The following is a 57,671-nucleotide window of genomic DNA, read 5'->3' as shown; positions in this document are numbered from 1 at the left end:
AGGATAATCAATGTTCAATAATTCTGTAATACGTGTTTGCATAATACCTTCCTTTTATCATTGCTTAAGTAATAGCTTGATCTCAAACTACCACACGCTAGATGTATTTTCTTTACTTTGACAGTCAAACTATTACCTAAACAAGAGAGAATATCTTTCGATACTCTCAGTTACTTGCTTATTTAGTTTTTTCTTCTACATAAGCAACCAAATCACCAACTGTGTTCAAACCTTCTTCAGTTTCGATTTGGATGTCAAATGCATCTTCAATTTCTGAAATCACTTGGAACAAATCCAATGAATCTGCTTCAAGATCATCGAAAGTTGACTCAAGAGTAACTTCTGATGGCTCTTTGCCAAGTTCTTCAACGATAATTTCTTGTACTTTTTCAAATACTGCCATGGATAGACTCCTTTAAAAATAAAATATTTTTTATCATGTGTTTCCACTTGATTAACTAAATTGTAACAATAAGCGTGCCCCATGTCAAACCTCCACCAAAACCTGACATCAAAATTGTCTGATTTCCGTTCAGTTTGATCAGTCCTTGCTCCACACACTCAGATAATAAAATCGGGATGCTAGCAGCGCTAGTATTGCCATATTCCATCATATTGGCTGGAAGTTTCTCCCGCGCAACACCAAGCTTCTTAGCCATTTTATCCAAAATACGGATATTGGCCTGATGCAGCAACAGAAAATCTAAATCTTCCGCTGAAAGCTGACTGCTTTCAATGGTTTCCCTGATAGAACGAGCAACATCACGAATAGCAAAGTCGAAAATAGCTCTACCGTCCATTGTCAGATAAGGCTGATTCTCACTTTTTTCTGAAAAAGGTGAAGACAAACCGATTTTTCCGCAGGTCAGACTATCTCCGCGAGATCCGTCCGTAAACTGACTTTCTACCAAAAAATGCTGTTCTGAAGCACTTTCCAACAGGACACCGCCAGCACCATCTCCAAAGAGAACAGCCGTTGAACGATCTGACCAATCTACTGTCTTAGAGAGCGTCTCACTTCCTATGACTAGACCTTTTTGATAACGGCCTGAAGAAATAAATTTTTCCCCAGTAGATAGGGCAAAGATAAAGCCACTGCAGGCCGCCGTCAGATCAAAGGCAAATGCATTCTTAGCCCCAATATTGGCCTGTACTCTCGCAGCAGCTGAAGGCATTAAAGAATCCGGCGTAATAGTGGCAACAATGATAAAGTCCAGGTCCTGAGCAGAAATTCCTGACTTTTGCAGCAAATTCTCTGCTACTTTTGTAGCTAAATCACTGGTCGTTTCATCTGACGATAAATGGCGGTTTTTAATCCCAGTTCGACTTGAAATCCACTCATCACTGGTATCCATAATCTCGGCTAGATCATCATTGCTGACAACCTGACGGGGAGCATAATGAGCCACCTGGCTAATCTTAGCATAGTTCATTATTTCAAATCCTCTAGGAAACTATATAAATTTTGCAGGCCCTTTTGCATCACTTGTCTCTCTTCTGGACTCATCCCATCCACTACCTGCATGACCATGCGGTTGTGGAATCGCTTATGAAGACGATACAAAAGCCGCCCATTCTTTGTCAAATTCAGATGCACCACACGACGATCAACTTCCGACCGACGCCGCTCAATATACCCCTTACGCTCCAGATTATTCAAACTGGTCGTAACAGTCCCCAAGGTAACCATCAATTCTCGTGATATATCACTTGGAGTAGCATTTGGGGTTGTGCCGATGACATCTATCGTATGCATTTCCTTAATGGAGACGTCGTTGAAGCGACTGCTTCTTAGGCTCGATTCTTCAATAACCAAGACATTATTGAAAATAGACGTTAAGTAATCATTTACTAACTGAAAATTCAAAACCAACCCTCCTTAAGAAAATACTTTGACAATCAAATTTTATCAGATAGAAAAGTAATTTGCAAGCTTTTTTGAAAATTAATTTGATTTTCAAATATTTTTGTAAACAACTTGCAAAATAAGCAACCTTGAACCGATACATTATTTACCAGTAAAGTTTGGACGACGTTTCTCAGAGTAAGCCCGAACCCCTTCTTTAAAATCTTCTGTAAAAGCCAGCGATTTCTGTAGTTCCAACTCTAGCTCAGCATACTCAGACCAGCCACTGAACAGACTCTTCCAGACCATTTCTTTCATAGCTCTGTAAGAATTTAGAGAGCCACGTTTCAGCTTCTTCAGCAACTGTTCCGTTGTTTTTTCCAATTTCTCTGTTTCACAGACTTTATAAAGCAAGCCGTAATCCAGAGCTTTCTCTGCAGTCAGAGCTTCCCCAGTCATAACCAGATGGGTCGCCCGAGTTACCCCGATAGCACGAGTCAGTAAGAAAAGACCACCAGCATCTGGCGCCAGACCAACCCCAACAAAGGCCTGAATGAAACGGGATTTTTCAGTGGCAATACAGAAATCTGCTGCAACGACCATATTAGCAGCCGCACCAGCAACAGGGCCATCAACACTCATGATAACCGGCTTAGGCAGACGCTTCATAGCAAAGGAAATATCATTCACCAGTTCTGCGATTTTCACCAAGGATTGGACGTCATCATCACTGACAGCTCTCTGCATCTCAGCCAAATCCCCACCCACTGAAAAAACCTTACCATTAGCATTGATAACTAAAAATTTGACGGACTCATCCTTAGCAGCAAGTTCAATAGCCTCTAAAATTTCCTCACACATAGGAATATTAAAGCCATTTGAAACTTCAGGGCGATTAAAAGTAATCGTTGCTACCTCATCTGCTACATGATAGAGAATTCCATTAAATGTCATTTCAGCTCCATTCCCGACCCGATTTCAAATCAGCCGTTTTGTTTTATTCTTAAATAATTTGATATTCAAATTATACACAACTTATATTTTATCATAAAATATAAAAGAAAGGAAATAAAAAATGGGAAAAATTAGATGGTCTTCAAATTTGAAGTGTGAAAGTAATAATTTGGATAAAAATAGTATAAAAACAGCGTTTGAATAATTTTCAGAATTTTGTTATAATTTTTAAAATAAGATAGGAGAACCAATGAAAGTTGTAAAATTTGGTGGAAGTTCACTGGCTTCTGCGACTCAATTAGAAAAAGTTTTGAACATTGTCAAATCTGATCCTGAACGTCGATTTGTTGTAGTATCAGCGCCAGGAAAACGCCATGATGACGATATCAAAGTAACCGATGCCCTGATTAAATATTACCGAGAGTATATTGCAGGAAATGATGTCACACCAAACCAACAGTGGATTATCAATCGCTATGCAGATATGGTGGCAGAACTTGGTTTGAAACCAAAAGTTCTGGAGAAAATTTCCAAAAGCATCACAAGCCTTGCTACTTTGCCAATTGAAGATAATGCATTTCTTTATGATACTTTTCTTGCTGCAGGAGAAAACAACAACGCCAAATTAATTGCAGCTTATTTCAGTCAAAATGGCGTTCCAGCTAGCTATGTACATCCGAGAGAAGCAGGACTCGTCGTTTCCAGTGAGCCTGGCAATGCTCGAATTCTCCCTTCCAGCTATGATAAGATTGAAGAACTCAACAATTCTGATGAAGTTCTAGTTATTCCTGGTTTCTTTGGTGTAACTCAAGATGGACAAATCTGCACTTTCTCTCGCGGGGGTTCTGATATTACGGGCTCTATCATTGCTGCGGGAGTCAAAGCAGATGTTTATGAGAACTTTACTGATGTTGACGGAATCTTTGCCGCCCATCCTGGCATCGTTCACAAACCACATTCCATTCCTGAGCTAACCTATCGGGAAATGCGTGAATTAGCTTATGCAGGCTTTACAGTTCTCCATGATGAAGCTCTGCTTCCAGCTTACCGTGGCAAAATTCCGCTGGTTATTAAAAATACCAACAATCCAGAACATCCTGGAACACAAATTGTTCATAAACACAGTAAAGACCATCTTCCTGTCGTTGGCATTGCTGGAGATGCAGGATTTGTCAGCATTAACATGTCCAAGTACCTGATGAACAGAGAAATCGGCTTTGGTAGACGTGTCCTTCAAATTCTAGAAGACCTGAATATTGGTTGGGAGCACATGCCTACAGGAATTGATGACCTTTCCATTATCTTGCGCGAGCGCGAATTAACTCCTATCAAAGAGGAAGAAATTCTTCGCCAACTTGTCCAAAAAGCAGAGGTTGATCATGCAGAAATTGAACACGACCTTTCCATTATCATGATTGTCGGCGAAAAAATGAAAAGTCATATTGGTGTAACTTCCACTGCAACCAAAGCTCTTTCAGAAAATAACATCAATATTCAAATGATGTCCCAAGGCTCAAGCGAAGTATCCATCATGTTTGTTGTTGAAAAAAATCAAGAAAAAGCTGCCATTCGCGCGCTTTACCGAGCTTTCTTTGAACCCCAAACACAGGAGTAAGACCAGACTTAGGAAGCATTTTTATCAAACAAACCCTAATGAAAAAAGCAGAAACTAGTCTCAGACTAACTTCTGCTTTTTTCATTCAACTATAAAGAATACAAAGTCAAACTTTAGAATACACTAAGTACTAATAGAAGTTTCATAGCTCATCAATAAGATTATAGAATACCTTGTCTCCAGTATATCCTATCACTAAAAATAAAAAGAGGTAAAAACCTCTTTGAAACTCCGCCAGTAGGACTCGAACCTACGACATCATGATTAACAGTCATGCGCTACTACCAACTGAGCTATGGCGGATAACTGCTAAGCGACTACCATATCTCACAGGGGGCAACCCCCAACTACTTCCGGCGTTCTAGGGCTTAACTGCTGTGTTCGGCATGGGTACAGGTGTATCACCTAGGCTATCGTCACTTAACTATTGAATTAACTGTCCTGTCCTCTCAGACAAGCCTTGTCAACTCAAAATTGAATACAATATCAAATCTAACATTTCTCTAAACCATCCGCTGCACTCTGATGAAGCTCTTATTCTAGGATAAGTCCTCGAGCGATTAGTATTAGTCCGCTCCATGTGTCACCACACTTCCACTCCTAACCTATCAACCTGATCTTCTCTCAGGGCTCTTACTAACTTGCGTTATGGGAAATCTCATCTTGAGGTGGGTTTCACACTTAGATGCTTTCAGCGTTTATCCCTTCCCTACATAGCTACCCAGCGATGCTCTTGGCAGAACAACTGGTACACCAGCGGTAAGTCCACTCTGGTCCTCTCGTACTAGGAGCAGATCCTCTCAAATTTCCTACGCCCGCGACGGATAGGGACCGAACTGTCTCACGACGTTCTGAACCCAGCTCGCGTGCCGCTTTAATGGGCGAACAGCCCAACCCTTGGGACCGACTACAGCCCCAGGATGCGACGAGCCGACATCGAGGTGCCAAACCTCCCCGTCGATGTGAACTCTTGGGGGAGATAAGCCTGTTATCCCCAGGGTAGCTTTTATCCGTTGAGCGATGGCCCTTCCATGCGGAACCACCGGATCACTAAGCCCGACTTTCGTCCCTGCTCGAGTTGTAGCTCTCGCAGTCAAGCTCCCTTATACCTTTACACTCTGCGACTGATTTCCAACCAGTCTGAGGGAACCTTTGGGCGCCTCCGTTACCTTTTAGGAGGCGACCGCCCCAGTCAAACTGCCCGTCAGACACTGTCTCCGTAGATGATAAACCTACCGGGTTAGAGTGGCCATAACACAAGGGTAGTATCCCAACAACGCCTCCATCGAAACTGGCGTCCCGATTTCATAGGCTCCTACCTATCCTGTACATGTGGCACAGACACTCAATATCAAACTGCAGTAAAGCTCCATGGGGTCTTTCCGTCCTGTCGCGGGTAACCTGCATCTTCACAGGTACTAAAATTTCACCGAGTCTCTCGTTGAGACAGTGCCCAAATCATTACGCCTTTCGTGCGGGTCGGAACTTACCCGACAAGGAATTTCGCTACCTTAGGACCGTTATAGTTACGGCCGCCGTTTACTGGGGCTTCAATTCATACCTTCGCGTTTCCGCTAAGCACTCCTCTTAACCTTCCAGCACCGGGCAGGCGTCACCCCCTATACATCATCTTACGATTTAGCAGAGAGCTGTGTTTTTGATAAACAGTTGCTTGGGCCTATTCACTGCGGCTGACCAAAGTCAGCACCCCTTCTCCCGAAGTTACGGGGTCATTTTGCCGAGTTCCTTAACGAGAGTTCTCTCGCTCACCTGAGGCTACTCGCCTCGACTACCTGTGTCGGTTTGCGGTACGGGTAGAGTATGATACAACGCTAGAAGCTTTTCTTGGCAGTGTGACATCACTCACTCGCTACTAAACTTCGCTCCCCATCACAGCTCAACGTTAGAGGTATAAGCATTTGACTCATACCACGCCTCACTGCTTAGACGTACATCCATTCGTACGCACGAGTTAGCCTACTGCGTCCCTCCATCACTTCATACTCTAGTACAGGAATCTCAACCTGTTGGCCATCGGATACACCTTTCGGTCTCTCCTTAGGTCCCGACTAACCCAGGGCGGACGAGCCTTCCCCTGGAAACCTTAGTCTTACGGTGGACAGGATTCTCACCTGTCTTGCGCTACTCATACCGGCATTCTCACTTCTATGCGTTCCAGCGCTCCTCACGGTACACCTTCTCCACACATAGAACGCTCTCCTACCATACCTATAAAAGGTATCCACAGCTTCGGTAAATTGTTTTAGCCCCGGTACATTTTCGGCGCAGGGTCACTCGACTAGTGAGCTATTACGCACTCTTTGAATGAATAGCTGCTTCTAAGCTAACATCCTAGTTGTCTGTGCAACCCCACATCCTTTTCCACTTAACAATTATTTTGGGACCTTAGCTGGTGGTCTGGGCTGTTTCCCTTTCGACTACGGATCTTAGCACTCGCAGTCTGACTGCCGACCATAATTCATTGGCATTCGGAGTTTATCTGAGATTGGTAATCCGGGATGGACCCCTCACCCAAACAGTGCTCTACCTCCAAGAATCTTCATGTCGACGCTAGCCCTAAAGCTATTTCGGAGAGAACCAGCTATCTCCAAGTTCGTTTGGAATTTCTCCGCTACCCACAAGTCATCCAAGCACTTTTCAACGTGCCCTGGTTCGGTCCTCCAGTGCGTTTTACCGCACCTTCAACCTGCTCATGGGTAGGTCACATGGTTTCGGGTCTACATCATGATACTAAAGCGCCCTATTCAGACTCGGTTTCCCTACGGCTCCGTCTCTTCAACTTAACCTCGCATCATAACGTAACTCGCCGGTTCATTCTACAAAAGGCACGCTCTCACCCATGAACGGGCTCGAACTTGTTGTAGGCACACGGTTTCAGGTTCTATTTCACTCCCCTCCCGGGGTGCTTTTCACCTTTCCCTCACGGTACTGGTTCACTATCGGTCACTAGGGAGTATTTAGGGTTGGGAGATGGTCCTCCCAGATTCCGACGGGATTTCACGTGTCCCGCCGTACTCAGGATACTGCTAGGTACAGAATCTATTTAAAATACGAGGCTCTTACTCTCTTTGGCTGACTTTCCCAAGTCATTCTTCTATAAATTCTGAGTCCACAGCGCAGTCCTACAACCCCGAAGAGTAAACTCTTCGGTTTGCCCTTCTGCCTCTTCGCTCGCCGCTACTAAGGCAATCGCTTTTGCTTTCTCTTCCTGCAGCTACTTAGATGTTTCAGTTCACTGCGTCTTCCTCCTCATTCCCTTAACAGAAATGGGTAACAGGCATCAACCTGTTGGGTTCCCCCATTCGGACATCTCCGGATCGAAGCTTACTTACAGCTCCCCGAGGCATTTCGTCGTTTGTCACGTCCTTCATCGGCTCCTAGTGCCAAGGCATCCACCGTGCGCCCTTACTAACTTAACCTTATTTTGACCTTTCAGTCTTAAACTCATTAATATTCACAGCGTTTTCGGTTTATTTTCTTGTTACTATTTGATATCGGTATTCAATTTTCAATGGACAAGTTCTTTATCTAGTCAAACTAGATAATGGAGCCTAGCGGGATCGAACCGCTGACCTCCTGCGTGCAAAGCAGGCGCTCTCCCAGCTGAGCTAAGGCCCCACATAGCCCTCTCAAAACTAAACAAGACGCAAGTGCATTCCGTGTGTCCTTACGGACTCCTTAGAAAGGAGGTGATCCAGCCGCACCTTCCGATACGGCTACCTTGTTACGACTTCACCCCAATCATCTATCCCACCTTAGGCGGCTGGCTCCTTACGGTTACCTCACCGACTTCGGGTGTTACAAACTCTCGTGGTGTGACGGGCGGTGTGTACAAGGCCCGGGAACGTATTCACCGCGGCGTGCTGATCCGCGATTACTAGCGATTCCGACTTCATGTAGGCGAGTTGCAGCCTACAATCCGAACTGAGACTGGCTTTCAGAGATTAGCTTGCCGTCACCGGCTTGCGACTCGTTGTACCAGCCATTGTAGCACGTGTGTAGCCCAGGTCATAAGGGGCATGATGATTTGACGTCATCCCCACCTTCCTCCGGTTTATTACCGGCAGTCTCGCTAGAGTGCCCAACTGAATGATGGCAACTAACAATAGGGGTTGCGCTCGTTGCGGGACTTAACCCAACATCTCACGACACGAGCTGACGACAACCATGCACCACCTGTCACCTCTGTCCCGAAGGAAAACTCTATCTCTAGAGCGGTCAGAGGGATGTCAAGACCTGGTAAGGTTCTTCGCGTTGCTTCGAATTAAACCACATGCTCCACCGCTTGTGCGGGCCCCCGTCAATTCCTTTGAGTTTCAACCTTGCGGTCGTACTCCCCAGGCGGAGTGCTTAATGCGTTAGCTGCGGCACTAAGCCCCGGAAAGGGCCTAACACCTAGCACTCATCGTTTACGGCGTGGACTACCAGGGTATCTAATCCTGTTTGCTCCCCACGCTTTCGAGCCTCAGCGTCAGTTACAGACCAGAGAGCCGCTTTCGCCACCGGTGTTCCTCCATATATCTACGCATTTCACCGCTACACATGGAATTCCACTCTCCCCTTCTGCACTCAAGTTAAACAGTTTCCAAAGCATACTATGGTTAAGCCACAGCCTTTAACTTCAGACTTATCTAACCGCCTGCGCTCGCTTTACGCCCAATAAATCCGGACAACGCTCGGGACCTACGTATTACCGCGGCTGCTGGCACGTAGTTAGCCGTCCCTTTCTGGTAAGATACCGTCACAGTGTGAACTTTCCACTCTCACACCCGTTCTTCTCTTACAACAGAGCTTTACGATCCGAAAACCTTCTTCACTCACGCGGCGTTGCTCGGTCAGGGTTCCCCCCATTGCCGAAGATTCCCTACTGCTGCCTCCCGTAGGAGTCTGGGCCGTGTCTCAGTCCCAGTGTGGCCGATCACCCTCTCAGGTCGGCTATGTATCGTCGCCTTGGTGAGCCGTTACCTCACCAACTAGCTAATACAACGCAGGTCCATCTGGTAGTGATGCAATTGCATCTTTCAATTAATTATCATGCGATAAGCAATTTCATGCGGTATTAGCTATCGTTTCCAATAGTTATCCCCCGCTACCAGGCAGGTTACCTACGCGTTACTCACCCGTTCGCAACTCATCCAAGAAGAGCAAGCTCCTCTCTTCAGCGTTCTACTTGCATGTATTAGGCACGCCGCCAGCGTTCGTCCTGAGCCAGGATCAAACTCTCATTAAAAAGTTTGAGTTCGCACTCATTACTGTCCACTGACAGATTTATTTTCGTTTTTTTGACAGGTTACATATCTCTATGTCACCCTGCACTTGGTTCGTCTTGTTCAGTTTTCAAAGGGCTTTGTCTTTCGCGACAACTATATTAGTATATCACCTATACCTACTACCTGTCAATACCTTTTTTAAAAAAAATTAAAAAATTATTATTTTTAAATTGGTGAATAGTTTTACATGCCTTTGAGGATGGTAAATTGACCTACATTCTATCTTTTTAAAGGCGCAAAAAATGCCCTTTCGGACATTTTTTCTATTCTTGTTCTTGTTTATACTTTTCGAGTTCAGCTTTATTAGCCCAGACGTAGTGTCCCGGACGAATCTCTGCCATTTCTGGTTTATCAACTGAATAATCGTGCTGGTCAGGATCATAGACCTTCAACACTTTTTTACGCTCCAAGATTGGGTCAGGAATTGGTACAGCTGAGAGTAAGGATTGTGTGTAAGGATGGACAGGATGGTTGAACAGCTCCTCTGTCTCTGCCACTTCTACAATGACACCTTTGTAAATCACGGCGATACGATCAGAAATAAAACGAACTACCGAAAGGTCATGGGCAATAAACAGGTAGGTCAAGCCAAGCTCTTTTTGAAATTTTTTCAAAAGATTCAAAACCTGAGCCCGAACAGATACGTCCAAGGCAGAAATCGGCTCATCTGCAATTACGAAGTCTGGTTGCATGACCAGAGCACGAGCAATCCCAATCCGCTGACGCTGTCCACCAGAGAATTCGTGAGGATAGCGAGTTAAATGCTCAGCTAACAAGCCAACTTCATTGATGATATCTTTGACTTTTCTTTGACGATCTTCTTCGCTATCAAACAAATGGTAATTATAGAGACCCTCAGATATGATATAGTCAACCGTTGCACGTTCATTCAGACTGGCAGCCGGGTCTTGGAAAATCATCTGAATCTTGCGAATCAAGTCCGCTTCTTCTGCTTTTGACTTTTTACCATTAATCTTTTTGCCTTCATAGAAGATATCACCTGCACTGGTATCATTAAGGCCAATAATAGCTCGACCAATAGTAGTCTTACCAGAGCCTGACTCTCCTACAAGAGAGAAAGTTTCTCCCTTATTGATGAAGAAATTTGCATTTTTAACTGCCACAAATTTCTTACTTCCTTCACCGAAGGAAATTTCTAAATCTTTAATTTCAACTAATTTTTCAGTCATTTCCTTCCTCCTAAGCTTCTAATTGATTGAAGCCCATTTTTGAACGAATTTTTTCATGCAGGTTTTCGATAATCTCTGGTTTATCAACCTTAGGCGCATCTTCGTGCAGCAACCATGTCTTAGCCCAATGAGTATCTGACACATTGAAAGCCGGTGCTTCTTCTTCAAAGTCAATTGACATGGCATAGTCAGAACGCAAAGCAAAGGCATCCCCTTTGATTGGTGAATAAAGTGACGGCGGAGTACCAGGAATCGAGTAGAGCGCACCATTCGCATCTGCCAACTGAGGCAAGCTGGATAGCAAACTCCATGTATAAGGATGTTTTGGCTCGTAGAAGATTTCTTCAACTGTACCGTATTCTACAATTTCACCGGCATACATGACCGCAACCTTATCTGCAATACTAGCCACAACACCAAGGTCGTGCGTAATAAAGATAGTTGTGAAATGATATTCTTGCTGCAAGGATTTGAGCAAGTCAATAATCTGCGCTTGAATCGTTACATCGAGGGCCGTTGTCGGCTCATCACAGATAAGAATATCAGGACGGCAAGCCAAGGCAATAGCAATAACAATCCGCTGACGCATACCACCTGAGTATTGGAAAGGATATTCTTCGAAACGTTTTTCCGCATCTGGAATCCCGACCTTGCTCATGTAATCAATGGCCATTTTTTTAGCTTCTTTGGCTGATTTTCCCTGGTGCTTGATAATGACTTCTGTAATCTGGCTTCCAATCGTATTAATGGGATCCAAGCTCGTCATCGGATCTTGGAAGATAGTCGCAATTTTTGCACCGCGAATCGGCTCCCAATCCTTGTTACTCCGAAGAGTTGTCAAATCTTTGCCACGGTAGTCAATGGTTCCTTGAGCTACACGGCCATTTTCTTCTAGCATTCCAGTAAAGGTCTTGGTCAATACAGACTTACCAGAACCTGATTCACCAACAATAGCCAGAACTTCGCCTTCAATCAAGTCCAGAGAGACTCCACGAATGGCTGTTAAAACTCGGTCGCGAACATCGAATTCCACGACAATATCGCGAGCAGTCAATATTACATTTTCATTCTTTGTCATATTTACTCCTATCTATGTGTACGTGGATCGCTGGCGTCGGCTAAGTTTTGACCAACTACGAAGAAGGTAAGAGATACCAAAATCAGAGTTGTGAGTGGAATCCAAAAGAGGTAGGCATTCGTCGTCACATTTTGAGAATAATCTGAAATCAGGCGTCCCAAACTTGGCACTGTTACAGGAAGACCTAATCCAAAGAAGGACAGAAAGGCTTCGTAAGAGATAAAGCTTGGCAACATCTGTGAAGTGGTAGTCACGATAACAGATACCAACTGCGGCATAATATTCTTCGTAACAATCTTTAGAGTCGGTGTACCAAGGGTACGAGAGGCAAGGTTGTATTCCAAATCCCGATAGCGCATAATCTGCACACGGATAGTGTAGGCAATACCGACCCAACCAGTAATCGTCATGGCAAAAATAAGATTCCAGAAACCAGCACCGATAGAGTAGGTCAAGACAATGACAATCAAGAGGGCTGGGATATTTGAAATGATATTGTAGATTTCCATCATGACACGGTCAACTGTTTTGGAAATTCCCCAGATACCGCCGATGATGACTCCGATGGCCAGATTAATAACCGTCGCAATAATCGAAATAAGAATAGAGTTACGAGCACCAAACCAAACACCATCAAAGAGAGACTTACCATTACTATCCGTTCCAAACCAGTATTGAGAACTTGGTTTGATGTAACGCATGCTAAAGTCGTTTACCTTGCTCACGTCATTAAAGTCGAAGTTTGAAAACATAGGATAAATGAAGCTCATGAGAATAATGGCAATCAGAATCCCCAGCATGGTAATGGTTGATTTCTTTTTCAGAAATTGACGCATGACTGATTTCCAGTAAGAATAGGCTGGAGCATCAATCGTTTCAGAGGCAAAATCGTCACGTTTGACAAATTGGAATTTGCTTTTATCAATTGTAGCCATTATTTACCTCCTTTTGATGTTAACTTAATACGTGGGTCCAGTACGGTCATCAGAATGTCACCCAGCAAGAGAGCAAAGATAGACAGACATGTGAAGATGAATACAAGACCAACAACCATAGAGTTATTGGATGCCTTAACAGAATCAATCAGCATCTTACCCATACCAGGGAAAGCAAAGACAGTTTCTGTCAGAGTCGCACCTGCAATAACACCAACGATAGAAGCTGGGATACTAGATACCAGCGGCACCATAGCGTTTTTAAAGATGTGCTTGTTAGAAATTTCTTTTTCAGAGAGTCCCTTCGCACGCGCAAAGCGGACAAAGTCCTGAGACTGCAAGTCAATCATATACCGGCGAATCCAAACAGCTGTCCAAGGAGCACTCAAAAGCCCTAGAATAACAGCTGGAAGGACATAAGAACGCCAATCTCCCGCTCCCAAGATTGGGAAGGAGTCTGGAAGACCAACAGCAGACCCAGCCAAACGGACAATGTAGACCAAGGCGATGGTTGGCAGTGACATCATAAAGGTCAAGCCCGCTGTAGAAATGCTATCAAACCATGTATTCTTAAGTCGAGCCATGTAGGATCCGAGTGGAATAGCAATCAGATAAGACAGAGCCACACCAATCAAACCAATAATGGTTGAGCTGGTAATCATGGATGGATTTTGATAGTTGCTTTGAGTCGCCGTATAAGCATCTCCCTTACCAAACTTAGCAATATCCTGTGAATCGGCTTTGCTTGGCGTCTTATAGGTACGAGAGTAAATGTTAACAGACGATGTCTTTTTGCCTGTTGGGAATTGAACTTCGGAAGACTTAGTTTGTCCTTGTCCCTGCGTAATAACCTGCAGAACAGGGATATTGGCATAGGTTGGATAAGAATTACCTAAATTAAAGGTAATAAAGTTCTGGTGGACAAATGGAAACTGACCATTAAAGTAAAGCAAATATTTATGCTTAGTACCAGAACCCACAAGAGACCAGCCAACAGAAGGATCATTTTCAAACCGGATATAACGCTCTAGGTTTGGATTCTCCTCATCTTGGATAACATTTGGATGGTCAATTTGAATCAAATTAGCATAGAACTCAAAGACACGTTCATAAACAGGTACTTCACGTACAGCATAGAATTCTCCGCTCAGTGGGAATTTCTGCAATTTCCAGCCATTACCGAGTTTATCAATATACTTCTGATAAATCTTCTCGTTTGCTTCAGTAGCTTCTGTGGTAACAGAAGAATCTTCCTTACTGGCTTTCTCCTGCAGCTCCTTAGTATCATAATAGTCAATGTAACCCATCCGCTCAAAGATGGTGTTTTCATAGTTAGTCTTTTTATCTTTATTGGTCGCTATCTTATTATAGTTAGGATCCTGCTTGAAAATCAACCTTCTTGGCACCATAGTATAGATAATGGCATAAGTCAGGGTCGTCACCAAGAAAATCGACACAATTGAGCGTAAGATACGCATAAAAATATATTTTTTCATTTATCGTTTCCTTTAAATTCCAAAAGAACTTTCTCCTCTATTAGAGAAAGTTCTCTTAGCAAGCTTATTTCACGTGGTCTGCTAATTCTTCTTGAGCTTTTTTATTAGATTCCGCACGTTCTTTATTCCATTTTTCCTGAGCGCTATTATAATCTTTTGTCGTTACAGGCTCATCCTGCAATTTCATGTATTTATAACTTGCTGCTTCACGCGCCTTAGCACCAGACCAAGCAAACGGTGCTGAGAAAGGCACTACCTTAGTCAAGGTTGGACGACCTGTTCTAGAAGTTACCGGAATCAACAAAGCACTATCAGTCAGCCAAGCCTGAGCAGCCGCATATTTTTCATAACGCTTGTTCAAATCTTGCTTTTCTGCACCAGCTTCGTCAACCAGCTTGGTATATTCATCCAAACCAACTTGTTTTGCTGCAGCATTATCGGTGCCGTCAAATCCTAAGAAGGTCTTAGTATTCTCACCACCAGGTTTGATAACATCCAGATAGGTAGATGGGTCTTGATAGTCAGGAGACCAGCCGACATTGTCTGAAATATCCCAGTCCTCTTCAGCAGCAGAAGGAGCAAACAAGGTAATGTTAGTCACTTCATCCTTAGACAATTGGTGAACATCAATCACAACATTATCTGTTCCCAAAGTCTTCTCAATGGATTGCTTGAGGGATTGAACGCGCTGTACTTTAGAAGTAGCTGTTTGATCAACCGGAATGTCCAGATGAATTGGGAATTCCACTCCATCAGCTTTCAAAGCTTCTTTTGCTTTAGCGAATTCAGCCTTTGCTTTGTTCTCGTTATAGAGACCATCTTGACCATCTGAGAAGTCAACGTCTTTCCATTCGTCGCCATAAGTTACTACTTTTTCCTTAACTAAGTCACCGAAGGACTTGTCACCAGCCTGCACAAATGTAGGTGGGATGTAAAGGTTACGAAGAAGTTTGTCTGCTCCGTCCTTACCATTAATCTGAGATGCATAGGACTCACGATTGAAGGCAAAGGTCAAAGCCTGACGGAAGTCCTTGTTAAGCAAGGCTTTCTTAGTTGAAGTCTTTTGAGCTTCTGATGTCTTAGCCGTATGATTATAAGACTGGCGATCAATGTTAGTACCTACTAAGAAAGTTGAGGCATCTTGAGGTGTATAGACGATATTATCTTTAAAGTCTTTTTCAACCTTTTATAAGTCGCACTAGTCGGGAAGAGTCTGGCTGTTGTCAGAGCACCTTGACTGAACTGATCAGCTAGTTTCCCTTGATCTTGTCCATCATAGAAAGAGAGTTTCACTGCATCTACGTGAACATTTTCTTTGTCCCAATAATTAGGATTCTTCTCAAATTGAATTTCAGATTTTGAAGTCAATGATTTAAGCAAGAAAGGTCCGTTATAAAGCAAGCTTGTTGGATCAGTTGCTTGAGCGAACTTATCACCTTGGTTTTCCAAAAAGTCTTTGTTTACTGGGTAGAGAATTCCCATTGTAGTCTTAGAGTTCCAGAAACTTTCTGGCTCATTAAGAGTATACTCAACAGTATGATCATCAACTGCTTTGATTCCTACTTCTGAGAAATCAATCTTCCCAGAAATATAGTCCTTAAGCCCTTTTACAGAATCCTGAACCAAGTAGATTGTTTCAGATTTATTGTCTGCCGCATACTTAAGACCTGTGACAAAGTCTTCTGCTGTCACATCTGCGTACTCTTCACCTTCAGAAGTATACCACTTAGCATCTTTGCGAAGCTTGTATGTATAGGTCTTCCCATCTGGTGATACAGTCCATTCCTCTGCCATTGAAGGAACTAAGTTTCCATATTGGTCGTTTTCTAAGAGACCGTCAATGACATTTGCTGTCAAGTCTGTTGTAGCAGCTTTACTTGAAGTGAGATAGTTCAAGTTTTCAGGATCTGTCTCGTAAATATAATTAAAGGTGTTAGAACTGCCTGATTTTGTGTTTGGCTTAGAGCCTGAGCAAGCTGCAAGAAAGCCAGCCGCAAGAAGAGTAACTCCTGCTAACGCAAGGACTTTGCTTTGTTTCATATGGGTTTCTCCATCTTTTAGATTTTTAGATTTAATTAAGATTATAGCATAGATAGTACTAAAAGTAAAATAAATTTTCAGAATATTAAGTTAGCTCACTGGCACCCTCATATGTTTATGTAATCAGGTTTCCCGCATGTCTGTCATCTAGGATTAGACAACCTTAGTCTCGCCCATTCCGCCTCTAAAATCATCAAAAATCCCATTGTTGAACAATGGGATTTTCTTGATTTATTTGATATGTTCCGCGAGTTCTTCTTGAGCTTTTTTATTGGATTCTTCCTTTTCTTTTGCCCATTTTTCACGCGCTTTTTCATAATCTTTAGTCGTTATTGGTTTATCTTGGATTTCAACATATTTAAAGCTGTATTCGCCCTTGTTTCCAGTCCAAGCAAATGGTCCTGAGAATGGAACAACCTTACGGACACTTGGTGTTGCACCAGATGACCATGCCGGCATTAACAGGGCACTGTCTGTCAGCCAAGCCTGAGCTGCTGCATATTTTTCGTAACGTTTGTTAATATCCTCGTTTTCTGAAGCAGCGTCTTCCAAGAGTTTATCATACTCTTCAAAGCCAGCCTCTTTAGCTGCTGCATTATCCGTTCCAGGGTCAAATCCAAAGTAGCTGTCAACATTCTCACCAGTCTTAGAGCCAGTAATTTCCAGATAAGAAGAAGGATCGTTATAATCTGGACTCCAACCGAGGTTATTATTCAAATCCCAGTCTTCTTGAGATGCAGAAGTCGCAAAATAGGTGATGTTATTCAACTCATCATCTGTCATTTGCTGAATATCAATCACCACATTGTCAGAGCCAAGATTAGCTTCGATAGACTGCTTCAATGACTGAACACTCTTAACGCCATTGGTATCTGCTGAGCTGACCGGAATGTCCAGATGAATTGGGAATTCCACTCCTTCTGACTGCAGCGCTTCTTTGGCTTTGGCAAATTCTGCCTTAGCTTTTTCTGGGTTATAAAGACCATCCTGAGCGTCGTCTAATTTGACTCCCTTCCACTCATCACCATAGCTAGCCAGATTTTCTTCTACAATGCTGCCGAACTCTTTACCATTAGCTTGAACAAAGGTTGGCGGAACAAAGGTATTACGAAGTTGCTTGTCTGCTGCCTCTTCGCCATTGGTTTGGGCAGAATAAGCAGTACGGTCAAAGGCAAAAAGCAGAGCCTGACGGAAATCTTTATTGAGCAGTGCTTTCTTAGTGGACGATTTCTGTGCATCCGTTGTCTTAGAAGTATGCTCGTAAGACTGACGGTCGATATTAGTTGTGACAACGAAGGTTCCTGAACCTTGAGGAGTGTAGACGATATTATCGCCATACTGTTTCTTCACACTGGCAAAGTTGGAGCTATTTGGGAAAAGACGAGCAATGGTGTAGTTGCCGTCAGAGAAGCCACGCACCAGCGATTCTGTATCTTGCCCATCGTAGTAAGAGAATTTGACAGTATCAATTTTCACCTTTTCCTTATCCCAATAGTTTGGATTCTTCTCTAAACTAATTTGAGATTTCGAAGTGATGGATTTCAAGATAAACGGACCGTTATAGAGGACACTAGTTGGATCTGTCCCCTGAGCAAACTTGTCACCTTTTGATTTCAGAAATTCTTCATTTATCGGGAAAAGAATCCCCATGGTTGTCTTAGAATTCCAGAAACTTTCTGGCTGATTCAAAGTATACTGAACAGTAGAATCATCCACCGCCTTAACACCAACTTGGGAGAAGTCAGTTATTTTACCATTAACATAGTCGTCCAAGCCTTTAATGGATTTTTGAACGATATAGAGACCATCAGACTTGCTGTCAGCAGCATGCTTCAGACTGGTCACAAAGTCCTTAGCAGTCACATCTGCATACTCTTCACCATCAGAAGTATACCATTTCACTCCCTCACGAAGCTTATAAGTATAGGTCAGACCATCTTTTGAAACGGTCCAATCTTCTGCTAGAGAAGGCACTAAGTTACCATACTTATCGCTTTCCAGCAAACCATCCACTACATTAGCCATAATCTCATTGGTTGCCCGCTTATTGGACACAGTGTAATCCAGCGTATCTGGATCTGCCGTATAAACATAGCTATAGTTTTTCCCAGATGAATTGGAGCCACCAAACGAACAGGCAGCCAGAATTCCTGCAGAGAGAATGACAAGCCCAGCAGCTGCAGCTAACTTAGATGTTTTCATAAACTTCCTCCAGTTTTCATTAAGATTACTTTCATTATAGCACTTCTACGACAGGATGTAAACGCTTCAATGTAATGGAGGCCAACATAAAAAGAGAGAACAAAAATGTTCTCTCAACTAAATAACTTGATTCAGGACAGCCACAAAGAGACAAACTTTTGCTGTTCAAAATCTTATTTGATATGTTTTTCTAGCTCTTCTTGGGCTTTTTTATTGGATGCTTCCTTTTCTTTTTCCCATTTCTTAAGAGCTGCTTCGTAGTCTTTAACTGTCACAATATCATTTTTGAGCTCCATGTTCTTAAAGACATAAGTATCCCCTTTGATTCCGACATAAGAGTAAGACTTGGTAAATGGAACAACCTTCTGAACGACTGGTGAACCACCCGCAGAAACACTAGGAATAACAATGGAGCTATCTGTCAGCCAAGCTTGAGCTGCTGCGTATTTAGTATAACGAGCGTCGGTATCTTGTTTTTCCTTATCCGCCTCATCCAATAACTCTTTGTATTCGTTCAAGCCGACTTTATTGACGATATCTTGATTTTTCCCTTTTTCTAATCCTATATTATCCAGAATATCACCAGTTTCTGGGTTGAAAATATTCAGATAAGTTGATGGATCTTGGTAGTCTGCTGACCAGCCAGACATGTTGAGGTCGTAGTCTTTCTGAGCTGCTGTTTCTGCAAAGTAGGCTGAATTATCGTAGTCATCTGTGGACATTTGCTGAACATCAATAACGACATTTTCTTGACCAAGCGCTGCTTCAACAGACTGTTTGAAAGAGTTGGTCCGCTGTACTAAGACTTTGTCAGTCTGATCCACAGGAACATCAATATGGATAGGGAATTCAACGCCTTCTGCTTGCAAGGCTTCCTTAGCCTTAGCAAACTCTGCCTTGGCCTTGTCAGCATTGTAGATGGTATCTTGGGCATCTGTCAACTTGACACCGCTCCACTCATCGCCGTATGTAGGAAGTTTGCTCTCTACAACATCTGAAAAGTCTTTGCCATCAACCTGCACGAAGCTAGGAGGAACAAGCAAGCTACGGATAAGTTTAGTCGCTCCATCTTTACCATTCATCTGAGCTCCAAAAGATGTCCGGTCAAAGGCAAAGTTAATCGCCTGACGGAAATCCTTGTTTTGAATAGCCGCTGTAGTCGATGTCTTCTGAGCATCTGTGGTCTTAGACGAATGATTATAAGCCTTACGATTCAGATTGAAGCTAAAGAAATAGCTGGTTGAGTTCTGTGGTGTGTAGATAATATTGTCTTTGTATTGCTTTTCTACAGAAGCGTAGTTAGAACTTGTCGGATAAAGCCGCGCTTGAGAATAGGCACCGTCTGAGAAGTTGCGAATCAAGGATTCCTGGTCTGAACCATCATAGTAAGTCAGTTTTATATTTTCAACCTTGACATTGTCCTTATCCCAGTAGTTCTGGTTTTTAGCATATTCAATGACAGACTTAGAAGTGAAAGCCTTCAGAATATAAGGTCCATTATAAAGAATGGAAGAAGGTTTTACAGTACCAAAATCTTTTCCTTTTGATTCCAAGAATTCTTTGTTAATCGGAAAGAGAATCCCCATAGTCGTCTTGGAATTCCAATAACTTTCTGGCTGGTTAAGAGTGTACTCGACAGTATGGTCATCGACAGCCTTGACGCCAACCGTTGAAAAGTCATTTGACTCACCCTTGACATAGGCATCCAAGCCTTTGATAGAGCTTTGGACGATTGGAAGAGCTTCTGATTTTTCATCTGCCGCATGCTTCAAACCAGTGACAAAGTCTTGAGCTTTAACCTCTGAGTATTCCTCACCGTCTGATGTATACCATTTAGCATCTTTGCGAAGCTTATAGGTATAGGTCAGACCGTCCTTTGAAACAGTCCAGTCTTCCGCAATAGATGGAACCAGATTGCCATACTTGTCATTTTCCAAAAGTCCATCGACCAGATTTGAAGCCACATCAGAAGTCGTTCCCCGATTGGAGTTTACATAGTCCAAGGTATCAGGGTCAGCAATATAAACATAAGAGTAAGTATTGCTGGCGCTAGAGCTTCCACAAGCGGCTAAAATCAGTGTTGACACGACTGTCAGTCCAGTAATGGCCAACCATTTAGATTTTTTCATGAGCATTCTCCTTCGCAATTTATATTGTATTATTATACAATATTTTTTTATAAAAACAAATGCTTTATGTAGAAAAATAATAATTTTCTATTTTTCAGCTTGTATATCTGTATTATTTCAAATATTTTTCTATTTTGTGAGATTTTTTCGAAAGATGTTTTTATAAAAAATCTCTTAAAGGAGATTGCTCTACTTTTCTCTACATTTATCTTGTAATCTTTTATTATCCTTGATTTATAAAAGAAAAGAGAATTTTATGATACAATGGTTATATCTTGTTTTAGGGGAAAGAAATGAAACGATTATTCCTATGTCTACTAGTTTTGGTCGGAATGACCGCCAGCAAGGTTGCAGCAGATGATTTCAACATTGCCGCTAAGAGTGCAATGGCTGTGGACGCTACTTCTGGAAAGATTCTCTACGAAAAAGATGCTAATACTCCTATCGAAGTCGGCTCCATCACCAATCTTTTGACCGTCTATCTGGTCTATGAAGCCATTGACAGAGGAAACCTGACTGCAGATACTTATGTTGATATTTCAGACTATGCTTACAATCTGACATCTAATCCAAATATCAGCAATGTCCCTTTGGAAGCCAAACGTTACAAAGTCAAGGACTTGATTGCCGCCTCCTTGATGTCCAGCTCCAACAGTGCCACGATTGCCTTGGCTGAAAAGGTTGGGGGCAGCGAAGAAAATTTCGTCCAAATGATGAAGGCCAAGCTTAAAGAATGGGGAATCACAGATGCTACTATTGTGAACTCCACAGGGCTGAATACTCTTCTTCTAGAATACGCAACTGAAGAAACAGAGTATAGCGCCTCAGCTAGCACATCTAAAAAAAGCAAGGACACTGAAAACAAATTCAGCGCCTACGACTTAGCTGTTATCAGCCGGCATCTGATTATGGACTTCCCTCAAGTGACAGAGATCACTTCCAAGTCCACAGCCAAAATCGCAGGGACGAGTCTTGAAAACTATAACTTCATGCTGGAAAACCAGTCCAACTTCCGCTCAGGTGTAGACGGACTCAAAGCCGGCAGTTCGGATAAGGGAGGCTCTTCCTTTGTTGCGACGACTACTGAGAATGGCATCCGTATGATTACTGTTGTGCTGGACGTTGAGCAAACCGACGGCGACCCCTACGCACGCTTTGTAGCCACAGCGTCTTTAATGAACTATGTTTCGCAAAACTTCACCCAGACGACTATTGTGGCTGAGGGGGAAGCCTACAATAAAAGCCATTCAACCGTTATTGACGGCAAGCAAAAGACCGTTCCAGCCGTTGCCAGCAAGGATTTCACCATCATTGAGCGCATCGCCAATCAGGCTGAGCACAAGGTGGAATTTTCTACCAACGAAAAAGGCTTTCAAGCTCCGCTGAAAAAAAATACTGAACTCGGAACCTTGACCTATACCGACCCTGAACCGATCGGCCAAGGCTATCTGGAAAACAAAGCACCTTCTGTCACAATGGTGGCAGGCCAAGAGGTGGAAAAAAGTATTTTCTTCAAGGTCTGGTGGAATGACTTCGTCCGCTATGTCAACGAGAAATTATAAAAAAACAGCCGCGAATCAAATGATTCGTGGCTGTTTTTTATGTTTTGATTAAGAAGAAAACAATTAAATTTCGAAGTAGGGCAAAGCACTATCACTGTCTAACGGATGTGTTGGAATTGCCTCTTCCAAGACAGCCCACCAACCAGCTGCTAATTCTTGAAAAGTGAGACTCGATTCTGGTGAAACAGTCATAATCTTACGACCAAACCAAGCCATCGTTTGAGTTTCAAACTGAAGCATAGCATAATCAATTAAAGGAACACCTGCATCTTTATACTCAGAATTAACCGCACGCGCTACTTCTGGCGCTTGAGGAATAAGCTGATTCTCAAGCTTTTTCACTACATCCGAATCCATTTCTCTCCACGATATTAGTTTCCCATCAACTTGATAATATAGTTCGAATGTTTCCTGTCCCTGTTTAAAATTAACAAGAACAAAAGCTCGCTCCACCTTATCAGGTCCACCCGCTGCCTTAACAGCATTTATCAAAATATTTTGTTCCATTTGAAACCAGTAGTTATCTGCCTCTTCTTCAAGACTAGGAGCAAAGGGTTGGTTCAATTCCTCTATCGTCGCCTCCCCCTTATTAACTTCTTCTACCTTACCAAATAAACGTTTTAAAAAACCCATTCTAACCTCCAGATAAGTCAATGCTATCTTTCATTGCTAAAATTAACCAAACACTATTAGCACTTTTTAACCAACTGATCCTTCCATTTCATAGCTGATAAGGCGGTTAAGCTCAACAGCGTATTCCATAGGTAATTCTTTGGTGAATGGCTCGACAAAGCCCATGACAATCATTTCGGTGGCTTCAGATTCGGACAAGCCACGACTCATGAGATAGTAGAGCTGCTCTTCAGAAATCTTAGAAACCTTGGCCTCATGCTCCAGAGCTACTTGAGAGTTATGAATTTCATTAAAGGGAATGGTATCTGATGCAGAAATATCATCCATGATAATCGTATCACACTCAATATGGCTAACAGACTTCTGTGAATTCTTTCCAAAGGTCACTTGACCGCGGTAGTCCACTTTACCTCCGCCCTTAGCAATGGACTTAGACACGATAGAAGAGCTGGTATGCGGAGCATTGTGAATCATCTTAGCACCTGTATCTTGGTGCTGATTGGTATTGGCAAAGGCAATAGAAAGCATGGTTCCACGCGCTCCAGGTCCGTCCAAATAGACAGACGGATACTTCATAGTTGTTTTTGCACCAAGGTTCCCGTCAATCCACTCAACCGTCGCATCTTTCATAGCCCTCGCCCGCTTGGTCACGAGGTTGTAGACATTGTCGGACCAGTTTTGAATAGTGGTGTAGCGCATATAGGCCCCATCAAGGGCAAAAATTTCAACAATCGCAGCATGCAAGCTATTGCTGGAATAAGTCGGAGCTGTACATCCTTCAACATAATGGACGCTAGCGCCCTCATCAACGATAATCAAAGTCCGCTCAAACTGACCCGAATTTTCATTGTTAATCCGAAAATAAGTCTGCAAGGGAACATCTACCTTAACCCCTTTTGGCACATAGATGAAGGTACCACCTGACCAGACGGCGGAGTTGAGAGCTGCTAGCTTGTTATCTGTTGGAGGGACCAATTTAGCAAAATACTGCTTGAAGAGCTCTGGGTATTCCTTAAGAGCTGAGTCGGTATCCGTAAAGACAATTCCTAGCTTTTGGAACTCTTCCTTCATATTGTGATAAACCACTTCAGACTCATACTGGGCCGCCGCACCAGCGAGGTAGGCTCGCTCCGCTTCTGGGATTCCAATCTTCTCAAAAGTTTCCTTGATCTTCTCAGGCACTTCATCCCAGCTTCTAGCAGGCTTATCAGAGGCCTTTTGGTAATAAATCAAGTCATCAAAATTAATTTCTGACAAATCCGGCCCCCAAGTCTGCATCGGCATCTTCTTGAAAGCCTCGTAGGATTTGAGGCGGAAATCCAGCATCCATTCTGGTTCATCCTTGGCTGCAGAAAGCTCACGAATGACCGCTTCATTCAGCCCTTTCCCTGTCGAGAGAACAGGTTCAACATCGTCATGGAAACCAAACTTGTACTCACCGAGATCAATCGGTTTTGGTTCTACTCTTTCTTCTGACATAATTTCCTTTCACATTCTTACTTTTTATCTTCTTCAATTGCTCGCTTGAGGGCATTCCAACCCAAGGTCGCACACTTAATCCGCTGCGGGAATTTGGCAACGCCTGCTAAAAAGGCTCCATCTCCCAATTCTTTCTGGCGACTGTCTTCTTGGCCCTGAACCATCTGCGAGAAAACTTCTGCTAATTCCAGCGCCTGCTCTTTTGTCTTGCCCAGAACCGCATCCGTCATCATGCTGGCCGAAGCCGTTGAGATGGTGCAGCCGGAATTCACAAAGGCAATATCCTCAATCATATCTTCCGCATTAAACTTCACAGACAGGCTGATGACATCACCACAGGTCGGGTTATTGAGAACTACCTGCTCCACATCTTCCAGTTTCCCATGATGATGGGGGTGAGCCGAGTGGTCAGTCACAACCGCCTTGTAAAGACTGTCTAACTTAGAAAGTGCCATTGAAAAACTCCTTTGTCTTTTCTAAAGCATCTACCAGCTTGTCGCAATCCGCATAGGTATTGTAGATATAAAAGCTGGCTCGCACAGTCGCTGGCACCTGCAGATAGGCGAGCAGAGGCTGGGCACAATGGTGCCCTGCCCGAACAGCCACTCCTTCGTAGTCCAGAGCCGTCGCGACATCATGCGGATGAAGCCCCTCCAGATTAAAGGCAATCACGCCTGAGCGCTGGGCCAAATCCTGAGAGCCATAAATGGTCAAACCTTCCACTGCCTGCAGCTTAGGAAATACGTAGGCAATCAGGTCCTGCTCATGCTGGGCAATGGCATCCATACCCAAGTCTTCCAAATAATCAATGGCCGCCGCAAGACCGATTGCTCCTGCCATATTCGGCGTTCCAGCCTCAAACTTCCAAGGCAATTCCTTCCAGGTCGCTTCCTGTTCATAGACGAAATCAATCATTTCGCCACCGAATTCGACAGGCGACATCTGCTCTAGCAGCTCTTCCTTGCCATAGAGAACTCCGATACCAGTCGGGCCTGCCATCTTATGCCCCGAAAAGGCGAAGAAGTCCACATCCAAATCCTGCACATCAATCTTCATGTGCGGAATGGATTGAGCTCCATCCACCACCAAAAGTGCTCCTCGCTGATGAACAAGTTGGGCAATCTCCTTGATGGGATTGATAACTCCAAGGACGTTAGAAGCATGAGCCAGAGAGACAAACTTGGTTCGCTCATTGAGCTTGGCACGGAAATCTTCCATATCCAGAGCACCGTCTTTGAGATAGACATAGACCAACTTGGCTCCAGTCTTCCTACAAGCTTCCTGCCAAGGAATGATATTGGAATGGTGCTCCATGATAGAAATCAGCACTTCATCACCAGGCTGCAACCTTTCAGTCGCAAACTGAGCCACCCAGTTAAGTCCCGTCGTGGTTCCTCGCGTAAAGAGGACTTCTCTACTAGAAGCCGCATTGATAAAAGAACAAACTCTTTCCCTGGCTGCTTCATAGGCTGCTGTCGCCCGCTCGGCTAGCGTATGCACACCGCGGTGGACATTGGCATTGTCTCTAAGATAGTAGTTTTCAATAGCTGCCAGCACCTGCTTGGGTTTCTGGGTTGTCGCCGCATTGTCCAAATAAACCAAAGGCTCATCATTGACAATTTGGTCCAAAATGGGAAAATCTTGCTTGATTGCTTCTGCATTAAATCCAGTCATGAAGACTCCTATCTACTTACACGGGACAAGCCCCAGCTTTTTTATCTCTTTGCGAGAATAATATCGATATTTTCAATCATTTCATCACGGACTTCCTTAACAGGGATTTCTACAATCACTGATCCCAAGAAGCCGCGCACGACCAAGCGCTCTGCTGTTGCCTTATCAAGACCCCGACTCATGAGGTAATACATATCCTCTGGATCCACCTGGCCGATAGAAGCCGCGTGACCAGCCGTCACATCGTTCTCATCAATTAAGAGAATTGGGTTAGCATCTGAGCGAGCCTGGTCAGACAGCATGAGAACCCGACTTTCCTGCTGGGCATCTGCTCCCTTAGCCCCTTTGATAATATGGCCGATACCATTGAAGGTCAAGGTCCCTTTTTCCAGAATAACCCCGTGCTGCAGGATATTTCCGATAGAGTTGCAGCCATAGTTAGTTACGCGGGTATCAATCCCCTGAACCTGCTTACCGCTTGAGAGAGCCACCACCTTCATATCCGCATGGCTACCCTTGCCATAGAGGTCACTATCAAAGTCAGCCACGACATTGCCTTCGTTCATAACGCCGATAGCCCAGTCAATCATAGCATCATTATCCAGCTTGCCACGACGGCTGATATAAGCCGTTACATTTTCGCCCAAGCGATCAATAGCTGAAAACTTAATCTGAGCTCCAGCCTGAGCAATAACTTCGACAGTGATATTGGCTGTTACGGGAACAGAGCCCTCACCGTAAGTTTCCAAGCGTTCCAAGTAGTTAACCTTGGAATGCTTGCCCGCGATAATCAAAATATGCTTGTTAAAAGGAACATCGCTTTCGCTGTCCTGATAAAAAATTCCTTCAATCGGCTGGTCAATCTCAACATTGTCCGGTACATAAAGAACCGCTCCGCTGTTGAAATAAGCCGTATGGTAAGCCGCTAATTTATCCTCGTCATACTTAACTGCGGACATAAAATGCTTCTCTACCAGCTCTGGAATCTCTTCCAAAGCTGTGTGGAAATCTGTGAAGATCACACCTTGCGCTGCCAAATCAGCCGGCAATTGCTCCAGAACAGTATGAGTTCCCAACTGAACAAGCTTGAGATTGTCATCTAAAGCTGTAAAGTCTGGAACACTTGTCAGCGGCTCACTCTCTGAAATACGGCCGTCGCCCAGATTCCAGCGATGAAATTTAACCCGCTCAATACGCGGTAACTCTAACTGGTCAATTTCATCAAAGGCCTGCTGGCGCAGTTGAAAGAGCCAATCTGGCTCTGCATGTAGCTGTGAAAATTCTTGAATCAATTCTTTAGTCATGTCATTCTCCTATCTTTTATAAAAGTCAAAAGAATGTTTGACTAGGCTTCTTCGGTATAGGTGAAGCCCAACTCTTCAGCCAATTTAGCATAGCCTTCTTTCTCCAAGCGGACTGCCAATTCAGGACCGCCAGAAAGAACGACTTTACCATCCATCATGACATGAACCACATCTGGAGTGATATAGTTGAGCAGGCGTTGGTAGTGGGTGATAATCATAGCACCAAAGCCTTCACCGCGCATAGCATTAACCCCTTTGGACACAACCTTAAGAGCATCGATATCAAGACCTGAGTCAATCTCATCCAAGAGTGCAAAAGTCGGCTCAAGCATGAGCAACTGCAGGATTTCATTGCGTTTCTTTTCACCACCAGAGAAGCCTTCATTAAGGTAGCGCTCAGCCATTTCTTCTTTCATGTTGAGCAGTTCCATCTTTTCATCCAGCTTCATGATAAAGTCGCGGACGGAGATTTTTTCCTCGTCTTCTTTGCCAGCATTCATAGCTGCACGGAGAAACTCTGCGTTAGTAATACCAGGAATTTCACTAGGGTACTGCATAGCCAGGAAGAGTCCCATGCGAGCACGCTCATCCACTTCCAATTCTAAGATATTGACTCCATCAAAAAGCACTTCTCCTTGAGTCACTTCGTAGTTAGGATTGCCCATAATTGCTGCAGACAAGGTGGACTTCCCTGTTCCATTTGGGCCCATAATAGCTGCGACCTCTCCCGTTTTCAGAGTGAGATTCACCCCTTTGAGAATTTTTTTCCCTTCGATTTCAACATGAAGATCTTTAATTTCTAAGACAGACATTTCTTTTTCCTTTCTTTGCTTAGCTGATTTACATACTTTAGTATACCAAAAAAAAGCCCAAAAGGCTTTTATTTTGTTTAGAGCTATTCTTATTTATTCCTCTTTTGACGCCATTTCCGCCGAACTTCCTCACGGTAGGAGGAGTTCCCAATAAAGCGGAGAATATTGAGCAAAGGAGTACGATTAGGCCCCAAAACTCCGACCAGCTCAGCAAAGAGCTCAACACCCAGAAGTAAGCCTATCATCAAGAGCACGCCACCAATTCGACTGGAAACATTCAACAAGAGAGAAATCATGGCAAAGACCAGTGAAATCCCATAGATAACCAACACTGTTCCTCGATGAGTCAATCCCAAGGATAAGAGTCTGTGATGAAGATGATGCTTGTCAGGCGTGTAGAATTTCTGACCAGATAGAGTACGGCGGATAATCGCCAGAAAAGTATCCGTAATCGGCACTCCTAAGATAATCATAGGCGTCACCACCGCAACAGCCGTCGCATTTTTCAATCCTTGCAAGGACAGAACAGCAATCATAAAGCCGATGAAGAGAGCCCCCGTATCACCAAGATAGATGATAGCTGGGTGGTAATTGTAAGGGAAAAAACCCGCAATTGACAAGACCAAGACGAAAATAGTCAGGGTCAGAAAGAGATTGTGTTGGGGCAAAAAGAAGTAAGAAACAATCCCCATCGTCACCAAGGAGATGATGGACACCCCACTCACCAGACCATCCAAACCGTCAATCAAATTAACCGCATTGGTGATGGAAATAATCCACACCACTGTCAAAATATAGGATAGCCAAGGCTCAAAATGCAGGAAAGGTCCGCCAAAAGGAATCTTAAAATCATCCAATCGGAAATCTGTCAGCCACCAGATTAGACTGGCTGCTAGAACAATTCCCCCCATTTTCAGCAGAGGCGATAGTTCTTTGATATCATCAACCAGCCCTGTAAAGGCAATAATCAAACCACCTAGAACGACCGGCCAAACATAATCAAAATAGGTCTGTCCAAAAAAATCTACAGCAACAATTTGCGGCATCAAGAGCAGAGTAGAGATAGAAAAGGCCGCTACAATCGCCAACCCGCCACTGCTAGGCATGGGCTTTTTATTGATGCGGCGAGCATTGGGATAATCTACCGCACCAATCTTAAAGGCTAAGAGCCGAACTAAGGGCGTCAGAATCACCCCGATAAAAAAAGTTCCCAGCAATACCAAGATAAACTTTAAAGGAAAAGTAATCATAGGCATTCAACCTTCTGCAGGCCGGAGACGGCATCTGTCACCAAAAGAAGATGACCGTGCTCCTGCAGCACTGCCCGAGTGATATCTGAATCATCTGCGAATTCACGCATCTTAGCCAAAAGCCAAGCTGGATAGCGTTCTGGGAATCCTTCAACGTCTACCAAAATCGTCAAATAATAAGCTGAATCATACTTATAAAGCTCTGATAGGTCGATCTTATAGTCCACCGTCTGAGCAAAGGCCGCAGCAGCCTTAATATCTTCAAAACGCAGGATATAGTAAATATAGCGCTCTGCATTTTCCGCCGACTGCTCATCAGCCGCCTCCTGAGAGAGCTGTTCCCCTTCCTCAGCTTCTGCCGTTTCCAAAGATTGGACTGCTTCTATGTCTTCCTTACTCTTTTCAAAAATGCTCTTTTCCAATGTCTTGAGGAATTCATCTGGAGACATATGAGACAGCTCATCCATGTCTGGCAAATCTGCCAAATCCTCAAAACTCAGATTCTTATCCAACTTAGACTTGGTAACAAAAACATCCACCTTATCTGGCTTAGGCGTCACACGGAAGCTCAGCATACCGCTGTCCAAAAAATTATCCGGCATTTCCAACTCATCTAAGATGGTATAGAAAAATTCTTCCGTCTTTTCTTGGGGAACCAAGAAATCGGCCATTTCCATGCCGCGCTCTTCCAAATCTTCCAGCTGAATCGTGATTTTTATTGTCGAATCACTAATCTGTTTCATTTCCATATCTCTACCTCATACACTTCTAGTCCTACTATTATACTAAAAAATCCCCCGTATTTCAAAAAATAGCTAGTATTGCTCTGAAAATGGAAGTTGCAAGAAAAAAGCTCTCAGAAAATTCCGAGAGCTTATTATTTCACTACATGAGATAGTCAAGGAAACATTTAAATTTCCCCTTTTATCCCATCAAGGCCTTGATTGCTGCATAAACCAGAAGCACACCACCTAGGCCAATCCGATATTTCCCAAAAATTGTAAAGTCATGCTTTTTGACGTAGTCTGTCAGGAAACGAATCACGACTAGACTGACACCGAAGGCCACTCCCATGGCAACCAAAAGCAAGAAGATTTGCCCAAATCCCAGACCATTCCCATTCTTGATGAACTTGAGAATTTTCCAGCCGCTAGCGCCAAACATAATGGGAATCCCTAGATAGAAAGTGAACTCTGTCACGACAGAACGGCTGACACCATTTAGGAGACCGCCGACAATGGTGGCACCAGAACGGCTAGTCCCAGGAAAGAGAGCTAGAATCTGAAAGAGACCAATTTGCAAGGCAGTCTTGTAAGGAAGAGAAGCTAAATCTGTCACAGCAGGCTCCTCATGCTCACGCCTTTCCAGATAGATAAAAGCCGCCCCATAGACAATCAGCATCACTGACACAGAGACCAGATTATAAAAATGCGCTTCAAACCAATCATCCAAGAATAAGCCGATAACAGCAGCCGGCAAGGCTGCCACGACGACCTTGGCCCAAAGCTGCCAGGTCTTTTGAACCTGACGTGCTGACTTGCCTGATTTAAAAGGGTTGAGCTTGTCAAAATAGATGACGACAACCGCCAAAATGGCTCCCAGCTGGATAACAACATTAAACATTTCCATAAAGGCTGGACTTTGATTCTTAAACTGGATAAAGTCTTGAATTAAAATCAGGTGCCCTGTACTGGAAATCGGCAGCCATTCTGTGATTCCTTCGATGATACCGTAAATAATAGAGATAAAAATTTCAATGATAAACATAGAATACTCCTGAAACAAGGGTTTACTCAAGGAAAGTCACATTTAAATTCCCAAAGAGTATTAAGCCTTATTATATCACAATTTCAAGGCCAGGAAAAGCCAGTACTAAGACTTTTCCGGATAGGCGGGGGCTTGTCTATCAGAAAGCTCCACCGCCTCCACCGCCTCCGCCGCCGGAGAATCCACCACCTGAACTTCCGCCAGATGAGACAGAGAAATTGCTGGCTGTGGTGGCTACATGGCCGTAGTTTGAGAAGCTGTGCATACTACTATAGAAGGCATAGTGCAAGTTAGCCTGAACATAGCTGTCCATAGATGGATTTTCCAAGTGAATCTGACGTAGAGCCATGACACGGCTGACGCGATCTGCATAGCCAAAGAGGGTCGCATAGACCAAGAGACGGTTCCAAAGGATAATGCCTTCGATTTCTGTCTTGTCCAGATGGGCAATATCTCGCAGCATATTTGAAAAACTTCTCCACAGATAGTAATCATGCGCGCCTTCATCATTCAGGACACCGTCTTGCCAATAAAGCTGTGCCTTACTAGCAAAAATGCAAATCATAACAAGTCCCACCAATGCTAAGGGAATATATATCCAGATAAGACTTTCAAAAGCGGCCATATAGACAAACAAAACTCCAAGAGAGAACAACAAAACAGCACTAGCTAGAATAATGGCAGTAATCAGCAATCTCTTTTCCTGAACTTTAAGAGGCCGGTAGTGACCAAAGAGACCCAAACGCTTGCCTTCCGAGCGCACTTCTTTAGATAGGGAGCGCAAACTGTTAGTAAATAAGGACTTGATATTACTACCGATGTTACGGATATAGGACTCATCTGCAGAAGACTTGTGCTTATAAATATCTTCTGAAATTTGATAGGCTGAAAATAGATCTTTGACTTTTGCTTGGGATTGCTTGTTAAAAGCCATGCCCAGAAAACGTCTCTCAAAGTCCGCTAACCCATCATAGGTCGCTATTTGCAGAACAGGATTTTCAGCATCTCCCTGCAGGAGGAGATTGCCCCTATCCAGCAGGTCTAACAGAGTCGCCTGGACCATGTTTTCAAAGTTCAGCACTGCCTTGCCGCCCCTAGTCGGATCGACATCCTCCATGTCTACTGCGTAAATATTTTCCGCCAAGACAAGGGGAGCCAAGTCCTGAGGAGCTTCGTATAGACGGGCATTCTTAGGATAAGACTGCTTAGGCTTGATCTTCTGAGCAAAGACAAAATAAAGGATAGCCGCTGCAAGGATGGCACATAGGAGCAGCAAGGGTATATAAATTTCTCCTAGCTGCCGGTAAAAGACCGTCTTGCGGGCAATCTTTTCTTCTTGAGCTTTAAAGGTCGGCAAGTAGTCGCTCTCGTCTTCATTCTGGGACACAAGAGAGACCGCTTGTCGATCCCAATAGCCGTGGAGCTCGACATTATCGCCCGAGCCAATTCCATTGATTTTGACCAGATAATCGGTGCCATTCTTATCCACGAAAGGCTGAGTACCAAAGTAGCCACTATGAGCAAAGAGCTCGCTCTTATCTGGATTGCTCAAGCCAGAAACTGTCAAGACGACCTCTCCTATCCCCTGGTCCCAGTCGCTGATAGGAGTCCAGTTGAGCTCAGCAATATCCCTGTGAAGAAAAAGGAGATTTCTCAGCTGCCAAGTTACAGTGACAACAACTCTGTCACCGTCGTTTCCGGAGTTATAGATTTTGACTTCATAGCCATCTCCCAAGTCTTTGACTTGGGGGTTAATGTCCATATCTGGTTCACCATTCGTCAGAACCGAGACCGTCGGATTCCCATCAATGGCAAAGCCATTAGGCATCTTTCCAGCAGAGCCCAGCGAAACAATCTGACCATTATAGTCGTCATTAAACTTGTAGGTCACTTTCTCTGTGTAGGTAGCTGTATTGTCCTCACGCAAGGCCAGATCGCCTTGATAGGATTCAATATCATAGTCAACAGCCGAGACAACCCGACCAAAACAAAGGCAGGAAAATAATACTAACAGGAGATAAAAATATCGTTTCATACTCAACCTCTCTTTACAGATATTTTGTTCTATTATATCATTTTTATCAAGTAAGGGCTTACTTGGATTGAAAAGAACGGTAATTTTCGATAGAATAGGAAGAACTATTATTAGATAAGCAGGAGAAACCCATGAAGAAATTATTACTCACTTTATTTACTGCCCTCCTGGTCGCTTTAGGAACAGCCCAAGTTATCCAAGCCGATGACTACCTGAGAATCGGTATGGAGGCAGCCTACGCCCCCTTCAACTGGACTCAAGATGACGATTCCAACGGTGCTGTAAAAATCGAAGGCACCAACCAATATGCCAACGGATACGATGTGCAGATTGCCAAAAAAATTGCTCAAGAGATGGGCAAGGAACCTCTGGTTGTCAAAACTTCCTGGAATGGCTTAATTCCTGCTCTGACTTCTGGCAAAATTGACATGATTATTGCGGGTATGAGCCCAACTGCCGAGCGGAAAAAGGAAATCGCCTTTTCCAACAGTTACTACACCAGCGAACCAGTTCTCCTAGTTCGTAAAGATGGAAAATATGCATCTGCTAAGACTCTAGAAGACTTCAAAGACGCTAAAATCACTTCCCAGCAAGGAGTTTACCTCTACAATCTCATTGACCAACTGCCTGGTGCCAAAAAAGAAACAGCTATGGGCGATTTTGCTCAGATGCGTCAAGCCTTGGAATCCGGCGTTATTGACGGCTATATCTCTGAGCGGCCAGAAGCCTTGACTGCCGAGACTGCCAACTCAAACTTCAAAATGATTCAATTTGAGAAAGGCTTTGAAGTTGGTGAAGAGGATGCTTCTATTGCCATTGGTATGCGCAAGGATGACAGTCGTATCGAGCAAGCTAATGCAGCAATCGCTAAGATTACTACTAATGATCAAGTCAAGCTGATGGATGAGATGATTCAGAAACAGCCTGTTGATACGGATAGTGAAACAACGAATGAATCATTCTTCAGTCAAGTGGCTAAGATCCTGGCTGAAAACTGGCCTCAATTCCTACGCGGAGCTGGTTTGACTCTACTCATTTCGATTACAGGGACCATCGCAGGTCTCATCATCGGACTGCTGATTGGCGTTTATCGGACGGCACCAGCTTCTAAGAATAAACTCCTAGCATCATTGCAAAAAATCTTCGGCTGGTTCTTAAATGTCTATATTGAGATTTTCCGCGGAACTCCAATGATTGTTCAGTCTATGGTTATCTATTACGGAACAGCCCAGGCTTTTGGAATTTCTATCGACCGGACTATCGCTGCCATTTTCATCGTCTCCATCAATACTGGAGCTTATATGAGCGAGATTGTCCGCGGTGGTATCTTTGCCGTTGATAAGGGGCAATTCGAGGCCGCAACAGCACTGGGTATGACCCATGGCCAGACCATGCGTAAGATTGTACTGCCTCAGGTTGTCCGCAATATTCTGCCCGCAACTGGTAACGAATTTGTCATCAACATCAAGGATACATCCGTGTTGAACGTTATCTCGGTAGTTGAGCTTTATTTCTCTGGAAATACTATCGCTACCCAGACCTACCAATACTTCCAAACCTTTACCATTATCGCTGTAATCTACTTTGTCCTGACATTCAGCGTGACACGCATCCTGCGCTATGTTGAAAAACGCTTCGACACAGACAACTACACGACAGGTGCCAATCAAATGCAGACAGGAGAAGTGAAATCATGACAGAAACCATTTTAGAAATTAAAAACCTCAAAAAGTCCTACGGTGAAAACCAAGTCCTCAAGGACATCTCCCTCACCGTTCATAAAGGAGAAGTAATTTCCATCATCGGCAGCTCTGGCAGTGGAAAGTCAACCTTCCTGCGATCCATTAACCTTCTGGAAACGCCAACTGGCGGACAAATTTTCTACCGCGGCAAGAATGTCCTGGACGAGAATTACGACTTGACCCATTACCGTGAAAAGCTGGGCATGGTCTTTCAGTCTTTCAATCTCTTCGAGAATCTTAATGTCCTAGAAAATACCATCGTCGCTCAGACAACTGTCCTGAAAAAAGAACGGTCAGAAGCCGAGAAAATTGCTAAAGAAAACCTCAACAAGGTTGGCATGGGCGAGCAATACTGGCAGGCCAAGCCTAAGCAACTCTCAGGCGGTCAGAAGCAGCGGGTCGCTATTGCCCGCGCCCTCTCCATGAATCCTGACGCCATCCTCTTTGATGAGCCAACTTCAGCCCTCGACCCTGAAATGGTTGGTGAAGTTCTGAAAATCATGAAAGAACTGGCTCAGGAAGGACTGACTATGATTGTCGTAACCCACGAGATGGAATTTGCCCGTGATGTTTCCAGCCGTGTTATCTTTATGGACAAGGGCGTCATTGCTGAAGCTGGCAGCCCGCAGGATATCTTCACCAATCCCAAAGAAGAAAGAACCAAAGAATTCCTGCAGCGCTTCCTTAGCTAAATTACTTCTATTTTCAGAAGCAAAAAGGAATCTGGAACTAAGTCCAGATTCCTTTTTTGATTTAATGAGCAATATCAGTTGCACAATTTTGAAGTTTAGTCTTCAAATTTTTCATGGTTTTTGTCGTAGAAATCAATCAAGCCAAGAGCTGTTTCAAAAGAGATATTTTTCACTTTTGCACGTCCTTGAGCAAGAGCAATGATAGACATTTCACGTGCATTTGTTTCTTTACTAATACGGTAACCGGTGATCTTCTTATCACGTACCCAACTAACAACAGATTCTACTTTCTCGAAATTAGATTTAGCCATTTCTTACTCCTCTCTATTCTAGCTACATCAACTACTATAATTGTTTTTATACAGTTTGTCAACTTAAACAAACCAAATTCGAACAAATTAAATAATTCTGAATTTTCTTTACTTAGCTTTGAGGGCTGAAAGTATCTGAGTCCGAATACTTTCGACACCTTCTGGATTTGCTGGAAGGAAGATGGTATTATTACCCGAACTATCTGCAAAATTATTCAGCGTATCCAGGTACTGGTTGGTCAAAAGAATAGACATAATCTGTTCTTCTGTCAACTCAATATTGGCTCCCTTCAATTCCTTGATCGAGTCTGCCAAACCATCCACAATGGCCTTCCGCTGTTCAGCGATACCAACCCCATGAAGACGGTCTTTCTCAGCTTCTGCAGAGGCGGCTGTCACAATCTTAATCTTATCTGCTTCAGCCAATTCCTGAGCAGCCACACGCTTACGCTGCGCCGCATTGATTTCGTTCATAGACTGTTTAACTTCAGCATCAGGCTCAACCTTGGTAATCAAGGTTTTGACAATGATATAGCCATAGGTCGACATTTCTTCAGCTACCTGTTTTTGGACCTCTAGGGCAATTTCGTCCTTCTTTTCAAAGAGCTCATCCAAGGTCAGTTTTGGAACGGAGGAACGAAGGGCATCTTCAATATAGGACTTAATCTGTGCTTCTGGTCGCATAAGTTTGTAATAAGCGTCAATCACGTTGTTCTCATTTACACGATACTGGGTCGCAACATTCATAGTTACGAAAACATTATCCTGTGTCTTGGTCTCAACGACAATCTCGCTCTGCAGCAAACGAAGTTGGACGCGAGCCGCTATCTTGTCAATCCCTAAAGGAAGACGGAAATTGATACCGCTGCTGCTGGTTTTGTGGTAACGTCCAAAACGTTCAATGATTGCCACAGATTGCTGACGAACCACATAGACTGCACTAAGCAGCAAGAATATAAAGATTATAATCAATATGATAAAGAAAAATGGAATAAACAACATGTTCAAGCCTCCTTGATTCACTATAGTATATTCTAACATATTTAATTTGCAGTTTCAAATAAAAGCATACAAATTAGGCTAAAATATATTTACAATTAGACAAGCATATTGTAGAGTGTTTCATTCCCGTTCAGATTGATAAAGGACGGATCAAACTGCTCAATACGGTTAATTAAAGAAGCATAATCATGCTTATCTGCCAGAGAGATACCAATCAAAACTGGTCCCGTTCCCTTGCTTGCCCGCTTGATATATTCAAAACGAGTGATGTCGTCATTGGGTCCTAAAATATCATTCACGAATTCACGCAAGGCACCTGGACGCTGCGGGAAGTTAACCACGAAATAGTGCTTGATACCATCATAAATAAGAGCCCGCTCTTCCATCTCTGGCATCCGGTTGATGTCATTATTACCACCTGAGATAATGCAACAGATAGTTTTCCCCTTGATATACTCGCTCAGGACTTCCAAAGCAGCAACACTTGCAGCACCAGCTGGCTCTGCGACAATCCCTTGCTTGGAATATAGATCAATGATGGTCTCTGAAATAAGCCCTTCATCTACACCGATAAGATTTTGAACATTCTTTTGTGTGACCTCATAGGTTGATGCACCGACTTTCTGGACTGCGATACCGTCCGCAAATTTGTCGATTTCTTTGAGCTTGACTGGACCACCTGCTTCAAAAGCTGCTTTCATACTGCGGGCACCTTTGGCTTCCACACCAATGACTTCAATAGTTGGCTGACTTTCTTTTATATAGGTTGAGACTCCTGATATCAGGCCGCCGCCGCCAACTGGTACCAAAACTGCATCAAAAGTAATAGCTTCTCTCTTGGCCTCGTCTAAGATTTCATAGGCTACAGTCCCTTGACCCGCTTGGACATCTTCATTGTCAAAAGGATCGATAAAGGTGCGGTTTTCAGCCTTAGTATAGTCAAGCGCAGCCTTGGCCGAAGCATCAAAGGTATCTCCAACCAGCTTGATATCCACAAATTCACCACCAAAGAAGCGGACCTGGCTAATCTTCTGCTGAGGAGTCGTGATGGGCATAAAAATAGTTGCTGGAATTTTCATTTCCTTACAAGTATAGGCCACTCCTTGGGCGTGATTTCCCGCAGAAGCACAGACAACCCCACGCTGGCGCTCCTCTTCATTAAGTTGAGAAATGGCATAATAAGCCCCGCGAAGTTTAAAAGAGCGCACCCGTTGCATATTTTCTTTCTTCAGGTAAATCTTGGCCTGGTACTTCTCTGACAAATAGTGGTCGTAGTCAAGAGGTGTATTGACAACCACATCTTTTAACACTTTATGAGCATGAGTGATATCTTTTGCTCTGAGCATATTTTTTCCTTCCCTATTCTTCCAGTTTATTCTCTATCAAGCAAAACAAGGGGCTGGGAATTCGCATTCCTACCCCTAATTTCTTATATGCTCTTTATCTTAATTGTAAATCTTGAAAGCATCGTCGTCGTTTTTACCAACGAATGGCATTGCTTTACGCAATTCTGCACCGACCTTTTCAATCTCCAGATTAGCAGCTTGCTCACGGTAAGCAGTGAGTTTTGGACGACCAGCCTTGTAGTCATCAACGAAGTCGTTCGCAAATTTACCGTTTTGGATATCAGCCAAGACTGCCTTCATGTTTTCTTTGACTTGCTCAGTAATGACGCGCGGACCAGATACATAGTCACCATATTCAGCTGTATTTGAGATAGATTGGCGCATCTTCTTGAAGCCACCTTCATAGATCAAGTCTACAATCAGTTTCATTTCGTGCAGCACTTCAAAGTAAGCCAATTCTGGCGCATAACCTGCTTCAGTCAGAACTTCAAATCCTGCTTCAATCAGGGCAGTCAAGCCACCACAAAGCACAGCTTGTTCACCAAAGAGATCTTCTTCTGTTTCTTCTTTATAAGTTGTTTCAAGAAGTCCAACACGAGCTGAACCAACACCTTTACACCAGTCCATTGCGATGTCTTTGGCATTTCCAGTAGCGTCTTGGTAGACTGCATACAGAGCTGGTACACCAAAACCTTCTTCGAAAGTACGGCGAACCAAGTGACCAGGGCCTTTCGGTGCACACATAAAGACATCTACATCGGCAGGAACTTTGATAAATTCAAAATGGATGTTGAAACCATGAGCAAACCCAACTGCGTTTCCAGCTTCCAAGTTTGGAGCGATTTCTGCTTCATAGAGATCTTGTTGGATTTCATCTGGAGCCAAAATCATGATGACATCAGCTAATTTAGCTGCTTCTGCTACTGTATAAGTATCAAAGCCATCTTCTTTAGCCTTGTCAAATGACTTACCAGGACGAACACCGATAATCACATCGTGGCCTGTATCACGCAAGTTTTGTGCATGCGCATGTCCTTGTGAACCATAACCGATAACGGCGATTTTTTTACCGTCAAGCGCTGCTACTTTAACATCTTTTTCGTATTCCATTGTTACTGCCATAAGTTTTACTCTCTTTTCTATTTTTATTGCCTATTAGGCGGTTTTAACAAATTAAAGGTTTGATTTAATCTCGGGTAAAGCCTGTCGCTCCAGTCCGAGCAATATTTTTAATACCATATGGGCGAATGACCCGAAGCAAGGCTTCGCTCTTCTCCGCATCACCAGTCATCTGAATGGTAATAGAGCTAGGTGCTACATCTACAACTGTCGCCCGGAATGGCTGGATAATAGACAGAATCTCTGCCCGCTTGTCAGCTGGAGCCGAGACCTTAACCAGAATCACTTCACGCTCTAAATGAGGGCGGTCCGTGATATCTCGAACCCGAATCACATCAATCTGACGATTGAGCTGCTTGATAATCTGCTCAACTTCTGCCAATGAAGCCACATCAATGATGATGGTGATACGGGATACTTCCGGATTTTCCGTCGTTCCGACTGAGATACTCTCAATATTAACCTGACGTCTGGAAAGGACACCCGTGAAGCGGTTCAGAACCCCCGAACGGTTTTGAAGTTTAGCTGTCAACATTCTACGCATGGAACTTCACCCCCAACATCTCATGATTGCTCTTGCCAGCTGGCACCATTGGAAGAACGTGCTCCTTGCGAGAAATATCTACCTCAATAAACATCGGTATATCTTCCTTCAGGACTTCCAAATCCTGGACAATAGTCTCTGGATCGTCAAATTTATAGGATTTAACACCATAAGCCTGAGCCATGAGCTGGAAATCTGGCAATGTTTCAAAGACAGACTCAGAGGTACGACCATCATAGAAAGCTTCCTGCCACTGGCGCACCATGCCTAGCGAATGATTGTTAAGCATGATGACCTTAATCGGAATCTTATAGATATTGAGAATAGCCATCTCTTGGTTTGTCATCTGATAGCCACCATCTCCGACAAAGAGCACCACTTCCTTATCCGGGTTGGCAATCTTAGCCCCAATCGCTGCTGGAACACCGAAGCCCATGGTTCCTAGACCACCAGACGTTACCAGTTGACGCTCGTTTTTATACGGATAATATTGGGCAGCCCACATTTGGTGCTGACCGACATCTGTTACGACGATGGCATCACCCTTGGTCAGCTCACCCACGCGCTCAATGACAGCCTGAGGCTGTACGACACGTTCTTTCTTATCATATGAGCGAACCCGCTCTTTGTCCTGCGTTACTTTTTCAATCCACTTGCTGGTATTATTATGCACCTGCTCTTCATTTAGCAGCATCTGCAGAGCTTTCTTAGCATCCCCTACGATAGGAATATCTACGCTGATAATTTTTCCAATTTCCGCTGGATCAATATCGATATGTGCTACTTTAGCGTTCTTGGCAAAGGTTTTCGGATTACCAGTCAGACGGTCATCAAAGCGGCAGCCGATACTAATCATAAAGTCAGCCTCAGTCATAGCAATATTGGCCGCAAAAGAACCGTGCATTCCACCCATACCTAAGAACAAAGGATGGTCTGTCGCAATAGTTCCCTGACCTAACAAGCTAGTGACCACTGGAATCTGATAACGCTCCGCAAAGGCAACCAATTCCGCTGCTGCCCCAGCATAACTGATACCGCCTCCCGAAAGAAGGACCGGCTTTTTAGCCTTAGAAATCTGCTTGATAATCTTCTTAATCTGCAATTCATTAGGCTCAATAGTCGGCTGATAGCTTGGTAAATGCAACTTGCTGTCATAGATAAAGTCCGTTTCCAGAGCGGAGACATCCTTAGGCAAATCAATAACGACTGGACCAGGACGACCTGTCGTCGCAATGTGAATAGCTTCTGTAATGATACGCGGAATTTCTGCCGTCTCCCGAACCTGATAATTGTACTTGGTAATAGGAGTCGTAATCCCAACAATATCCGCTTCCTGAAAAGCATCTTTACCGATCCCAGCCTTGGCTACCTGACCAGTAAAGACTAAAAGGGGGACGCTATCACTCATGGCATCAGCAATGCCGGTAATGGCATTGGTCGCTCCCGGACCGCTGGTCACAACTGCAACTCCGATTTTCCCAGTAGACTTAGCATAGCCTTCTGCTTCGTGAACACAGCCTTGCTCATGGCGGCCTAGAATATGACGGATGCCTTCAAAACTATAAATAGCATCATAAAGCGGCAGTACAGCGCCGCCGGGATAGCCAAAAATCGTATCAACACTAAGATTTTTCAAGGTTTCCAAAACAAGCTCTGAACCTGTCTTAGAAGTTTCTAATTTGATTTTCTCCATTCTTCCCCTTTCATTTATTTACAATTTTCTAAAAATTCAAAAAGCTTTCTACTATGATAACATTTTTGAAAAAAATTGCAAGTCATGCAGAATGTTTTTCTACATTTTTTAGCGATTTATCATATGAAAAGGGAAAATTTTCCAAAGAAACCGAATAAGAGCATGCTGCTTCCATATCAGGGTTTGCCTTTTCTCTGTAAACAGGAAAACAACCTTCTTACAATATTGCTTTTATTTTCTATGGACTTCCTTTTTCTTTAGTGGTATAATAATGCTATTAATTTATCAATGGAGGTCAACAATGGAGAAATTTCTTAATATTTTCAGAAGTCTTGACCGTTCTTGGCTGATTCGTCACTACATTTTCAGCTTTGCTTTCTTTGGGCTACTATTTGTTATGCTAAAAGGTTTCAGCACACCTCTTCCTGTCTGGCTTCTTTATCTGAGTTTCACACTCTTTTATCCTTTTGCCATGTTTGTCTATGAAAGCATCGTTGATTTGATTATAGGGGACAACATTTTTCTCATTCCTGTTCTTATCATGATCATTTGGAAAATCATTCGCTTCTTTATCATCTGGCTTTTTTCCATACCTATCGGCTTGATCGGACTAATTTATCTCTACTTTTCTGTCAATCGTAAGACTGACTAAGGCTGCTTCCCTAAGACAAGCAAAAACTATAACAAGAATGATAATTCATTCTTGGATTATACAAAAGAAACAGGTCTTCTACCTAACTATGGTATAGAAAACCTGTTTCTTTTTTTCAATTTTTTTAGTTCATTATCTCTGAATGGTCGATAGCTCGCCTCCACAAGATTGGAGATTAAAGGAAAAGAAATAATGTTTTTTCTTGATATGCCAATATATCTGATTCCTCTCAAGCTCCTGACAGCTATAACCAGCCTTTCTCTTGGCCGATTCGGACGGCTTCTGTTCGATTTTCAGCATTTAGCTTGGTCAAAATAGCAGACATATAGTTACGAACCGTTCCATTTGACAGGTAGAGTTTTTCAGCAATTTCTTTATTGGACAGGCCAGTCGCCGCAGCTTGCAGGACTAGCCTCTCCTGCTGAGAGAGAGGGTTCCTGCTGGTCATTAGCACCTCCATCAATTCCGGCGAATATTCCTTTTGCCCATCTAGAACGGTTTGGATGGTTTTCATCAAATCCGCAATGCTGCGCTCTTTGAGCACATAAGCATCTACATCCGCCTTAACAGCTCGCTCAAAGTAGCCCGGTCGCTTGAAGGTTGTGACGATGATGACCTTGATGTTGGGTCGATTGGCCTTGACCCATTCGAGAACGTCTAGGCCGGTTTGGTGGGGCATTTCCACGTCCAAAATAGCTACATCAACAGTTTCTGAGCTAAGACAGTCAATAGCCTTCTGCCCATCTGCGGCCTGATAGACTTCTTCGACATCTGGCTGCAGCTGCAAGAGCTGAGCTAAGGCATCTCTCAGCATACTTTGATCTTCTGCTAACAAAAGTTTCATGCTTCCTTCCCTCCGTATGGCAATTCAATTCGAATCCATGTTGGATCTTGGCTGCTAAGAATCTCAAGCCTTCCTGACAAGGCAGACAGTCGCTCTCGAATACTATGCAACTCCCGACCAGTCAGCTTTTGAAAACCACAACCATCATCCTGAATGTCTAAAATAAGCCTTTCATCTTTCTTCACCAAAGAGAAATTACTCTTTTTAGCCTTGGCATGCTTGATGATATTGGTCGCTGCCTCTAGTAAGATCATACTAATCGTTGACTGCTGACTCGGTGGGATACTGGCAACATTGAGCTGGTTATCTATCTCGACCTGAACACCGCTCATCTCCAGCATGGCTCGAATAGTCACTAGTTCCTCGTCCAACGTCCGATTCTTTAGATCGTTAATAATTCGCCGAACATCAGCCATGGACTTCTTGCTGATCTCTTGCACTTCCTGCAGTTCTTTTGCTGCCTTGTCATAGGCTTCCATCTGCAAAAACTGCTGAGCCAGCTCCGCTTTAACACTGAGCATAGCAAAGGTATGCCCTAGACTATCATGTAAGTCTCGGCCAATCCGATTGCGCTCATTTTCTGCTAGAAAGAGATTCAGCTGGGCATTTTGTTTGGTCTTTTCTTCCTTGATTCGCTCGGTCGTTTGAATTCGATGGAGACCAAAAGTCAAACCATCCGAAAAGAGAAAAGTGACAATAAAGAAGAGTAGTTCTGCTGGACCAACATTACCCATCAAATAATTAGTCAGCACAATAGCAGGCTGCAAATCAATAAAGGTCCAAAAACGCCAGGATTTAAACGAGACATCATCCAGCTCATAAATCAGCAGATTAGATAGATAAAAAATATACCAGGTAAAACCTGTATTTAGCCAGACAGAACCATAGTATATGTAAACAACCAAGAACCACCAAGAAAAAAACTGAATAAGGCGATGGTTACTTAGCAAAACCGCATAGTAAGCCGCAACAAAAATAGCTGTCCCAAGCAAGAGGAAAAGCGGGTATTCCCCGCTGATTACTCCCGCCACTGGAAAGATGATAAAGACCAGCGCAATATGAAACATATAGTGGACTTGTTTAAGTTTTTCCCACATGCTTTTATTTTACCTCAATTCGCTTTTTGAGCTGCAGCACAAGAATGCTGACCAAAACCGTATAAATCAGAACAATCAAAGCTGCCTTGCCATTGAACTGATGGTGTTCTAGATAAGAAGACACAACCTGCATCAGTTGATAACTTGGCGTCAACTTACCGATTGGCTGGAGCCATTTTGGGAACATGGTCAGAGGGAACCATAGACCGCCCAGAACAGCCAGTGCCATATAGACGATATTGCCCACTACAGACATGAGCTGAGCACTTGGCAAGAGACTGACCAATACACCCATGGCAATAAAGACCACACTTCCTACCAGAAGGATTAAGGCAATAAGAAGCCAGTCCACCATTGGCAGATTAACCCCGCGAACAAAATGTCCAATCGAGAAGACTACGATTATGGAAAGCATAAAAGTCAACAAAGTACTGCAAAGTTTTGATATATAATATTTTACCATAGAAATCGGCGAGTGCTGAATCATTTTTTGCCAGTTATTATTTTTATCAGACTGTAAAGTGCTTGGAATGCTAAAGAAAGCACTAGACATGATACTAAAAAGAGTCATAGAGAAGAGGTAGCCTCGAAGCACAAGTTCAGACGTATCACTTCCAGACATCATTCCTGAGAAAATCAGGTAAAAGACGCTGGGCAGACCAATAGACAAGAGATAATAAGCAGCCTGCCGCTTCATTAAAATCAACTCAATCTTCATAAGACTTGCCATATTTTTCATGATTACTCTCCTATTCTTGTGTCGTTTCAAAAATACTATCCAAGAGGGTACGGTTACGTACTTCAATCTCTTCGATTGTACAGCCGTTTTCCTGAAGAACCTGCCAGACTTGACCAGCTTCTCTAGTAGCAAAAGATAAAGCCTTTTGCTTGATTTCTATATCAGTCACATTATCCAGCTTTTCCAGCACAGACTGATAAGTCAGCGGCAAGGTAAAGTGTTTTTCCTGCTCCTCACTGCGCATGGCATAAGGCGTCGTGTCCCGAATCAACTCGCCCTTGTGCAGCACCAAAATCCGATCTGCCGTATGCTCGACTTCTTCGATATAGTGAGAGGAATAAACGATGGTCACTCCCTGCTGCTTGAGCTGATTAACAATTTCCCAGAAATGCTGACGAGTGGAAGTGTCCATAGCTGAAGTCGGTTCGTCCAAGAACAGAATCTTAGGACGGCCAATCAGACTCAGAACAAAAGAGAAGAGACGTTTTTGTCCACCAGACAGCTTACTGGCCAACTGATTCTTTTGCTTATCTGTAAATTGCAGCAAGTCATCAATTTCTTGATTGGACAGACTATTTGGATAAATAGCTTGGAAGAACGCCAAGAGTTCCTTGACCTTCAAATCCTCCACCACTGTATTTTCCTGTGGTAAAATCGCTACCGACTGCTTGAGATGATTATCAGTTGGCTTTAGTCCCTGAATCCTTGCTTCACCTGCTGTCAGAAACTTATCGCCCAGCAAACAATCCATGAGAGTCGTTTTACCTGCTCCGTTGGGACCAATCAAGGCCACACAATCACCTTGGGAGATTTCAAACGAAATATCCTTTAAAATCTCCTTACCATGAATGCTTTTTGAAAGCTTCTTTACTTCAATCAGTTCCATTTCGCTCCTCCTTTGATTTGATAACCGCATGTGCATCTTTCCTTTATTTTTCGGAAGAATAATAAAGACCAAATGCTTTTTTAATTCTTACAGCAACCTTTTATCATGTTGTTAACTATATTATAAGGCAAAGAAATTTTTCCTACTAGTTGATTTTGTCACCAGCTGACATGACAAATGTCACTATTCTGCTTTTAGAACACAAAGCTAGCAAATATTGGAATAACCTGATTGTATCCCTTCTGCATGAAGACACAAAAAAGCCGGTCCCCCTCGTTGAGAGGAGCCGACTAGTTGTATGTCTGTTGCAATTTAGATAGAAGCTGGAATTAAAGCAGCCTAATCTAAAAAATTTTTCAATAAACTAGCTACTCAATCTGTAAGATGAGGCGACCAACGCTTTTAAACTTTAGCTCTGCACCTCTTCTTTGAGACCATTGAGCTTCAGACTCAGAATGAACATCTCAGGTGTAATATCCTTAATGTCCTTTAGTCCAAAGCCTTGGAAGAAACTGTTCTTTTCCACCTCTTCGACATTGACCTTTTGCAAATCAATTTCAATCAAGGTCTGCAATTTCTTCTCTGCTGTAACTGAATAATCAATATTGACACCCTCCAAGCTCTTAGCTGCTACATAGTTTGAATCAGACTGCATTCCTTCACGAATGATAGTCGTCATCTCCTCTGGAGTCAAAGTAGCTGATGCCGCACTAGCTTCTTCTGGCAAGGAAGTGAGCAATTCCATACGAAGATTCAGGATTTTCTTGCCCTGATAGGTAATTGTATCACGATGATGAATTTCTTCAATGTCTCCAACCAAGGTTTTAGAGACAATCTCTGTACTTTCGGAAGAAGAACTGGATGACTCGCTGGAGTTAGAGCTAGTTTTAGTCCGCCTAGAAGAAGCTGCTGATTCAGAAGAATGTCTAGGACGATGCTTGCTGAAGTTAGGAAACACGCAGCCCGTCAAGAGTACCGAAGCAGAAATAACAAGAATGAAAAATTTTTTCATAGTTCACCTTTTTTACTTTTTATTTGTTACAGTATAACATAATACCAGTTTCTTGTCTAAGTATTTTCTATAAAATGACAAAAGGCAACCTTTCGATTGCCTTTTTATGCTATTCAACACTAAAAATATATGGATAAACCGGCTGACTGCCCTGATGAATTTCTACTTCTACATCCTCGAATTGTTCCATCAAATCTTGAGCAAGACTGCTAGCCAGCTCTTCACTGCCGTCCTCACCGATATAGATAGAGACAATCTCGCTGTCTTCATTGAGCATCTTACTGAACGTTTCTTTCAAAGCTGTCAGCATGTCTGGATTAGAAACAACAATCTTGCCATCCACCATACCGAGGTTGTCATTCTCATGAATTTCCAAGCCATCAATCGTCGTATCGCGAACCGCAGTCGTAACGCTGCCGCTGGCTACTTCTGCCAAGGCTGCAGTCATACGCACTTGGTTTTCTTCAATAGTCTTGCTGCCATCAAAAGCTAGTAGACTGGTCAAACCTTGAGGGATTGTGCGAGTCTCAATAACAGCTGCTGGCTGTTCAATCACTTCGGCTGCTGATTGGGCTGCCATGAAGATGTTTTTATTATTTGGCAAGATAATAATATTACGAGCATTGACTTGCTCCACAGCCTTGATAAAATCTTCTGTTGATGGGTTCATAGTTTGCCCGCCAGAGATGATGTAGTCAACTCCCTGAGCCTTAAAGATTTCAGCCAGACCATCACCAGCCACTACAGCGATAATCGCAAACTCTTTTTCTTGAGCCGGCTTAGCTGAGCGCTCTTCCTTTTCAACCTGCGCTTCGTGCTGGTTGCGCATATTGTCAACCTTGACCTTGACCAGACTACCATACTTGAGACCTTCCTGCATAACCAATCCTGGATCTTCAGTATGGACATGGACTTTGACGATTTCATCATCGTTGACTACCAACAAGGAATCTCCCAAATCGTTGAGGTAGTTGCGGAATTCATCATAATCAAAGTCTTTTACATAGGTTGGTCCTGTCTTAAGAGCCACCATGATTTCTGTACAGTAGCCGTAAGTGATGTCCTCCGTTGCCACATGGCCAGCTACAGACTTATGATGCTCAGCATTGATCATCTCAGACATGGTCGCAGGTGTCGCCACAAAGTCCTCAGAAGCGATGTACTCACCTGTAAGAGCAGACAAGAAGCCTTCGTAGATAAAGACCAACCCTTGACCACCAGAGTCCACAACACCGACTTCTTTCAGAACCGGCAGCATATCCGGTGTCTTAGCCAGAGCAGCCTTAGCTCCTTCAAGAGCTGCTTTCATAACTTCTACAGCATCATTAGTGACTTCAGCTTTCTTCTTGGCTCCGATAGCCGCACCGCGGGAAACAGTCAAAATCGTTCCCTCAACCGGCTTCATAACTGCCTTGTAAGCCACTTCTACACCAGACTGAAAGGCCAGAGCTAGATCTTCACCAGTCAGCTCTTCATGCTCTTTCACACTTTGAGAAAAACCGCGGAAAAGCTGGGAAGTGATAACGCCTGAGTTACCACGCGCACCCATCAAAAGGCCCTTCGCAAAGATACCTGCTGCTTCGCCAACTGTTGAAGCAGACTTGTCCGCCACTTCCTTAGCACCATTTTCAATGGTCATACCCATGTTGGTCCCTGTATCTCCGTCTGGAACTGGGAAGACATTCAAAGAGTTCACATATTCAGCCTGTTTATTTAAGCGAGTAGATGCTGCTTGCACCATTTCTTGGAATAAACTAGTAGTAATATTTGCCACGATTATTCTCCTACGACTTTAATATTTTGGATATAAACATTCACTGCATGGGCAGTAATTCCGAGCTTGTTTTCCAAACTGAATTTAACACGCTCTTGGATGTTTTTGGAAACTTCGCTGATTTTGACTCCATAGCTTAACACAGTGTAGACATCAACTGCGATATCACCTTCATCAGTCGCTTTCACAACCACACCCTTAGCATAGTTTTCTTTTCCTAAAAGGGCTTGAAAATTATCCTTGATTGCGTTTTTGCTGGCCATGCCAACTACACCAAAAATTTCAGTCGCTGCACCGCCGACGATTGTCGCAATCACATCATCAGTCAGCTCAATTTGACCATCTTTTGTATTAATTTTCACAGTCATAATTTGTACCTCAAAAGTATTTTATAGTTTATTCTACCATATTTTATACAGGGTGTAAAAGAGGAAGGGTCTAAATCAACTGTCTAGGCGGAAATTTCAAAGCAAAAAAAGGACGGAAAATTCCATCCTTTTTAAATAAAGATTAAACGCGTTCAACTTTACCTGATTTAAGGGCACGAGCTGAAGCCCAAACTTTTTTAGGTTTACCGTCAATCAAAACAGTAACTTTTTGAAGATTTGGTTTAACAGCGCGTTTTGTTTGGTTCATCGCGTGAGAGCGGTTGTTTCCTGATACAGTCTTACGACCAGTAAAGTAACATACTTTAGCCATTATCGTGTTTCCTCCTATTAGATCTAATATTACGGATGTGCTAGCACCACATACCTTCCTATATTACCAAAAAACTTGACGTTTGACAAGTACATTTGTCCAAACTTTCGAAATTAATCCGTTTTCCTAAACATAGCTAATCTTCAAAGAACCGAAAGCTACGTTGCCTTTGACATAGAGAGTTTTTCTCTTTTCATTGACATTACGAGGATTGTAGACAGAGCCAAAGGCATTATCTACATCCAGCTCTACACGCCAGTCACTGGGCACATAAAGCATCACACTGCCAAAAGACAGATCCACTTCAAAAGTTGCTGAGTCTCCTTCGATAGTCGCATTATCAAAATAAACCGATGCACTGCCAAAAGCACAGTCTAACTTTTCATAGGTGAAGTTATCTGAGTTGATATAGCGCGTGCCACTGCCAAAAGCAATATCATCTTTTGAGGAAGAAGAGGCAGCCGAGAAGATACGCCCCTTAAAAATGCGCTGGGGCTTGAAAATCATATTGAGACCAATACAAGCCAGAATACCACCCAAAACCAAGGTTCCTGTTGAAATAGCTAAAAAGTGGTAAACGGCATTGGCAATAATCAGCGCAATAACTGCCATGATAAGCCCAGTACCAAAGTCTCTTTCTAAGAAATTTTCCAAAGCGAAATAGGCGAACATTGCAACTACTAGCATGGGCCAAATATTAAAATTGAAGGCAGGAATCCCAAAATTCCCCTGCAGCAGAACCCAAGCTGCCAAGACTAGAAAGCCGATTCCAAAAATTGTTTTTTTCATGATAATTACCTCACTTCACTTAACTTTTCTTTTACTAACTGATAATAATGCCTAGACACATGCACCTGTTTATGGGTATTGTAAAACTGGACGGTGCTCGTTCCTGAAAAGGACTTGTCCAAAGCATAGATTGCCTTGATATTGGCAATGGTGGACTTAGAAATCCGACAGAAATAGCGGGGCAGAATCTCTTCTAACTCGTAGAGTTTTAGCTTGACCTCATAAGCATCATTGCGGGCATGGGCAAAAATCTTGCTGCCGTCCGTCTCGAAAAAGAGAATGTCCGCTAAATCAAGAAAGTACTCACTGCTTTCCTTATAGAAAAGAATGGACGGAGTCGCCGTTTCTTCCAGAGCTTCTTGGATCCGCTGAATCCGCTCATCCAGCCGCGAAACTTTTATCACCATTTCTGTTTCATCCAAACTCTGATCTAATTCAATCCGAATGTTCATACGCTCTCCTTTCCATCTGCTTATATTTATTATAACAAGAAACTCCCGAGAAACAAGACCTTTTCAGTAAGTGGTTAAATTTGACCAGTAAGTGGTTTATAAGAGATGATAGAAAACATACCTGTCCTATACAATTAAAAAAATATAGTAAGAACAAAGAAAAAAAGAAGCCTTTAAGCTTCCAAATTAAGATGCCGATTGCAGGGATCGAACCTGTGACCTACGCGTTACGAGTGCGTTGCTCTACCAACTGAGCTAAATCGGCGCCTTTTCCCCTTTATTTTAGCATCTTGAGCTTTTTTGTCAAGGGAAAATTTCACAATTTTTTAACCCAAATCAAACAAGGGTTGCTTTTATCCCAAAGTTCAGGAAAGATTTCTAACTTTTTAAAGCCCTGAGCCTGATAAAAAGCGTTAGTCCTGTCGTAAGTAGGATAATGACCTGGTGCTACCGTTTTTACTTGCAGATAGGATGCTTTTTGACGAGCAGATTTTTCTAAAACTTCTAGAAGTTGACTGCCAATTCCCGCTCTATGATAGAATTTTTTAACAGCTAGGCAGTCAATCTCAGCACAATCTTCACTAGAGTATGATAAGCTTACAAAGCCAGCCAAATCACTCTCCTGATAGGCAGCCCAAACTTGCAAATCCTTGGCTCCTTCAATGTAAGCTCGTGTACTTTCAGGTATTCCAAACCATTCTGGTAGATCCTTCAAAACTTCGCTAACCACTATCATCTTTTGTTTTTCTTCCTTCACTTCTTCAATTACTATCATCTGAAAATCCTTTCTTGATTTAAGCTTTAGGACTAAACATATGTTCTATCTTACGAACCCGCACTCTCGTAGGCGTCTAAGCCTCTGTCCCATAGTTTCAAAGAAATGACAAAGAAGATAAGAGAAGTCAGAATCAAACCACCAATGTTAAAGAGTCCATTCTTTTCCTGCAAGAAATAACTAGCGGGATAGTAGGCCGTAAAGGCGAAAGGCACGATAAAACTAATCAACCAACGGATAAGCGAATGGTAAATCGAAATCGGATACTTGGCAAAATCATTGAACATATAGAAAATGTAGATCATAGCTCCTGATTGCTTGGTCCAAAAAGCAATACTAGCTGTCGCTATTTTTAAGGAAGTATAAATCAAGGTCGTAAAAGGAATACAGATCAGAAAAATCAGGAATTTGGGAAGAGTCCAAGCAATGCTAGTTACTGTTGTCGCTAATAAAATTCCACCTACCAAGAGTTCGCCCAAGGCATCAATCTGAAAGGTCTCGACTAGGATGTGAAAGAGAGGGTTGATAGGACGAGTCAGGTATTTGTCAAACTCTCCCTTTCGCACCAAGCGTTGTCCCAGTGCCCAGAGATTGTCAAAAAAGAGATGGTCCAGTCCCTTGGGAATCAAGGAAAAACCATAGATAAAGGCAATCTCCTGAAAGGTCCAGCCTTCCAAGGAAGGGATGTGTTGGAAGAGCACGTTGAGAAACAAGAGGTTCAAGCCTTGGGTCAAGAAGACACCTAAAACACCAACCACAAAATCGACCTTGTATTCCATGATTTGCTTGATGTATTGTCTGATAAAAATCAGATGCATGCGCTGATATTTTTTCATACTAACCTCCTTGAATGGTGATAAATGACTGGACTTTTTTCCAAATCAACTGAGACAAGCCCACCATCACTAAAAGCCAAAACAACTGCAGGAAAAGAGCCTGAAGAATCTGACTGGCATCGTATTTTCCAACCATAATCATAACCGGAGTGTAAATCAAGGATGAAAAAGGCAAGAAGGACAGAACATCTGAAACTACCTTGGGAAAGAAAGCCAAGGGAATCAAACTTCCCGACATAAAGGAAATCAGAGAATTCTTGAGCAGATTAGAGCCCCATAGATTTTTAAACACAAAAGCTGAAAATCCAAAGCAGATATTAAAGAAAAAGTTGATCAGATAGGCTAGCGTTAAGCTAAAGAGATAAATCAAGGTTAGTCCTAAAACTTCTAAAATGCCTTGCCCAGAAAGGATTTTAATCAAGATAATGACACTTAAAAATGGAAGTCCTACACTGACAAAAATCAACCATTTTGAACCAAGCTCGGTGAAGAGATATGAGGCCGCAAAATGCACCGGTCTCAGCAAGCGCATGATAATGGATCCGTCCTTGACCTCCTCTCCAATCATAAAGGAAGAATCAGACCTAGTCAAAAGATTAGTCACAAAACTCATGATGATGTAGAGGGTGATATCCGCCATACTGAAGCCCTGAATCAAAGACTCTTGCGACGAATCGAAGACTGCCTTCCAAAGATAAAAAGCAACAAAAGCCCCCATGACATCGCCAATCCGATAGAGAATAAAGTTGACTCGATAGGTAATCAACTCCTGAATCCCTGCATTGATAAAGGGTTTATAACGTCTCCACAATTTGACCATCTTAGAGCTCCTTTCGGTAGAAGCGACGGATAATATCCTCAATATCCGTATCCACCATCTTCAAATCACGGATTTCAAAATCAGACAAGGTTTGCTTGATAATATCTGCCGTCTGGTAGCGGGAACTATCGAATTCAATGTTAAGGCTATTCCCTTGTCTATCAATAGTCATATCAGGCAAGCCTTCATAGTGAGAAAGGAGATGACTTTGACCTGGTACCAGTTCAAAAGAAAGAGTCTTCATCTTGCCAAAGGTTTCCTTAAGCTGGCTAACCGTTCCATCAAAAATCTCCTGCCCCTTGTCAATCATGAAAATCCGATCACAGAGTTGCTCAATATCACTCAGGTCGTGAGTGGTCAAGAGAATGGTTGTTTCTTCCTCCTGATTGATCTGGGTGATGGCGCGACGAATGTTGTCCTTGACCGAAACGTCCAAACCAATGGTCGGCTCATCTAAAAAGAGAACTTTAGGATTGTGGAGCAAGGAAGCCGCAATATCCGCCCGCATCCGTTGCCCCAGTGAAAGAGTGCGCACGGGGTCTTTGATAAAGTCCTTCAAATCCAAAACCTCATTCAAAAAGTCCATGCGCTTGTGAAAGAGCGAGTCCGGCACATCGTATATCTCTTTCAAGACCGTGTAAGTCTCTTGCAGAGCCAAATCCCACCACAGCTGGGTGCGTTGCCCAAAGACTACTCCAATATCCTTGACATAGTCTTGGCGATTGTCCTGCGGAATCTTGCCGTTAATTCGACAAAAACCAGATGTCGGCTTCAAAATCCCTGTCAGCATTTTAATGGTTGTTGACTTCCCAGCACCATTGGCACCGATAAAGCCTAAGATCTGCCCCTTGGGAACCTCAAAGGTTAAATTCTTGACCGCTTCAAAGGTCTGCTTTTCGGGATGAATAAAGGAGCGCAAAGCCCCCTTCAATCCTGGTTCCTTAACTGTCTTCACAAAATTTTTCTGAAGATTCTCTACTTCTATCATTGCCATACGTTTCTCAACATCCTATCATTAATTCATATTACAAACCATTTCCCTACCTAACTCAGGAAAATAGAATCTCATCTCCTCACTATACTACCACTTTTACTTCCAAACGAACATAGGAAATTCAAAAATAATTATCATATTTTATCACACACCAAAAAACCCACCCAATGGGCAGGTTTCTGTTTTGTAGTCTTCAGCTAGATTAAGCTTTACCTTCTGAACATAGTTGATTAACTCTCTTAATCATTTCTTCTAAACTTACGTTCTTCAATTGTCCTTTAATGACAAGTTCTGTAATCTTCTCACACCCAAACTCAAAAAAAACTATGACAGCTAGGCTAGCAATCTTCCTCCACCTTATTATGCCAAAAAGATTGACTACGCTTAATTGAAAGAAGGAAATTCGATACTTTTTGAATTAATCTAACACTATATTTATTATTTATATTTCCTTTTACTGATTTTCTTTCTATCACTAAGAAAAATTTCCTTGCTTTTTTTCTCATTTAATGGTTTATTCTTGAGTTCCAATATCCATGATAATAGAATAGGTATTAATATCGAACCTGATAAGAATTCTAAAACTGCTGTACTTTCTATATTCATTTTAGCAATTGGATAAATTCTATTGAAAGTAACCAAAAACATTATTGAGAAAACGAAAGACAATCGAAAGAAAAATACAGTAACTTTTCTATCAGACCAGTTAGATATGACTGATATAATTTTTCCACTTAAAATTACAAATTTATACACTATCATTGTAATATAAAAAAGTATACTAATAATAATTCTATAAAAAAAGTAAGTAAGTAATATTATAACATCCAAAGAGATTAATAAGGGTACGAAAAAGAATAAACCATATTTACTATTTTTATTTTTTTCTATAAAACTGATTGAAAAAAATGCTTTTGATTTAGAGTTATCATATAAATACTTAATCCAATTAAATATAGTTTTGGATTTATCCCCCAAAGAGTATCGCACCACTTTAGTAAAGATTTTTAAAAAGACTCGTCCAAATTCGAAAATTAAAATCCCAGTAAACAATAAATATATTATTGAAATGAAAAATAGAAAGATTAGTAAAAGAATGCCAGATATATTACTATTAGGGATAGCGTCAATTTGTTTTATCAAAAATTCTGGAATCCTGTGCAACTCTGTATACGAAATAAAGACAACTATCGATACTATTGATTGCCATTCTGAAAGAGAAAGTACATTACCACTAGGGCTTTTTAAAATTTCCTTAAGCTTTACAGAGGAATGAATATTATCATTTATCCGTTCTAACCAATATAACAAACTTAAACAGGAGACTAAAAAATAATTTTTTATAATTACCTGCCAAAAAATTATTAATACAAAAATTACGATAGCCAAGGACCAAATAATATTCTTTAGCCAAATCTCCCAAGTATTGCTCTTATCCGATACTGAGCTTGCATTATTATCTTTCGGAAAGTACAAAAAAGTTTTACTTAAAATAGGTATGACACCCAAAATGATTCCCCAGTTTAAGAACTGTTTTATGAACATATAATATTGCATTTGTTATTTAATTAACCCTTTACCGAGATTTCTATAATTATACTGAATTAAATTACAATAAGCAAATCTAGGCATTTCTTTTCGTAAATCTGTTTTTTATTGTAACTAACATTTATTTAATATAGCGTCTAAAAAGACTTGTATACAATATTTCTATAATAGTATGCTAATATAATACAGACATTATTTTCTACTGAGAAAACAAAATATGGTATCCCCATTACTCATTATATTAGGTGATAAGCAAAGAAAAAAGGTTTATCCAAATCGGATAAACCCTGTTATATCAAGCATTTACAAGCTTATTAAGCTTTACCTTCTGAACCGAATACGTCGATACGTTCTTCAACTGATGCTTGGATAGCTTTTACACCGTCAGCCAAGAATTTACGTGGGTCGAAGAGTTTCTTCTTGTCGTATTCTGCTTCGTTTGCTTCGTAGTCGCGAGCAAATTTACGAGTTGCGTTAGCGAATGCGATTTGGCATTCAGTGTTAACGTTAACTTTCGCAACACCAAGTTTGATAGCTGCTTGGATTTGGTCATCAGGAATACCTGAACCACCGTGCAATACGATTGGGAAGCCTGGAAGAGCTTCTGTCAATTTCTTCAAGTGGTCAAGGTCAAGACCTTCCCAGTTTGCCGGGTATGGACCGTGGATGTTACCGATACCAGCTGCCAAGAAGTCGATTCCGGTTTCAACCATTGCTTTAGCGTCTTCGATTGGAGCCAATTCACCTTTACCGATGATACCGTCTTCTTCACCACCGATAGTACCAACTTCAGCTTCTACTGAGATACCTTTAGCGTGTGCTTTTTCAACAACGTCTTTAGCCAATTTAAGGTTTTCTTCTACTGGAAGGTGTGAACCATCAAACATGATAGAAGTGTAACCAACTTCAATACACTCAAGTGCATCTTCGTAGTGACCATGGTCCAAGTGAATCGCAACTGGTACAGTGATGCCCATTGATTCTACAAGGTTAGCGATCAAGTTACGAGCAACTTTGTAGCCACCCATGTATTTAGCAGCACCCATTGAAGTTTGGATAAGCACTGGTGCTTTCTTTGCTTCTGCCGCACGCAGGATAGCTTGAGTCCACTCAAGGTTGTTTGTGTTGAATCCACCAACTGCGTAACCATTGTCACGAGCTGCTTGGACAAATTTTTCTGCTGAAACGATTGCCATTCTTATCAGGCCTCCTCTTATTTTTTGTGGTTAAACCACTTACATTGTTTATTTTATCACTTTTTCACTAAAATTGCTAGTTTTTCCTGAAATTTTAAAGAATTGCAGGGAGACACTCAGCCTTTTTAAGCGTCTCTATCGCAAAAAGAAAAAGCTGACCGAAGTCAGCTTACTTGATGCGGAGAGAGGGACTTGAACCCTCACGACCTAAAGCGGTCACAGGATCCTTAGTCCTGCGCGTCTGCCAATTCCGCCATCCCCGCGATTGAGTACCTTACTAGTATAACAGGACAGCTAAGGCTTGTCAAGAAAATTTTTTAGTTTATTTCAAAAAATCAACTTTCTACTCAATCAGTAAAATTGGGAAATCTAAGCGAAAATGAAGCTAAGGCAGGAACACAGAAAACTCAGTGCTGCTGAGTCGCAATAAAGACAGCCACCGTTTGGTCGGGATCGTATTTTTCAAAGTCAATAGTATAATCTCGATGAAGCTCACCTGTTTCTTCTGCCTGCCAAATCCTCTGCCAAGCATGAAGAATCGCTTGAGGATCCTCCTTATCAGCCTCAAATACTTGATAGGTCTGCTCGGATGTGTCAAAATCATAGACTTCCCCATCTGTCAAACGGCAGATAGAGAGACTATAGTCTCCTTTGTAATCACTAGCATAGTCATGATAGACAGCATAAACCGGTTCCCCTTGGGCAAAAGCTTCTTTCACAGCTCCCTCTTGTTCCTGCCAGAGAGCTTGGATTTTTTCTACACAATGCTCATCTTGAAAATTATTAGTACGAATACTAGCTAAAATGTTTAGAAACA

General features: G+C 42.7%; 49 protein-coding genes, 4 tRNA genes, 3 rRNA genes and 1 pseudogene (2 of these 57 only partly in view). 5 read left to right on the top strand and 52 right to left on the bottom strand.

The features are described 5' to 3' along the window. From fabK to FOC72_RS01100, 5 genes are all read right to left on the bottom strand, one after another. Positions 1-42 carry the beginning of an enoyl-[acyl-carrier-protein] reductase FabK gene (gene fabK, locus FOC72_RS01120; protein WP_002893610.1) on the bottom strand. It extends 933 nt beyond the left edge of the window, so the window shows 42 of its 975 coding nt (coding positions 1-42); it begins with the start codon at positions 40-42; its stop codon lies beyond the left edge, outside the window. 136 nt (positions 43-178) lie between these two features. Next, positions 179-403 (bottom strand): acyl carrier protein, encoded by a 225-nt coding sequence (locus FOC72_RS01115; protein ID WP_002893611.1) that lies wholly within the window; start codon positions 401-403, stop codon positions 179-181. 55 nt (positions 404-458) lie between these two features. Further along, complete coding sequence (locus tag FOC72_RS01110) at positions 459-1,433, bottom strand: beta-ketoacyl-ACP synthase III (protein WP_002893612.1); 975 nt, start codon at positions 1,431-1,433, stop codon at positions 459-461. Continuing rightward, on the bottom strand, positions 1,433-1,867 hold the full coding sequence (fabT, locus tag FOC72_RS01105; RefSeq protein ID WP_002901186.1) for a fatty acid biosynthesis transcriptional regulator FabT: 435 nt from the start codon (positions 1,865-1,867) through the stop codon (positions 1,433-1,435). Before fabT ends, FOC72_RS01110 begins: the two co-directional genes overlap by 1 nt. Positions 1,868-2,008: 141 nt before the next feature. Further along, positions 2,009-2,800, bottom strand: a complete 792-nt coding sequence (locus FOC72_RS01100; protein ID WP_002893616.1) for an enoyl-CoA hydratase — start codon at positions 2,798-2,800, stop codon at positions 2,009-2,011. Positions 2,801-3,050: 250 nt separating this feature from the next. Here FOC72_RS01100 and FOC72_RS01095 point away from each other — a divergent pair, with 250 nt between their 5' ends. Further along, entirely contained in the window at positions 3,051-4,415 is a 1,365-nt protein-coding gene (locus tag FOC72_RS01095; protein WP_002893617.1) for an aspartate kinase, read from the top strand. A 229-nt stretch (positions 4,416-4,644) separates the two neighbouring features. Here the strand turns inward: FOC72_RS01095 and FOC72_RS01090 are convergent. From FOC72_RS01090 to FOC72_RS01035, 12 genes and pseudogenes are all read right to left on the bottom strand, one after another. Further along, positions 4,645-4,718 (bottom strand) — tRNA-Asn (locus tag FOC72_RS01090). A gap of 5 nt (positions 4,719-4,723) precedes the next feature. Further along, positions 4,724-4,839 (bottom strand): 5S ribosomal RNA (gene rrf / locus FOC72_RS01085). A gap of 116 nt (positions 4,840-4,955) precedes the next feature. Continuing rightward, positions 4,956-7,855 (bottom strand): 23S ribosomal RNA (locus FOC72_RS01080). A gap of 126 nt (positions 7,856-7,981) precedes the next feature. Further along, positions 7,982-8,054, bottom strand: a tRNA-Ala gene (locus FOC72_RS01075). A 64-nt stretch (positions 8,055-8,118) separates the two neighbouring features. Next, positions 8,119-9,666 (bottom strand): 16S ribosomal RNA (locus FOC72_RS01070). The 16S, 23S and 5S rRNA genes sit together here with 2 tRNA genes alongside, the layout of an rRNA operon. A 303-nt stretch (positions 9,667-9,969) precedes the next feature. Further along, positions 9,970-10,896: an ATP-binding cassette domain-containing protein gene (locus FOC72_RS01065; protein WP_002893618.1), complete on the bottom strand. Its 927-nt coding sequence runs from the start codon at positions 10,894-10,896 to the stop codon at positions 9,970-9,972. 10 nt (positions 10,897-10,906) lie between these two features. Then, positions 10,907-11,974 carry an ABC transporter ATP-binding protein gene (locus tag FOC72_RS01060; RefSeq protein WP_002893620.1) on the bottom strand — a complete coding sequence of 356 codons (1,068 nt, stop codon included), beginning with the start codon at positions 11,972-11,974 and terminating at the stop codon, positions 10,907-10,909. 8 nt (positions 11,975-11,982) lie between these two features. After that, on the bottom strand, positions 11,983-12,909 hold the full coding sequence (gene oppC / locus FOC72_RS01055) for an oligopeptide ABC transporter permease OppC (protein ID WP_002893621.1): 927 nt from the start codon (positions 12,907-12,909) through the stop codon (positions 11,983-11,985). Then, complete coding sequence (locus tag FOC72_RS01050) at positions 12,909-14,405, bottom strand: ABC transporter permease (protein ID WP_002893622.1); 1,497 nt, start codon at positions 14,403-14,405, stop codon at positions 12,909-12,911. Before FOC72_RS01050 ends, oppC begins: the two co-directional genes overlap by 1 nt. A gap of 64 nt (positions 14,406-14,469) precedes the next feature. Continuing rightward, positions 14,470-16,445: pseudogene (locus FOC72_RS01045) on the bottom strand (peptide ABC transporter substrate-binding protein). Positions 16,446-16,676: 231 nt separating this feature from the next. Then, positions 16,677-18,647, bottom strand: a complete 1,971-nt coding sequence (locus FOC72_RS01040; RefSeq protein WP_002893625.1) for a peptide ABC transporter substrate-binding protein — start codon at positions 18,645-18,647, stop codon at positions 16,677-16,679. A 173-nt stretch (positions 18,648-18,820) separates the two neighbouring features. Continuing rightward, positions 18,821-20,776 (bottom strand): peptide ABC transporter substrate-binding protein, encoded by a 1,956-nt coding sequence (locus FOC72_RS01035; protein ID WP_032913972.1) that lies wholly within the window; start codon positions 20,774-20,776, stop codon positions 18,821-18,823. A gap of 293 nt (positions 20,777-21,069) precedes the next feature. Here FOC72_RS01035 and pbp3 point away from each other — a divergent pair, with 293 nt between their 5' ends. Continuing rightward, the gene (gene pbp3 / locus FOC72_RS01030; protein WP_002893628.1) at positions 21,070-22,338 is read left to right on the top strand and encodes a D-alanyl-D-alanine carboxypeptidase PBP3; all 1,269 of its coding nucleotides are present in this window, start codon (positions 21,070-21,072) and stop codon (positions 22,336-22,338) included. A gap of 63 nt (positions 22,339-22,401) precedes the next feature. Here pbp3 and FOC72_RS01025 read toward each other — a convergent pair whose 3' ends face one another. From FOC72_RS01025 to FOC72_RS00980, 10 genes are all read right to left on the bottom strand, one after another. Continuing rightward, entirely contained in the window at positions 22,402-22,971 is a 570-nt protein-coding gene (locus FOC72_RS01025) for a hypothetical protein (RefSeq protein ID WP_002893629.1), read from the bottom strand. A gap of 66 nt (positions 22,972-23,037) precedes the next feature. After that, the gene (gene sufB / locus FOC72_RS01020; RefSeq protein WP_002893631.1) at positions 23,038-24,450 is read right to left on the bottom strand and encodes a Fe-S cluster assembly protein SufB; all 1,413 of its coding nucleotides are present in this window, start codon (positions 24,448-24,450) and stop codon (positions 23,038-23,040) included. Between the two features lie 17 nt (positions 24,451-24,467). Continuing rightward, the gene (gene sufU / locus FOC72_RS01015) at positions 24,468-24,905 is read right to left on the bottom strand and encodes a Fe-S cluster assembly sulfur transfer protein SufU (protein WP_002893632.1); all 438 of its coding nucleotides are present in this window, start codon (positions 24,903-24,905) and stop codon (positions 24,468-24,470) included. Beyond that, the gene (locus FOC72_RS01010) at positions 24,892-26,124 is read right to left on the bottom strand and encodes a cysteine desulfurase (RefSeq protein WP_002893633.1); all 1,233 of its coding nucleotides are present in this window, start codon (positions 26,122-26,124) and stop codon (positions 24,892-24,894) included. Before FOC72_RS01010 ends, sufU begins: the two co-directional genes overlap by 14 nt. A gap of 41 nt (positions 26,125-26,165) precedes the next feature. Next, positions 26,166-27,428 (bottom strand): Fe-S cluster assembly protein SufD, encoded by a 1,263-nt coding sequence (gene sufD, locus FOC72_RS01005; RefSeq protein WP_002893634.1) that lies wholly within the window; start codon positions 27,426-27,428, stop codon positions 26,166-26,168. A 41-nt stretch (positions 27,429-27,469) separates the two neighbouring features. Next, positions 27,470-28,240, bottom strand: a complete 771-nt coding sequence (gene sufC / locus FOC72_RS01000; protein WP_002893635.1) for a Fe-S cluster assembly ATPase SufC — start codon at positions 28,238-28,240, stop codon at positions 27,470-27,472. Between the two features lie 89 nt (positions 28,241-28,329). Beyond that, a complete protein-coding gene (locus FOC72_RS00995) occupies positions 28,330-29,496 on the bottom strand; it encodes a glycosyltransferase family 4 protein (protein WP_002893637.1) in 1,167 nt (388 codons plus the stop codon). Continuing rightward, the gene (gene mecA / locus FOC72_RS00990) at positions 29,487-30,239 is read right to left on the bottom strand and encodes an adaptor protein MecA (protein WP_002893638.1); all 753 of its coding nucleotides are present in this window, start codon (positions 30,237-30,239) and stop codon (positions 29,487-29,489) included. Before mecA ends, FOC72_RS00995 begins: the two co-directional genes overlap by 10 nt. 175 nt (positions 30,240-30,414) lie before the next feature. After that, entirely contained in the window at positions 30,415-31,257 is an 843-nt protein-coding gene (locus FOC72_RS00985) for an undecaprenyl-diphosphate phosphatase (RefSeq protein ID WP_002893640.1), read from the bottom strand. 139 nt (positions 31,258-31,396) lie between these two features. After that, a complete protein-coding gene (locus tag FOC72_RS00980) occupies positions 31,397-33,292 on the bottom strand; it encodes a DUF2207 domain-containing protein (protein WP_002893641.1) in 1,896 nt (631 codons plus the stop codon). 131 nt (positions 33,293-33,423) lie between these two features. Here FOC72_RS00980 and FOC72_RS00975 point away from each other — a divergent pair, with 131 nt between their 5' ends. Together FOC72_RS00975 and FOC72_RS00970 are read left to right on the top strand one after the other, a co-directional pair. Then, the gene (locus FOC72_RS00975) at positions 33,424-34,989 is read left to right on the top strand and encodes an ABC transporter substrate-binding protein/permease (protein WP_002893643.1); all 1,566 of its coding nucleotides are present in this window, start codon (positions 33,424-33,426) and stop codon (positions 34,987-34,989) included. Further along, positions 34,986-35,726, top strand: a complete 741-nt coding sequence (locus FOC72_RS00970; RefSeq protein WP_002893646.1) for an amino acid ABC transporter ATP-binding protein — start codon at positions 34,986-34,988, stop codon at positions 35,724-35,726. Before FOC72_RS00975 ends, FOC72_RS00970 begins: the two co-directional genes overlap by 4 nt. 95 nt (positions 35,727-35,821) lie before the next feature. On the opposite strand, the gene FOC72_RS00965 is transcribed toward FOC72_RS00970, so the two are convergent. The 6 genes from FOC72_RS00965 to FOC72_RS00940 all read right to left on the bottom strand — a co-directional run bounded on the left by FOC72_RS00965 (position 35,822) and on the right by FOC72_RS00940 (position 41,741). Next, positions 35,822-36,037, bottom strand: coding sequence for a capsule biosynthesis transcriptional regulator (locus FOC72_RS00965; protein ID WP_002893653.1), 216 nt, complete (start codon positions 36,035-36,037; stop codon positions 35,822-35,824). Between the two features lie 108 nt (positions 36,038-36,145). Next, positions 36,146-37,078: an SPFH domain-containing protein gene (locus FOC72_RS00960; protein ID WP_002893654.1), complete on the bottom strand. Its 933-nt coding sequence runs from the start codon at positions 37,076-37,078 to the stop codon at positions 36,146-36,148. Positions 37,079-37,134: 56 nt separating this feature from the next. Then, positions 37,135-38,385 carry a threonine ammonia-lyase IlvA gene (ilvA, locus tag FOC72_RS00955; RefSeq protein WP_002893655.1) on the bottom strand — a complete coding sequence of 417 codons (1,251 nt, stop codon included), beginning with the start codon at positions 38,383-38,385 and terminating at the stop codon, positions 37,135-37,137. 99 nt (positions 38,386-38,484) lie between these two features. After that, the gene (gene ilvC, locus FOC72_RS00950) at positions 38,485-39,507 is read right to left on the bottom strand and encodes a ketol-acid reductoisomerase (protein WP_002893657.1); all 1,023 of its coding nucleotides are present in this window, start codon (positions 39,505-39,507) and stop codon (positions 38,485-38,487) included. 64 nt (positions 39,508-39,571) lie between these two features. Beyond that, complete coding sequence (gene ilvN, locus FOC72_RS00945) at positions 39,572-40,048, bottom strand: acetolactate synthase small subunit (RefSeq protein WP_002893659.1); 477 nt, start codon at positions 40,046-40,048, stop codon at positions 39,572-39,574. Further along, complete coding sequence (locus FOC72_RS00940) at positions 40,041-41,741, bottom strand: acetolactate synthase large subunit (protein ID WP_002893661.1); 1,701 nt, start codon at positions 41,739-41,741, stop codon at positions 40,041-40,043. The genes ilvN and FOC72_RS00940 overlap by 8 nt, the downstream gene beginning before the upstream one ends. A 301-nt stretch (positions 41,742-42,042) precedes the next feature. Here FOC72_RS00940 and FOC72_RS00935 point away from each other — a divergent pair, with 301 nt between their 5' ends. Next, positions 42,043-42,393, top strand: coding sequence for a hypothetical protein (locus tag FOC72_RS00935; RefSeq protein ID WP_002893665.1), 351 nt, complete (start codon positions 42,043-42,045; stop codon positions 42,391-42,393). Positions 42,394-42,637: 244 nt separating this feature from the next. Here FOC72_RS00935 and FOC72_RS00930 read toward each other — a convergent pair whose 3' ends face one another. The 19 genes from FOC72_RS00930 to FOC72_RS00840 form a co-directional block, all read right to left on the bottom strand. Then, positions 42,638-43,237 (bottom strand): response regulator transcription factor, encoded by a 600-nt coding sequence (locus FOC72_RS00930; RefSeq protein ID WP_002893668.1) that lies wholly within the window; start codon positions 43,235-43,237, stop codon positions 42,638-42,640. Further along, positions 43,234-44,334 carry a sensor histidine kinase gene (locus FOC72_RS00925; RefSeq protein ID WP_002893669.1) on the bottom strand — a complete coding sequence of 367 codons (1,101 nt, stop codon included), beginning with the start codon at positions 44,332-44,334 and terminating at the stop codon, positions 43,234-43,236. The genes FOC72_RS00930 and FOC72_RS00925 overlap by 4 nt, the downstream gene beginning before the upstream one ends. Before the next feature lie 4 nt (positions 44,335-44,338). Beyond that, positions 44,339-45,073 (bottom strand): ABC transporter permease, encoded by a 735-nt coding sequence (locus tag FOC72_RS00920; protein WP_002893671.1) that lies wholly within the window; start codon positions 45,071-45,073, stop codon positions 44,339-44,341. Positions 45,074-45,083: 10 nt separating this feature from the next. After that, complete coding sequence (locus tag FOC72_RS00915) at positions 45,084-45,959, bottom strand: ABC transporter ATP-binding protein (protein ID WP_009660034.1); 876 nt, start codon at positions 45,957-45,959, stop codon at positions 45,084-45,086. A gap of 409 nt (positions 45,960-46,368) precedes the next feature. Further along, a complete protein-coding gene (locus tag FOC72_RS00910; RefSeq protein ID WP_002893674.1) occupies positions 46,369-46,971 on the bottom strand; it encodes an SP0191 family lipoprotein in 603 nt (200 codons plus the stop codon). Between the two features lie 109 nt (positions 46,972-47,080). Beyond that, positions 47,081-48,745 (bottom strand): DAK2 domain-containing protein, encoded by a 1,665-nt coding sequence (locus FOC72_RS00905; protein WP_002893675.1) that lies wholly within the window; start codon positions 48,743-48,745, stop codon positions 47,081-47,083. 2 nt (positions 48,746-48,747) lie between these two features. Further along, complete coding sequence (locus FOC72_RS00900) at positions 48,748-49,113, bottom strand: Asp23/Gls24 family envelope stress response protein (RefSeq protein ID WP_002893676.1); 366 nt, start codon at positions 49,111-49,113, stop codon at positions 48,748-48,750. A gap of 142 nt (positions 49,114-49,255) precedes the next feature. Further along, positions 49,256-49,444 (bottom strand): 50S ribosomal protein L28, encoded by a 189-nt coding sequence (rpmB, locus tag FOC72_RS00895; RefSeq protein WP_001140948.1) that lies wholly within the window; start codon positions 49,442-49,444, stop codon positions 49,256-49,258. Positions 49,445-49,570: 126 nt separating this feature from the next. Further along, positions 49,571-50,233 carry a LiaF transmembrane domain-containing protein gene (locus tag FOC72_RS00890; protein WP_002893677.1) on the bottom strand — a complete coding sequence of 221 codons (663 nt, stop codon included), beginning with the start codon at positions 50,231-50,233 and terminating at the stop codon, positions 49,571-49,573. A gap of 5 nt (positions 50,234-50,238) precedes the next feature. Beyond that, complete coding sequence (locus FOC72_RS00885) at positions 50,239-50,685, bottom strand: LytTR family DNA-binding domain-containing protein (protein WP_002893678.1); 447 nt, start codon at positions 50,683-50,685, stop codon at positions 50,239-50,241. Between the two features lie 192 nt (positions 50,686-50,877). Continuing rightward, a tRNA-Thr gene (locus FOC72_RS00880) sits at positions 50,878-50,950 on the bottom strand. Positions 50,951-51,001: 51 nt separating this feature from the next. Beyond that, positions 51,002-51,460 (bottom strand): GNAT family N-acetyltransferase, encoded by a 459-nt coding sequence (locus FOC72_RS00875; RefSeq protein ID WP_002893679.1) that lies wholly within the window; start codon positions 51,458-51,460, stop codon positions 51,002-51,004. A gap of 50 nt (positions 51,461-51,510) precedes the next feature. Beyond that, positions 51,511-52,296 (bottom strand): ABC transporter permease, encoded by a 786-nt coding sequence (locus FOC72_RS00870; protein ID WP_002893682.1) that lies wholly within the window; start codon positions 52,294-52,296, stop codon positions 51,511-51,513. Position 52,297: 1 nt separating this feature from the next. Further along, on the bottom strand, positions 52,298-53,116 hold the full coding sequence (locus FOC72_RS00865; RefSeq protein WP_002893684.1) for an ABC transporter permease: 819 nt from the start codon (positions 53,114-53,116) through the stop codon (positions 52,298-52,300). A gap of 1 nt (position 53,117) precedes the next feature. Beyond that, a complete protein-coding gene (locus tag FOC72_RS00860) occupies positions 53,118-54,110 on the bottom strand; it encodes an ABC transporter ATP-binding protein (RefSeq protein WP_002893686.1) in 993 nt (330 codons plus the stop codon). A 438-nt stretch (positions 54,111-54,548) separates the two neighbouring features. Then, entirely contained in the window at positions 54,549-55,619 is a 1,071-nt protein-coding gene (locus FOC72_RS00855; protein ID WP_157760428.1) for a hypothetical protein, read from the bottom strand. A gap of 353 nt (positions 55,620-55,972) precedes the next feature. Then, complete coding sequence (locus FOC72_RS00850; protein WP_002893690.1) at positions 55,973-56,854, bottom strand: class II fructose-bisphosphate aldolase; 882 nt, start codon at positions 56,852-56,854, stop codon at positions 55,973-55,975. A 177-nt stretch (positions 56,855-57,031) separates the two neighbouring features. Further along, positions 57,032-57,117, bottom strand: a tRNA-Leu gene (locus FOC72_RS00845). A 144-nt stretch (positions 57,118-57,261) separates the two neighbouring features. After that, positions 57,262-57,671: the 3' portion of a GyrI-like domain-containing protein gene (locus FOC72_RS00840; protein ID WP_032913974.1), read on the bottom strand. Its footprint extends 1 nt past the window's final position; only the last 410 of its 411 coding nucleotides appear in the window; the start codon is cut by the window's right edge — 2 of its three bases fall inside, at positions 57,670-57,671; it ends in the stop codon at positions 57,262-57,264.

This window comes from Streptococcus sanguinis (assembly GCF_013343115.1).
Lineage (GTDB): Bacteria > Bacillota > Bacilli > Lactobacillales > Streptococcaceae > Streptococcus > Streptococcus sanguinis_H.
The sequence above is the reverse complement of the archived record's forward strand: the minus strand, read 5'-3'. Positions and strand labels throughout refer to the sequence as shown.

What these genes read in the sequence shown, in the direction of transcription:
- FOC72_RS01100 (WP_002893616.1), bottom strand. Translation starts at nt 2,800, where the DNA reads ATGACATTTAATGGAATTCTCTATCATGTAGCAGATGAGGTAGCAACG.
- FOC72_RS00850 (WP_002893690.1), bottom strand. Translation starts at nt 56,854, where the DNA reads ATGGCAATCGTTTCAGCAGAAAAATTTGTCCAAGCAGCTCGTGACAAT.
- FOC72_RS00995 (WP_002893637.1), bottom strand. Translation starts at nt 29,496, where the DNA reads ATGCCTATGATTACTTTTCCTTTAAAGTTTATCTTGGTATTGCTGGGA.
- FOC72_RS00965 (WP_002893653.1), bottom strand. Translation starts at nt 36,037, where the DNA reads ATGGCTAAATCTAATTTCGAGAAAGTAGAATCTGTTGTTAGTTGGGTA.
- rpmB (WP_001140948.1), bottom strand. Translation starts at nt 49,444, where the DNA reads ATGGCTAAAGTATGTTACTTTACTGGTCGTAAGACTGTATCAGGAAAC.
- FOC72_RS00920 (WP_002893671.1), bottom strand. Translation starts at nt 45,073, where the DNA reads ATGAAAAATATGGCAAGTCTTATGAAGATTGAGTTGATTTTAATGAAG.
- ilvC (WP_002893657.1), bottom strand. Translation starts at nt 39,507, where the DNA reads ATGGCAGTAACAATGGAATACGAAAAAGATGTTAAAGTAGCAGCGCTT.
- oppC (WP_002893621.1), bottom strand. Translation starts at nt 12,909, where the DNA reads ATGGCTACAATTGATAAAAGCAAATTCCAATTTGTCAAACGTGACGAT.
- FOC72_RS00980 (WP_002893641.1), bottom strand. Translation starts at nt 33,292, where the DNA reads ATGAAACGATATTTTTATCTCCTGTTAGTATTATTTTCCTGCCTTTGT.
- FOC72_RS00885 (WP_002893678.1), bottom strand. Translation starts at nt 50,685, where the DNA reads ATGAACATTCGGATTGAATTAGATCAGAGTTTGGATGAAACAGAAATG.
- FOC72_RS01010 (WP_002893633.1), bottom strand. Translation starts at nt 26,124, where the DNA reads ATGACTGGATTTAATGCAGAAGCAATCAAGCAAGATTTTCCCATTTTG.
- FOC72_RS00935 (WP_002893665.1), top strand. Translation starts at nt 42,043, where the DNA reads ATGGAGAAATTTCTTAATATTTTCAGAAGTCTTGACCGTTCTTGGCTG.
- sufU (WP_002893632.1), bottom strand. Translation starts at nt 24,905, where the DNA reads ATGGCACTTTCTAAGTTAGACAGTCTTTACAAGGCGGTTGTGACTGAC.
- FOC72_RS00915 (WP_009660034.1), bottom strand. Translation starts at nt 45,959, where the DNA reads ATGGAACTGATTGAAGTAAAGAAGCTTTCAAAAAGCATTCATGGTAAG.
- FOC72_RS00975 (WP_002893643.1), top strand. Translation starts at nt 33,424, where the DNA reads ATGAAGAAATTATTACTCACTTTATTTACTGCCCTCCTGGTCGCTTTA.
- FOC72_RS01050 (WP_002893622.1), bottom strand. Translation starts at nt 14,405, where the DNA reads ATGAAAAAATATATTTTTATGCGTATCTTACGCTCAATTGTGTCGATT.
- FOC72_RS00985 (WP_002893640.1), bottom strand. Translation starts at nt 31,257, where the DNA reads ATGTTTATCATTGAAATTTTTATCTCTATTATTTACGGTATCATCGAA.
- FOC72_RS01115 (WP_002893611.1), bottom strand. Translation starts at nt 403, where the DNA reads ATGGCAGTATTTGAAAAAGTACAAGAAATTATCGTTGAAGAACTTGGC.
- sufD (WP_002893634.1), bottom strand. Translation starts at nt 27,428, where the DNA reads ATGACTAAAGAATTGATTCAAGAATTTTCACAGCTACATGCAGAGCCA.
- ilvA (WP_002893655.1), bottom strand. Translation starts at nt 38,385, where the DNA reads ATGCTCAGAGCAAAAGATATCACTCATGCTCATAAAGTGTTAAAAGAT.
- FOC72_RS00940 (WP_002893661.1), bottom strand. Translation starts at nt 41,741, where the DNA reads ATGGAGAAAATCAAATTAGAAACTTCTAAGACAGGTTCAGAGCTTGTT.
- FOC72_RS01095 (WP_002893617.1), top strand. Translation starts at nt 3,051, where the DNA reads ATGAAAGTTGTAAAATTTGGTGGAAGTTCACTGGCTTCTGCGACTCAA.
- FOC72_RS00910 (WP_002893674.1), bottom strand. Translation starts at nt 46,971, where the DNA reads ATGAAAAAATTTTTCATTCTTGTTATTTCTGCTTCGGTACTCTTGACG.
- FOC72_RS00970 (WP_002893646.1), top strand. Translation starts at nt 34,986, where the DNA reads ATGACAGAAACCATTTTAGAAATTAAAAACCTCAAAAAGTCCTACGGT.
- ilvN (WP_002893659.1), bottom strand. Translation starts at nt 40,048, where the DNA reads ATGCGTAGAATGTTGACAGCTAAACTTCAAAACCGTTCGGGGGTTCTG.
- FOC72_RS01060 (WP_002893620.1), bottom strand. Translation starts at nt 11,974, where the DNA reads ATGACAAAGAATGAAAATGTAATATTGACTGCTCGCGATATTGTCGTG.
- FOC72_RS00900 (WP_002893676.1), bottom strand. Translation starts at nt 49,113, where the DNA reads ATGACTGTGAAAATTAATACAAAAGATGGTCAAATTGAGCTGACTGAT.
- FOC72_RS00870 (WP_002893682.1), bottom strand. Translation starts at nt 52,296, where the DNA reads ATGAAAAAATATCAGCGCATGCATCTGATTTTTATCAGACAATACATC.
- sufC (WP_002893635.1), bottom strand. Translation starts at nt 28,240, where the DNA reads ATGTCTGTCTTAGAAATTAAAGATCTTCATGTTGAAATCGAAGGGAAA.
- FOC72_RS01040 (WP_002893625.1), bottom strand. Translation starts at nt 18,647, where the DNA reads ATGAAAACATCTAAGTTAGCTGCAGCTGCTGGGCTTGTCATTCTCTCT.
- FOC72_RS00930 (WP_002893668.1), bottom strand. Translation starts at nt 43,237, where the DNA reads ATGAAACTTTTGTTAGCAGAAGATCAAAGTATGCTGAGAGATGCCTTA.
- pbp3 (WP_002893628.1), top strand. Translation starts at nt 21,070, where the DNA reads ATGAAACGATTATTCCTATGTCTACTAGTTTTGGTCGGAATGACCGCC.
- FOC72_RS00960 (WP_002893654.1), bottom strand. Translation starts at nt 37,078, where the DNA reads ATGTTAGAATATACTATAGTGAATCAAGGAGGCTTGAACATGTTGTTT.
- FOC72_RS00925 (WP_002893669.1), bottom strand. Translation starts at nt 44,334, where the DNA reads ATGTGGGAAAAACTTAAACAAGTCCACTATATGTTTCATATTGCGCTG.
- FOC72_RS01065 (WP_002893618.1), bottom strand. Translation starts at nt 10,896, where the DNA reads ATGACTGAAAAATTAGTTGAAATTAAAGATTTAGAAATTTCCTTCGGT.
- FOC72_RS00875 (WP_002893679.1), bottom strand. Translation starts at nt 51,460, where the DNA reads ATGATAGTAATTGAAGAAGTGAAGGAAGAAAAACAAAAGATGATAGTG.
- FOC72_RS01025 (WP_002893629.1), bottom strand. Translation starts at nt 22,971, where the DNA reads ATGGGTTTTTTAAAACGTTTATTTGGTAAGGTAGAAGAAGTTAATAAG.
- FOC72_RS01110 (WP_002893612.1), bottom strand. Translation starts at nt 1,433, where the DNA reads ATGAACTATGCTAAGATTAGCCAGGTGGCTCATTATGCTCCCCGTCAG.
- FOC72_RS01035 (WP_032913972.1), bottom strand. Translation starts at nt 20,776, where the DNA reads ATGAAAAAATCTAAATGGTTGGCCATTACTGGACTGACAGTCGTGTCA.
- sufB (WP_002893631.1), bottom strand. Translation starts at nt 24,450, where the DNA reads ATGTCAGAAGAAAGAGTAGAACCAAAACCGATTGATCTCGGTGAGTAC.
- FOC72_RS00865 (WP_002893684.1), bottom strand. Translation starts at nt 53,116, where the DNA reads ATGGTCAAATTGTGGAGACGTTATAAACCCTTTATCAATGCAGGGATT.
- FOC72_RS00890 (WP_002893677.1), bottom strand. Translation starts at nt 50,233, where the DNA reads ATGAAAAAAACAATTTTTGGAATCGGCTTTCTAGTCTTGGCAGCTTGG.
- mecA (WP_002893638.1), bottom strand. Translation starts at nt 30,239, where the DNA reads ATGGAAATGAAACAGATTAGTGATTCGACAATAAAAATCACGATTCAG.
- FOC72_RS00860 (WP_002893686.1), bottom strand. Translation starts at nt 54,110, where the DNA reads ATGGCAATGATAGAAGTAGAGAATCTTCAGAAAAATTTTGTGAAGACA.